The organism is Saccharicrinis carchari (assembly GCF_900182605.1).
Lineage (GTDB): Bacteria > Bacteroidota > Bacteroidia > Bacteroidales > Marinilabiliaceae > Saccharicrinis > Saccharicrinis carchari.
The window spans coordinates 115,343-173,013 of sequence record NZ_FXTB01000004.1 but is presented as its reverse complement, the minus strand read 5'-3'; the positions used below and the strand labels follow the sequence as shown (position 1 = coordinate 173,013).

General features: G+C 41.0%; 49 protein-coding genes (2 of these 49 running past the window's edge). 38 read left to right on the top strand and 11 right to left on the bottom strand.

Going from position 1 to position 57,671, the window contains the following annotated elements:
- From FN809_RS09500 to FN809_RS09485, 4 genes are all read left to right on the top strand, one after another.
- Positions 1–1,763 carry the 3' portion of a SusC/RagA family TonB-linked outer membrane protein gene (locus FN809_RS09500; RefSeq protein WP_142533285.1) on the top strand. Its footprint begins 1,324 nt before the window's first position, so only the last 1,763 of its 3,087 coding nucleotides appear in the window; the start codon falls outside the window, past its left edge; it ends in the stop codon at positions 1,761–1,763.
- A gap of 11 nt (positions 1,764–1,774) precedes the next feature.
- Positions 1,775–3,241, top strand: a complete 1,467-nt coding sequence (locus tag FN809_RS09495; RefSeq protein ID WP_142533284.1) for a SusD/RagB family nutrient-binding outer membrane lipoprotein — start codon at positions 1,775–1,777, stop codon at positions 3,239–3,241.
- Between the two features lie 22 nt (positions 3,242–3,263).
- Positions 3,264–4,205: a PKD domain-containing protein gene (locus FN809_RS09490; protein ID WP_142533283.1), complete on the top strand. Its 942-nt coding sequence runs from the start codon at positions 3,264–3,266 to the stop codon at positions 4,203–4,205.
- Positions 4,206–4,629: 424 nt separating this feature from the next.
- Positions 4,630–5,469: a LytR/AlgR family response regulator transcription factor gene (locus FN809_RS09485; protein WP_142533282.1), complete on the top strand. Its 840-nt coding sequence runs from the start codon at positions 4,630–4,632 to the stop codon at positions 5,467–5,469.
- Positions 5,470–5,741: 272 nt separating this feature from the next.
- On the opposite strand, the gene FN809_RS09480 is transcribed toward FN809_RS09485, so the two are convergent.
- Complete coding sequence (locus FN809_RS09480) at positions 5,742–6,482, bottom strand: DUF4197 domain-containing protein (RefSeq protein WP_246095558.1); 741 nt, start codon at positions 6,480–6,482, stop codon at positions 5,742–5,744.
- 29 nt (positions 6,483–6,511) lie between these two features.
- Entirely contained in the window at positions 6,512–8,395 is a 1,884-nt protein-coding gene (locus FN809_RS09475) for a YgiQ family radical SAM protein (RefSeq protein WP_246095556.1), read from the bottom strand.
- A gap of 145 nt (positions 8,396–8,540) precedes the next feature.
- Here FN809_RS09475 and FN809_RS09470 point away from each other — a divergent pair, with 145 nt between their 5' ends.
- From FN809_RS09470 to truA, 20 genes are all read left to right on the top strand, one after another.
- A complete protein-coding gene (locus tag FN809_RS09470) occupies positions 8,541–9,827 on the top strand; it encodes a cytochrome b N-terminal domain-containing protein (protein WP_142533281.1) in 1,287 nt (428 codons plus the stop codon).
- A 115-nt stretch (positions 9,828–9,942) separates the two neighbouring features.
- Positions 9,943–10,404, top strand: a complete 462-nt coding sequence (locus FN809_RS09465) for a QcrA and Rieske domain-containing protein (protein WP_142533280.1) — start codon at positions 9,943–9,945, stop codon at positions 10,402–10,404.
- Positions 10,404–12,701, top strand: coding sequence for a multiheme c-type cytochrome (locus tag FN809_RS09460; protein WP_142533279.1), 2,298 nt, complete (start codon positions 10,404–10,406; stop codon positions 12,699–12,701). Before FN809_RS09465 ends, FN809_RS09460 begins: the two co-directional genes overlap by 1 nt.
- Positions 12,702–13,085: 384 nt before the next feature.
- A complete protein-coding gene (locus FN809_RS09455; RefSeq protein ID WP_142533278.1) occupies positions 13,086–14,945 on the top strand; it encodes an APC family permease in 1,860 nt (619 codons plus the stop codon).
- 4 nt (positions 14,946–14,949) lie between these two features.
- On the top strand, positions 14,950–15,075 hold the full coding sequence (locus FN809_RS18070) for a hypothetical protein (RefSeq protein ID WP_262709420.1): 126 nt from the start codon (positions 14,950–14,952) through the stop codon (positions 15,073–15,075).
- Positions 15,076–15,302: 227 nt separating this feature from the next.
- Positions 15,303–17,228: a peptidylprolyl isomerase gene (locus tag FN809_RS09450; RefSeq protein ID WP_142533277.1), complete on the top strand. Its 1,926-nt coding sequence runs from the start codon at positions 15,303–15,305 to the stop codon at positions 17,226–17,228.
- Between the two features lie 63 nt (positions 17,229–17,291).
- On the top strand, positions 17,292–18,104 hold the full coding sequence (locus tag FN809_RS09445) for a hypothetical protein (protein ID WP_142533276.1): 813 nt from the start codon (positions 17,292–17,294) through the stop codon (positions 18,102–18,104).
- 20 nt (positions 18,105–18,124) lie between these two features.
- Positions 18,125–19,483: a peptidylprolyl isomerase gene (locus tag FN809_RS09440; protein ID WP_142533275.1), complete on the top strand. Its 1,359-nt coding sequence runs from the start codon at positions 18,125–18,127 to the stop codon at positions 19,481–19,483.
- 74 nt (positions 19,484–19,557) lie between these two features.
- Complete coding sequence (locus tag FN809_RS09435) at positions 19,558–19,962, top strand: hypothetical protein (RefSeq protein WP_142533274.1); 405 nt, start codon at positions 19,558–19,560, stop codon at positions 19,960–19,962.
- A gap of 307 nt (positions 19,963–20,269) precedes the next feature.
- Positions 20,270–21,832 (top strand): OstA-like protein, encoded by a 1,563-nt coding sequence (locus FN809_RS09430; RefSeq protein WP_142533273.1) that lies wholly within the window; start codon positions 20,270–20,272, stop codon positions 21,830–21,832.
- A gap of 174 nt (positions 21,833–22,006) precedes the next feature.
- The gene (locus FN809_RS09425) at positions 22,007–23,284 is read left to right on the top strand and encodes a M48 family metallopeptidase (RefSeq protein ID WP_142533272.1); all 1,278 of its coding nucleotides are present in this window, start codon (positions 22,007–22,009) and stop codon (positions 23,282–23,284) included.
- 136 nt (positions 23,285–23,420) lie between these two features.
- Entirely contained in the window at positions 23,421–24,668 is a 1,248-nt protein-coding gene (locus FN809_RS09420) for a competence/damage-inducible protein A (RefSeq protein ID WP_142533271.1), read from the top strand.
- Between the two features lie 698 nt (positions 24,669–25,366).
- A complete protein-coding gene (locus FN809_RS09415) occupies positions 25,367–26,215 on the top strand; it encodes a hypothetical protein (protein WP_142533270.1) in 849 nt (282 codons plus the stop codon).
- A gap of 141 nt (positions 26,216–26,356) precedes the next feature.
- Positions 26,357–26,833, top strand: coding sequence for a T9SS type A sorting domain-containing protein (locus FN809_RS09410; protein ID WP_142533269.1), 477 nt, complete (start codon positions 26,357–26,359; stop codon positions 26,831–26,833).
- Between the two features lie 191 nt (positions 26,834–27,024).
- The gene (gene rpmB / locus FN809_RS09405; RefSeq protein WP_142533268.1) at positions 27,025–27,267 is read left to right on the top strand and encodes a 50S ribosomal protein L28; all 243 of its coding nucleotides are present in this window, start codon (positions 27,025–27,027) and stop codon (positions 27,265–27,267) included.
- A gap of 13 nt (positions 27,268–27,280) precedes the next feature.
- A complete protein-coding gene (gene rpmG / locus FN809_RS09400) occupies positions 27,281–27,469 on the top strand; it encodes a 50S ribosomal protein L33 (protein WP_142533267.1) in 189 nt (62 codons plus the stop codon).
- Positions 27,470–27,480: 11 nt separating this feature from the next.
- Positions 27,481–27,633 (top strand): DUF4295 domain-containing protein, encoded by a 153-nt coding sequence (locus tag FN809_RS09395; protein WP_142533266.1) that lies wholly within the window; start codon positions 27,481–27,483, stop codon positions 27,631–27,633.
- A gap of 192 nt (positions 27,634–27,825) precedes the next feature.
- The gene (gene ftsY, locus FN809_RS09390) at positions 27,826–28,776 is read left to right on the top strand and encodes a signal recognition particle-docking protein FtsY (protein WP_142533265.1); all 951 of its coding nucleotides are present in this window, start codon (positions 27,826–27,828) and stop codon (positions 28,774–28,776) included.
- Positions 28,777–28,916: 140 nt separating this feature from the next.
- The gene (rimO, locus tag FN809_RS09385; protein WP_142533264.1) at positions 28,917–30,215 is read left to right on the top strand and encodes a 30S ribosomal protein S12 methylthiotransferase RimO; all 1,299 of its coding nucleotides are present in this window, start codon (positions 28,917–28,919) and stop codon (positions 30,213–30,215) included.
- Positions 30,216–30,390: 175 nt separating this feature from the next.
- Positions 30,391–31,155 carry a tRNA pseudouridine(38-40) synthase TruA gene (truA, locus tag FN809_RS09380; protein ID WP_142533263.1) on the top strand — a complete coding sequence of 255 codons (765 nt, stop codon included), beginning with the start codon at positions 30,391–30,393 and terminating at the stop codon, positions 31,153–31,155.
- A gap of 22 nt (positions 31,156–31,177) precedes the next feature.
- Here the strand turns inward: truA and FN809_RS09375 are convergent, their stop codons facing one another.
- Entirely contained in the window at positions 31,178–33,055 is a 1,878-nt protein-coding gene (locus tag FN809_RS09375; RefSeq protein WP_142533262.1) for a M56 family metallopeptidase, read from the bottom strand.
- 33 nt (positions 33,056–33,088) lie between these two features.
- Positions 33,089–33,478, bottom strand: a complete 390-nt coding sequence (locus FN809_RS09370) for a BlaI/MecI/CopY family transcriptional regulator (protein WP_142533261.1) — start codon at positions 33,476–33,478, stop codon at positions 33,089–33,091.
- 456 nt (positions 33,479–33,934) lie between these two features.
- On the opposite strand from FN809_RS09370, the gene FN809_RS09365 reads away from it, so the two are divergent.
- Both FN809_RS09365 and FN809_RS09360 read left to right on the top strand, forming a co-directional pair.
- A complete protein-coding gene (locus FN809_RS09365) occupies positions 33,935–36,253 on the top strand; it encodes a T9SS type A sorting domain-containing protein (RefSeq protein WP_185957518.1) in 2,319 nt (772 codons plus the stop codon).
- Positions 36,254–36,483: 230 nt separating this feature from the next.
- Complete coding sequence (locus FN809_RS09360; RefSeq protein WP_142533259.1) at positions 36,484–38,151, top strand: alpha-amylase family glycosyl hydrolase; 1,668 nt, start codon at positions 36,484–36,486, stop codon at positions 38,149–38,151.
- Positions 38,152–38,211: 60 nt separating this feature from the next.
- On the opposite strand, the gene mgtE is transcribed toward FN809_RS09360, so the two are convergent.
- Positions 38,212–39,555 carry a magnesium transporter gene (gene mgtE, locus FN809_RS09355; protein WP_142533258.1) on the bottom strand — a complete coding sequence of 448 codons (1,344 nt, stop codon included), beginning with the start codon at positions 39,553–39,555 and terminating at the stop codon, positions 38,212–38,214.
- 162 nt (positions 39,556–39,717) lie between these two features.
- Between mgtE and FN809_RS09350 the strand changes: the two genes are divergently transcribed.
- From FN809_RS09350 to FN809_RS18135, 3 genes are all read left to right on the top strand, one after another.
- Positions 39,718–40,017 (top strand): FtsB family cell division protein, encoded by a 300-nt coding sequence (locus FN809_RS09350; RefSeq protein WP_142533257.1) that lies wholly within the window; start codon positions 39,718–39,720, stop codon positions 40,015–40,017.
- Positions 40,018–40,090: 73 nt separating this feature from the next.
- On the top strand, positions 40,091–40,408 hold the full coding sequence (locus FN809_RS09345) for a hypothetical protein (protein ID WP_246095554.1): 318 nt from the start codon (positions 40,091–40,093) through the stop codon (positions 40,406–40,408).
- 381 nt (positions 40,409–40,789) lie between these two features.
- Positions 40,790–41,830, top strand: coding sequence for a sugar transferase (locus tag FN809_RS18135; protein WP_142533255.1), 1,041 nt, complete (start codon positions 40,790–40,792; stop codon positions 41,828–41,830).
- 120 nt (positions 41,831–41,950) lie between these two features.
- Here FN809_RS18135 and FN809_RS09335 read toward each other — a convergent pair whose 3' ends face one another.
- Positions 41,951–43,219 carry a type IX secretion system plug protein gene (locus FN809_RS09335; protein WP_142533254.1) on the bottom strand — a complete coding sequence of 423 codons (1,269 nt, stop codon included), beginning with the start codon at positions 43,217–43,219 and terminating at the stop codon, positions 41,951–41,953.
- Between the two features lie 508 nt (positions 43,220–43,727).
- Here FN809_RS09335 and FN809_RS09330 point away from each other — a divergent pair.
- The 9 genes from FN809_RS09330 to FN809_RS09290 all read left to right on the top strand — a co-directional run bounded on the left by FN809_RS09330 (position 43,728) and on the right by FN809_RS09290 (position 53,816).
- Positions 43,728–45,077, top strand: a complete 1,350-nt coding sequence (locus FN809_RS09330; RefSeq protein ID WP_142533253.1) for a Na(+)-translocating NADH-quinone reductase subunit A — start codon at positions 43,728–43,730, stop codon at positions 45,075–45,077.
- 39 nt (positions 45,078–45,116) lie between these two features.
- Entirely contained in the window at positions 45,117–46,295 is a 1,179-nt protein-coding gene (locus FN809_RS09325; protein WP_142533252.1) for an NADH:ubiquinone reductase (Na(+)-transporting) subunit B, read from the top strand.
- A gap of 12 nt (positions 46,296–46,307) precedes the next feature.
- Positions 46,308–47,003: an NADH:ubiquinone reductase (Na(+)-transporting) subunit C gene (nqrC, locus tag FN809_RS09320; protein WP_142533251.1), complete on the top strand. Its 696-nt coding sequence runs from the start codon at positions 46,308–46,310 to the stop codon at positions 47,001–47,003.
- An 11-nt stretch (positions 47,004–47,014) separates the two neighbouring features.
- The gene (locus tag FN809_RS09315) at positions 47,015–47,671 is read left to right on the top strand and encodes an NADH:ubiquinone reductase (Na(+)-transporting) subunit D (protein ID WP_142533250.1); all 657 of its coding nucleotides are present in this window, start codon (positions 47,015–47,017) and stop codon (positions 47,669–47,671) included.
- Positions 47,672–47,697: 26 nt separating this feature from the next.
- Positions 47,698–48,315: an NADH:ubiquinone reductase (Na(+)-transporting) subunit E gene (gene nqrE, locus FN809_RS09310; protein WP_142533249.1), complete on the top strand. Its 618-nt coding sequence runs from the start codon at positions 47,698–47,700 to the stop codon at positions 48,313–48,315.
- Positions 48,316–48,321: 6 nt separating this feature from the next.
- Entirely contained in the window at positions 48,322–49,581 is a 1,260-nt protein-coding gene (gene nqrF / locus FN809_RS09305; protein WP_142533248.1) for an NADH:ubiquinone reductase (Na(+)-transporting) subunit F, read from the top strand.
- Between the two features lie 164 nt (positions 49,582–49,745).
- Positions 49,746–52,748, top strand: a complete 3,003-nt coding sequence (locus tag FN809_RS09300) for an AsmA family protein (protein WP_142533247.1) — start codon at positions 49,746–49,748, stop codon at positions 52,746–52,748.
- A 3-nt stretch (positions 52,749–52,751) separates the two neighbouring features.
- Entirely contained in the window at positions 52,752–53,381 is a 630-nt protein-coding gene (locus FN809_RS09295) for a DsbA family protein (RefSeq protein WP_142533246.1), read from the top strand.
- A 75-nt stretch (positions 53,382–53,456) separates the two neighbouring features.
- Positions 53,457–53,816: a hypothetical protein gene (locus tag FN809_RS09290; protein ID WP_142533245.1), complete on the top strand. Its 360-nt coding sequence runs from the start codon at positions 53,457–53,459 to the stop codon at positions 53,814–53,816.
- 162 nt (positions 53,817–53,978) lie between these two features.
- On the opposite strand, the gene FN809_RS09285 is transcribed toward FN809_RS09290, so the two are convergent.
- From FN809_RS09285 to FN809_RS09270, 5 genes are all read right to left on the bottom strand, one after another.
- Entirely contained in the window at positions 53,979–54,599 is a 621-nt protein-coding gene (locus tag FN809_RS09285) for a leucine-rich repeat domain-containing protein (protein WP_142533244.1), read from the bottom strand.
- Between the two features lie 3 nt (positions 54,600–54,602).
- Complete coding sequence (locus FN809_RS09280) at positions 54,603–55,454, bottom strand: PDDEXK family nuclease (RefSeq protein WP_142533243.1); 852 nt, start codon at positions 55,452–55,454, stop codon at positions 54,603–54,605.
- Between the two features lie 372 nt (positions 55,455–55,826).
- On the bottom strand, positions 55,827–56,333 hold the full coding sequence (locus FN809_RS09275) for an O-acetyl-ADP-ribose deacetylase (protein ID WP_142533242.1): 507 nt from the start codon (positions 56,331–56,333) through the stop codon (positions 55,827–55,829).
- 299 nt (positions 56,334–56,632) lie between these two features.
- Positions 56,633–56,770, bottom strand: coding sequence for a hypothetical protein (locus FN809_RS17745; protein ID WP_185957517.1), 138 nt, complete (start codon positions 56,768–56,770; stop codon positions 56,633–56,635).
- Positions 56,771–56,814: 44 nt separating this feature from the next.
- On the bottom strand, positions 56,815–57,671 hold the 3' portion of the coding sequence (locus tag FN809_RS09270) for a T9SS type A sorting domain-containing protein (protein WP_185957516.1). It continues 451 nt past the right edge of the window; 857 of the gene's 1,308 nt are visible here — the last part of the coding sequence; its start codon lies beyond the right edge, outside the window; the stop codon is at positions 56,815–56,817.

Here is a 57,671-nt window from a genome sequence, read left to right as displayed (position 1 = left end):
AATGGCATAACGACAATTATTTCAATAATCCATATTGGGCAATTGATAACGTCAGAAACTATAGTAAGCGCGATCGTTTTCAAGGGATGTTCTCTCTTACCTGGGATGTAAACGATAAAATTAATGTCAATGCCAAGTCAGGGGTGGATTATCTGGTAAATAATTTTACCAAGCACTCAACAAGAGGTTCGTTGGCACAAAAACAAGGTCGCGGCGAATATGCTCATTACGAGGGTGTTTCGGATAATTGGAATACCGATTTGTTGGCCACCTACAAAACAGATGTTAAAAATATAAATGTTACGACCAGTCTGGGCACAAATTATCGTGTTAACAACATACGGTCTATGCGATTGTATGGCTACGACAGTAAGGTGGATGGTTTTTATAATATCAGCAATTATCAAACGGCCTATAGCGAGGAAATGCGTTCTCAAAAAATTGTTTATTCATTTTTGGGTTTAGCACAGATTGGGTTTAAAAACCTCTTGTATTTCGATTTTACTTTGCGTAATGATAACTCATCGGCTTTGCCAAAGGATAACAATTCATACTGGTATCATTCCGAAAATATTAGTTTTCTTTTTAGTGAGCTGCTTAATGTGGATAAGGCGGTGTTCAGTCGTGGTAAAATACGTGGATCGTATGCCAGGGTTGGTAACGACACATCGCCATATAGAACCCAGTATACATATCGAATTAGTCAAACGCAAACCTTGCCTTACCCCATTGCATCATTACCCGAAACGCTACCCTCCACCACATTAAGGCCCGAAACAACGAACTCGTGGGAAGTGGGTGCAGAATTAGGTTTTTTTAAAAATCGATTAAGCTTTGATTTCACCTATTACCAGGCACATTCCACAGATCAAATTATGGCCGTACCCATTTCGGTAACCAGTGGTTTTAGCCATAAAGTTATTAATGCAGGCAGCATTGACAATAAGGGTGTTGAGCTGATGATTAATGCAATTCCAGTTGAAAAGGAGCATTTTAAATGGGATGTGGGCCTTACTTATACAAAAAGTAACTCAACCGTTAAGGAATTAAATGAAGGTCTTGAAAGTATTACACTTAACGATATTAAAACAGTAACCGTCGAAGCTCGTAAAGGCGAGGAGTTTGGATCAATATATGGTTACGATTTTAAGCGGGACAAATTTGGCAATAAACTTATTAGCGACCAGGGCCTGGCCATACGCAACGATGAGCGTACCCGCCTGGGAGATATGAATCCTGATTTTTATGGAGGTATTACCAATAACTTTAATTACAGGAACTGGTCGCTCAGAACATTGATAAGCTACCAGGTTGGAGGTGATTTTTATACTTATGGCCGAACGTACCGAATGATGTTTGGAACCGACGCCCGGACATTATATGGACGTGAAACGGGAATTGTTGAGGATGGAATAAATGAAAATACCGGTCAGGAAAATACGGTAAATATTCCGGCTATGACCAAGCACTTCACGGATTTTTATGTGAATGATATTTCGTCAGACTACATTTTGGATGCCACCCACGTTAAACTTAAAGAAGTAGTACTAAGTTACCGAATGCCTTCGTCAATGCTAAAAGGAACTTTTATTCAAGGTGCATCACTTTCGTTAGTAGCTCGCGATTTATATTTCCTGTATAATGCTGCGGGCGATATCGACCCACAGAGTGGGTATAGCAGTGGTACCACAGGTGTTGCTTTGGAGCATTCCGCATTGCCAAGTACACGATCGTTCGGGGTGGATTTGAAACTTAACTTCTAAAAAACGAAACCATGATATTTTTAAAATATAAAACCTTGGCTATGGCACTGTTCGCAATGGGCTTATTTGCGTGTCAAGACTTACTAGAAGATGCTTACGAAAATCCCAATGCAGTTACTGAAATAGATGAATCCGCTTTGTTTGCCAAATCTTTACGCGAACTCTTTATAAGTAGTAGCGATCTGTCGGTGTATCGCTTCTCGGGGCAATATGCGCATTATTTTGTTGCAGGAAGCGATCCGCGCAAGCCGGATTTATATGGCGATGGATTTGATGTGTACTATAATGAAATAAGTTCTAAATTATACTTATTGATCATCAAAGATATTGAGGAGGTATTGCAAATTACAGCAAAAGGAGAACGGAAAAACGAATTGCGATATACGTTGGCCGACATTGTTTCCGTACTGGGTTTTGTAAAGCTTACGGATGCTTTTGGTGACATACCCTACACCGAAGGGGGAAAGGGAAAAGCGGATGAAATTATCACGCCTAAATACGATAGTCAGGAATATATTTACAACGATATGATCGACCGACTAACTGCCAGTATTACTACTATTGGTAGTGCTAATCCTGATTTAGGCTTTAAAAATGCAGATTTTTTGTTTCACAACGATATGGATAAATGGATGCGGTTTGCCAACTCCATTCGTTTGCGGCTGGCCATGCGTATGCGCAATGCAGCTCCCGATAATGCGGCAGCTATTGCACAGCAATGCTTGCAATTGCCCTTGATGGATAAGGTTGAACACGATGCATGGATGATTGAAACCGAAGATGCCGGAAACCCATGGTATTTGCTAAAAACAGTATTCCCCCAGATTAAAGTATCCGATAAGTTTGTATCGATGCTGGCATCAACCAATGATCCCCGCTTGGAAGTATTTGCAGCGAAAGATGGATACGGTGCTTATTCCGGCCAATTAAACGGCCTTAATGATTTTGCATTTGGCGAGTCAGATTTTCAAAATAAATCAGATATGGGCCACATGATCTCGTCAAAGGACAGTAAAATGTATTTGATGACGGCAAGCGAAACCATGTTGCTAAAGGCCGAAGCACTCCTTGTATTTAATAGGGATGTTGTAAAGGCCAATGCGGCTTACCGTAAAGCTATTGAGCTGTCAATGGAGCAATGGCAGGTGGATGGTGATTTGTCACAAGCCTACCTGGCATCGGGTATGGGCAACTTGTCCGGCTCAGATTATCAAATGGAAGAACAAATTGGCAATCAAATGTGGATATGTATAACCCCAAACTTTTTTGAATCATGGTCGCATATTCGTCGTACAGGATTTCCTGTAATAGAGCAAAGAACAGCACCGGAACTCGCCCCTGGAGTAACCAATGGATTCCTGCCTTCACGCTTTAAGTATTCGTCATTTGAATTAAGTGCAAATGGTGAAAATGTAAAAGAAGCAGTCGATCGTCAGGGACCCAATAAAATTGACACCCCACTTTGGTGGAGTAAATAATTATTAACAAAATACTATATTTATGAAAACATTTAGAATCTTAGGCCTGATGCTATTGGGCATGTTAATGGTACATTGTGGTAAAGAGGATGCCGTGGCTCCTATCGCTGATTTTCAATTCTCAGTGGATGGCATTGAAGTTGTTTTTGTTGGTGTTGCTACCAATGCAAGCAGTTATAGTTGGGATTTTGGCGATGGCAATACAAGTGACGAGCAAAACCCTACACACGTTTATGATAAGCCGGGTGATTATGAGGTAACTTTTACAGCTGCCGGAGATGGGGGAGCAGATAGCCAGACAAAAACGATTACAACGCTTCCAACAACCGAATACTTATTGACAGGGGGTGTTGCAGCATCCAGTGGTAAAACATGGTTATTAGACTTTGCGCATAGTGGAAAAGATGGTATTGGACAGGTGAAAAATAGCTTGACCATTGACTTGCCCCTGGATCAGGACGACCGTTTATTGGAGTGGGTTGGCTTGTTTCAAGGCTACAAAGATTCCTATACTTTTTATCATGATGGGAAATATAAAGTAGATAATGCTGATTTCCATGGCGGGACATTGGTATCGATGATTTATGCCAATGTAAGCGGATTGTTCAACCTTACCCCTTTCACCGAAGGTGGCGATGTGCTTGGCATTAGTTCCCAGCCGGACTTGGTTCCGCTTATGGATTTGGTTTATTCTCCCAAACAAGATGCGGTATGGTCGATAAATGAGGACGATTTTACCGTAGATGCGATAAATGTGAATGATGGCTCCGCTTTTACGGAAACATTCAAGGGTAAAAAGCAATTGGTTTTGAATGAGTATTTCGGATTTAAAGAATATTCAATTGTTGTTATTATTAAAGAAATTACGGAAACTCATTTGCATGTGGCAATTGCGCTTCACGGATCGCAAGATGATCCAAGCAAGCCTACAAACCTGGTGCATTTAACATTTTATGCGAAATAATAATTTTGTAAGCTTATTTATTTTTGAGGTAAGGGATATTTCCTTTACCTCTTTTTTTTGTGTAGCCTGCTTAAAAGGGGATAAGGAAAAATAGGAAGCACAACGACTCTGATATACATGGAATTTTACGGTGAAAAGTTTTAATAGCAACACCCTGCCTAAAACAAAAATAAATGATCCTGCGTCTTTGTGTCTCTGTGTTCATTGATAATGAGTTATTAATGAAAATCGTGAGTCGATAACCTTCCTTTTACCCCTTAAAAATGGTCGGAGCTGTTTTTTTAAAATGGTTGATGCAGATTTCCTTTTTAAATAGTAAAGTTTAAATTTGTCGGTAAATAGGGCTTCTAAGAAAGAGTATTGAAGCAACAGAGCGTTTTCTTATAGCCACCATATTGAGTTAATACAGGTAAACTTTACTTAAATGCAAAAAAATCGCTTTCTGAATAAGCCATTTGATTTATTAGACTCTTTTAAAGACAGGTTGTTTTTTGTGTTGTTTATAACCACCTATCTTATTCTGTTTTTAACTATCTATAAGCCCTTTAACCTCGAAGATTGGTATATCTTTTCCGGAGGAAACCAGACCCTGGCACTGGTGCTATTGGGCTTTATTGGTGGTGTATATTATTCTTTTTCACAATTAATCATGCGAAAAGTAATCAAGTTTCCCTTGTTTACAGTAAAGCATTTTGCGATGTGGACCCTGGTTGAAATCCTGTTGCTTACCTTATTGCTCACCATTATTTACGATGACGTCGAAGGTGTTTGGACGAATATATTTGAATACTTATCTAATTTAAAATATGCCTTTTTTACGTTGGTTTTGCCGTATAGCTTTGCCCTATCTATTTTATCGCTTTTTAAATCAAGAACCGAAATTATTGAACTTCGAAGTGCTCAAAAACCTGATGAGCTGGAAAATACTTTAATTAAATTTCCGGATGAGAATGGCAATGTAAAAGTGTCCATCCTGTCGCACGATGTACTATATTTGGTTTCTTCAGACAACTATGTCGATATCTATTATTTAGCAGATGGCCGGGTGCGAAAAGAGCTAATACGTAACTCTTTAAAGAAACTTGAACTGTTCCTTGAGGGGAAATCCATAAAACGCTGCCATCGCTCTTATATGATTAATGTAGAAAATATTGCGATGATTAAAAAGAGTGGGCAAAAGTTAAAACTTAAACTCAACCATATCGAAACGTTTTTACCCATATCTAAATCCTACAATGAGCAGTTTAAGTCGTATATAGGTTAGTGTTAGGATGTTACGAGTTGTTTGAAGTCCTGCCTCGGTTACAGGTTTATCAGGCCAAAACACACAAAAGTGCTTAAAGACAATAGCTAAGGCGCTTTTTTTATCGGGATACCCATAAAAAAGCATCAAAATAGATATGGGTCTAACACAAAAGTTGGTTCTGATCAAAAAAAGCGTTTGTTCTGAGTTTGTTTCGCTGTAAATTAAATCTTCCTATTTTTACAGAGCGTAAAAAGCAGGCATAAAGCAGGATAAAACCTTCAATTGGCGTATTACCCAAATACCCTTTTCAGTAAATCGGTTACTCTGGCCATGGGGTCTGTTCTTATTTTTTCTTCTTCGCCGGCTAATTTAAGAAAAAGGCCGTCCAGCGCTTTTTGGGTGAGGTAGGTTTCCAATTCCACATCTACCGGTTTCAGGTTGGCCAGTTCGCCCACAAACGAGGTGGCTACTTTATTGTAGTTCGATGTCATGCTATCCCATGTGTTGCCCGCCGAATACCCGGCCACTAAATCCTTATCGATAGACGCTTTTATTTTGGGGCTGTATAAGTCGAACAGGCTTTGGTAGGTTTTTGACTTAAAATAGTCTGTGGCCGCATTATCTCCACCTTTTAGTATATTCAAGGCATCCGTAATGGTCATGGCAGTGATGGCTTTATAAAAAACAGGGCCGGCTTCTTTGGCCGCATCTTCAGCAGCCCGGTTAATGCCCAGTACCACATCGTCAATTAATTTCTGTCCACCCGGTATTTTGTTGGCATTTTTTACGATAACATCCGCTTCGGGAGGAAGCAATATCTTCACCATCTCATCTTTAAAGTAGCCGTTGGTCATGGCCAAACGACTGGCGGCAGAGTCGCTGCCAACACGTAGTGCTTCTTTCAATCCCTGGGCTATCTCGTTTTCTGTAAGGGGTGCATCAGTTTCCATGGTGCTGATAACCTGTTGCAACTCGGCACAGGCCGTAAGGAGGGTGGCCACAAACGAAGCCAATAATAGTTTTTTAATCATGACGTTTTTTTCTTCTGGGTTGGTTGTTTTTATTTCTTTCGGAAGAAGATATACTCTTTATTGGAGCAAAGTACATTTCTTGTTTTTTTGTTGCTAAACAATTTGTTGATAAGCGCTTGCTGATTATTCTGTTTTAGCAAACTTTCGATGGTCTTTTTGTATTGTGGTTTATACCAAAATAAAAACACCCTTTGGTTTTGCTTTTCGGTTTTTGTTTTGGCCGTAAATGTGTCCTTTAAAGTATAGGGATGTATGCCCGAATAAAAGATTACCGTGGCAACGGTCATGGGCGTTGGTGTAAAATCCTGCACCTGCTCCAGTCTAAAATCCAGCTCTTTGGTTTCCACGGCCAGGCTGGCCATGTCTTCTATCCGGCTTCCCGGATGACTCGAAATAAAATAAGGTATGATCTGTTGATTTAAATCATTGGCCTTATTTATCTCGTCAAAATCCTCTTTAAATTTATGGAAAAGCTTAAAGTCCGGTTTGCGCATCAGCTTTAATACATTGCTTGAGGTGTGCTCGGGAGCCACTTTTAATCTACCCGACACATGGTGGGTAATAAGCTCTTTCATGTATTCCTTGTGGCTTTGTTGTTCTTTGGTGCTGCACAATTTGTTGTACAACATATCGTAACGTACTCCGCTGCCAACAAATGCTTTTTTAATGTCGTGCATCTTGTTCACCTTTTGGTAAATTTCGGTCATGGCAGAGTGATCGGTATTAAGGTTGGAGCATATGTTGGGGAAAATACAGGATGGACGTGCGCAACGCTCGCATATCTTTAAATCCTTGCCCTGCATCTTGTACATGTTGGCACTGGGGCCGCCCAAATCGGATAGGTAACCTTTAAAATCGGGCATTTGTGTTATTTGCCTTACCTCTTTTAAAATGGATTTTTCGGAGCGTGAGGCAATAAATTTGCCTTGGTGTGCCGAGATAGTGCAAAAACTGCATCCGCCAAAACATCCCCGGTGCATGTTCACCGAAAACTTAATCATCTCGAAGGCCGGGATAGTACCTTTTTTATTGTATTTGGGATGGGGCAACCGCGTGTATGGCAGGTCAAAGGAGGCATCCAGCTCCTTACTCTTCATGGGCGGATAGGGCGGGTTAATCACTATTTTAGCTTTGCCCACAGGTTGTATGAGCCTGGCGGCCTGCCATCGGTTCGACTCTTCTTCTACATGCCTAAAGTTCCTGGCGTATTTTACTTTGTCGTGCAGGCACTCTTCGTGCGACGATAGTTCCAGGTCTTTCCAATTCTTGTCGGGCGTTAACTCTCCATCTGTGTGCAGGTAAGCCGTTTGCGCTATGTTGGTGAGGGATTTAAACGGCACCCCTTTTTGCAGCAAACGGAGTATCTCTTTGAGTGGCATTTCGCCCATACCATAAACCAGCATATCGGCTTTGGTGGTTGCTAATATGCCGGGCATCAGCTTGTCACTCCAATAATCGTAATGGGTAACCCGGCGTAACGAGGCTTCAATACCGCCCAACAAAATGGGTACATCGGGATAAAGCTTTTTGAGTATTTTTGAATATACCTGCGAGGCGTAATCGGGCCGAAAACCAGACTTGCCGCCGGGCGTGTAGGCATCGTCGCAACGCAAGCGTTTACCGGCGGTATAATGATTTACCATTGAATCCATACTGCCTGCGGTAACCCCAAAAAACAGGCGGGGAACACCCAGTTTTTTAAAGTCGCGCAAGTCGTCGCGCCAGTTGGGTTGAGGAACAACAGCCACTTTAAGTCCTTCTGCTTCAATGATTCTGGCTATTACTGCCGGCCCAAATGACGGGTGATCGATATAGGCATCGCCACTAAACAGTATAACATCCAACTCTTCCCATCCTCGTTCCTTTACCTCCTTTGCTGTGGTAGGTAACCAATCGCTTATTTTATATCGCACGGTAAAATTATTTGTAGGCAAAGGTAGTGATAATTCGAGAATTACAGATGGAGTTATGAGGCGCATTGAAAATATTACCTCTACTTTCAAAATCAAAGCATTTTAACTTTCTTTGTAACAAGATAGAAACCACATAGCTGCTGTAATGACAAATAATAAAGCGGGGAAGAGCATGCACTCGTCCATCGAAAAATTTTTCCTCCACCTTCATCCGGTAAAAATCGATAGGCGTGCCTTAAAGTTCAGCCGTACCTTTGGTTTGGGCGGAATCCTGGCACTACTTTTCGTTATCCTGGGACTAACGGGTTTGCTCCTGCGCTTTTCGTATATACCTACCGTACAGGATGCCTACGGTTCCGTTGTTGCCTTGCAAAACAATACCCTGTATGGACAGTTTATCCGTAACATGCACCACATATCGGCCAAGTTGATGGTGATTGTGGCGTTCCTGCATATGATACGTACCTACTACTCGCAGGCCATCTATAAAAAAAGAGCGGAGAACTGGATTTACGGTCTCATCCTGATGTTTATGGTGATTGTATCCTCCTTTACCGGTTACTTGCTTCCATGGGATCAGCTGGCCTATTGGGCTGTAACGGTTATTACCCAAATAATTGAGTATGTACCTTTTGTGGGTCATCCGCTGGCCAATATGGTACGGGGCAGCACTGTAGTAGATGGCAATACGCTGCTTAACTTTTATACTTTACATACAGGCATATTACCCCTGCTGTTTATATTTTTAATGAGCATGCACTTTTGGCTGGTTCGCAAAGCCGGCGGGGTGGCTCTACCCCAAAGTGATAGCAAGGAAAAGGTAAATGTGATGCCCCATTTAATTTGGTTGGAGATAATGGTGGCCTCCATTGTGATAGCCGCTATATTTCTGTTCTCGGCGTTTTATCATGCCCCATTGCTCGCTGAGGCCAATCCACTCAACAGCCCCAACCCCAGCAAGGCGCCCTGGTATTTTTTGGGAGCGCAGGAATTGCTGCTGCATCTGCATCCCGTTTTTAGTGCAGTCATTCTGCCACTATCCGTCGCCGTTTTCTTTTTTTACTTGCCCTATTTTAAATACGATCATTTAAACACCGGCGTTTGGTTCAACTCTCCTTTGGGCAAAAGGATGACTATTCATTCGGCTATTGTGGCCTTTGTATTTACTTTTGTGCTGATATATTTGTTAGAACATTTTTTGCACTTTGATATTTGGTTGGCTCCCCTGGGCAGTTGGGTGGCTACGGGACTTATCCCATTTTTAATATACACACTGCCCATGGCTGCTTATTTGATGTATTGGAAAAAGTATCATGCAGCAAAAACCGAAGAGTTGGTGATGGCCATTACTACCCTGCTCTTGTCCTCCTACCTGGTGATGATGCTGATATCGCTTTTGCTACGGGGTAAGGGAATGTTTTTAATAATATAGTGGTAAAAAAAACGTCAAATACTATGTTATTCTGGTTTTTGAATCAGTAATTCCGTAGATGAGTTTTGTTGATTTTGAAATAAAAATCTTATAAAATTACAGAACAGAAACAACAATGAAATTCGATAGAAGAAAATTTATAAAACGAATACTAATAGCCGCTGCATCCATTGAAGCGCTCTTTTTAATTAAAGGCGGAGTGAACAAGGTGGGGCATGTAGATAAAGAAAAGGAACTGTTTAGCGCCGGACGGGTAGATTCTTTTCAAAAAAATAAGACCTATCCCTTTGCCACCGGACAGTTTTTTTTGCGACGCTTTGAGGATGGTGGGTTTTTGGCTATGTCGGTTAAATGCACCCACTTGGGTTGTGTGGTTAACTCCAATCTGGAAACGGGTGGATTTAATTGTCCGTGCCACCGTTCGCAGTTCAATCGCTATGGCGAGGTGCTGATGGCACCGGCCACGCGGCCCCTGGATTTATTTTCTATTACTATAAAAAAGGGCGAGCTTTTTATCGACACGGAAACACCCGTTAAAAGAACCTCATTCGAAAAATCGCAGTTAACTTACGCATAATGGAGAATCGTAACAAAATAGAACGCATCACCCTCATAGCCCTAATCATTGCCTTAGTTTCGGTTCCGGTTTATACGGTGGTTCGTACGTACAGCGGTAACGATAACATGGAGCAGGAGAAAGCCCACTTCGTAGGTAAAGAGACCTGTATAGAATGTCACCTGAATGAGTACAATCAATGGGTGGGTTCCGACCACGACCTGGCCATGCAATATGCCAATGACTCCACCGTGTTGGGTAATTTTAATGATCAGACCATAGAATACAACGGCATGACCCATCGTTTTTATACACGTGACGGACTCTTTTTTGTGGAGACGGATGGCGAATCCGGAAAGCTGGAAGAGTTTCAAATAAAATACACCTTTGGCTATTACCCGCTTCAACAATATTTGGTAGAATTTGATAGGGGTAGGTTGCAGACCCTTCCGCTAACCTGGAATTCGAAGGATAGTGTTTGGTACCATATGGCCGAGGCCATTTATACCGATCAGATGATCGAGAGCGACAACTGGCTGCACTGGACTAACCAGGCACAGAACTGGAACGGCATGTGCGCCGATTGCCACTCCACCAACCTGGTGAAAGGCTACGATGCCGAAAACGATTCGTATCGTACCACCTGGAGCGAAATCAACGTGAGCTGCGAGGCTTGTCATGGCCCGGCATCCAAGCATTTAGAGTGGGCGGCCAAAGCCGATTATGCCCGCGACGAGCATAACAACTATGGGCTAACGGTGAAAACCAGCGGAATCGATAACAAAGAATATGTGGATCTTTGTGTGCGGTGCCATGCCCGCCGTGGTTCAGTTTCCGATTTTAACCACAGCTCCGATATTTACAATCATACCATCCCCAACTTGCCCATAGGCGAAAGCTACCATATCGACGGCCAAATTTTAGATGAGGACTATGTGTATGGTTCCTTTACCCAAAGCAAGATGTACATGCGCGATGTAGCATGTAACGACTGCCATAACGTACACAGTACCAAGCGCCTGTTCGAGGATAACCGCCTATGTACCCAATGTCATCGCGCCGACGATTATGATACCTACAATCATCATTTCCATAAATCGGCCGGAGAAGCGGGCGAAGCCGTTATTGCCGATGATGGTGTTCGGTTTGAGGTGGGAGAGGGCACCCGCTGTATTAACTGCCACATGCCGGCTCAGTTTTATATGGGCGTGGATTACCGTAACGACCACAGCTTGCGTGTTCCCCGTCCCGATTTGACCCAAACATTGGGAACGCCCAACGCCTGCAACCAGTGCCATGCCGATAAATCGACGCAGTGGGCCATCGATTACGTGAATAAATGGCACGGCATAGGTCGGCCTGCGCAATACGGAACCACTTTTAAAGAGGCGCAAACAGGCAGCGCAGAAGGTTTTGAGCAGTTGGTACATATTTATAACGATGAGGTCTATCCGGAAATAATTCGTGCCACCGCCATCCACCTGTTGGGTCAGCATTATCAGGCAAGGGGTAAGGATATCTTACTGGAAGCGCTACATAACTTTAACGGTCATATCCGTTACAATGCCCTGCAAAACCTTATGGTGGACGATCAAAAATCGCTGGATGCCGTGTTAAGTATGTTGAGCGACCAAACAGCAGCCATACGTATCGAGAGTGCATCCAAGTTAAACGCCGTGCCTGCGGGGCAAATTCCTGCCCAATACAAGGAACCCTTGGAAAAGGCAAAAAAGGAATATCTCGAAACCTTAAAATACAATGCCGATTTCCCCACGGGCAAATTCAACCTGGCTAACTTTTATTACAACCAAAAGCAATTGGACAAAGCCGAGGAATTTTACAAAAAGGCATTAGAACAGGACAAGGAACTACATGCCATAAAGATAAACCTGGCCCTTTTGTACAACAGTAAGGGAGAGTACCAAAAAACAGAGCTTTTGCTTAAAGATTATTTGAAGTACATGCCCGAGGACGGAAACACGCTATTTACTTATGCCTTGTTTCTTTCAGAGCGCCAGCGTTATGATGAGTCGATGGAATACCTGTTGAAAGCCGCCAGATATGCACCCGGCAATGCACGTGTGATGTACAACATTGCCATGATGTACGATTTTCAAAACAACCGGAAAGATGCCGAAACTTACTTGAAAAAAGCCCTGGACATCCATCCCAACGAACTTAGTTATTATATGGCGCTACTCAATTTATATGTAAAATATCAGCAGGTGCATAAGTCGAGGAAAATAGCGAAGGAGATTTTAAACAAGTTTCCCAATGTACCCGATAGAGATCAGATAGAAAGGGTTTTGGGAGAGTAGGATTATTACAGTGTATTTACCGAAACACGCATTACAATGATGGATAGCATATTTACTTAACGCTTGAAAGTACTGCTTTTAATAATGATTTAAATTATAAAAAATACGCAGAGTACCTTTTTTACCTTCTATTATCATTGGTTGGGGAGTTGCCTTAGTGGAAGTGTTTTTTTATAAAGATTAATCCCCAATTCAGCCAATTCAGAATGGGCCTTAGCTGTCTTATTTGTAAAATTTAGGCATAATACAGGTTAAATGTAATGCGGACATTTAACTCTTTTTTATTATCTTGGATAAGCAAACCGCAATGTCTTAAGCACCTTCGCTGGCGGCGAATGTGCAAATAAAGCTATCATCCCCTGAATTTTATTTAATAATCCAAAAATGGCAAAACTAAAAAAAGTTCTGAGTTTAATAGAGGTAATTTGTGTTTCGGCTGGAGTAATGGTTAGTTCCGGACTTTTTATTTTGCCTTCGCTCGCCTATGCCAAAACGGGGCCATCTATGATTTTATCTTATCTTATCGGCAGTTTAATTATGGTTCCTACCATTTTTACAAAAGCAGAACTGGTTACAGCAATGCCTAAAACAGGAGGTATATTTTTTTTCGCCGATAGAAGTATGGGCCCCTTGATGGGCACCCTGGCCGGGTTTATAGGTTGGTTTTCCTTATCCTTTAAATCTGCTTTTTCATTACTTGCGGTTGGCCTATTTGTTTTGTTGTTAAATCCTATGGTCACCGAATGGCAAATAAAAATGATTGCCGTTGCATGTTGTCTGTTTTTTACAATAATAAATGTGTTAGGTGTTAAGCTGGCCGGTAGATTTCAGGTGCTGATTGTACTTATTCTTGTAATTGCGCTATTGATCTATATCATTGATGGGTTGTTTCATGTTGAAATGGCTCGTTTTACACCTTTTAGTACTTACAGTATTAATTCCATATTGGCAACGGCCGGGTTTATTTTCATCTCCTTCTCAGGTACAACCAAGATTGCGGCAATTGCGGGGGAGGTAAAAAATCCACGTCGAAACTTACCTCTTGGAATGTTTTATTCCTGGGGCATTGTGTCAACACTTTATGTTTTGGCTATTTTTGTTACCATAGGTGTTGTTCCTGCCGAAGAGTTGAGTTCTTCATTTACACCCATTTCAATTGGTGGTGGTATAATAATGGGTGATTTTGGATTAGTTATGATGAGCGTAGCGGCACTATTGGCTTTTGTATCAACCGGAAATGCCGGGCTGTTGGCTGCATCCCGAAATCCATTGGCGATGGGAAAGGAAGATCTTATCCCCAGTTTTTTTGGACGAATTACAAAACGGTACGGAACCCCGGGTATTGCCATCGTTTTTACGGGATTGTTTATGTCTACGGTCATTTTGTTTTTCGACCTGGATACTTTTGTAAAAACAGCTTCGGCGCTGGTATTGTTATTGTTTATTTTGGCAAACATCGCGCTAATATTCATGCGCGAAAGCAATATGAAACATTATAGACCCGCATATAAATCTCCATTATATCCGTGGATGCAAATTATGGGAATTGTGGGGTATTCATTTTTACTTTTTGAAATGGGTAAAGCCCCCTTGCTTATTGTCGGACTTTTTGTGTTGGGATCGTTGATCTGGTATTTTATTTATGCAAGAGGTAAGATAAAGCGAGAATATGCTTTACTTCATGTTGTGGAAAGGATAACAGGTATTCAGCAAACGGATCAATTATTGGATGAGGAGTTAAGAGAAATTCTATTGGAAAGAGATGATATTACCGAGAAAAAATTTTTAAAATTTATAAAGCGTTGTCCTGTATTAGAGTTCAATACTCCTTTATCGGTAGAAGAAGTTGCTGTTGCTGTGGCCGATGAACTGGCCGATAAATTAAAAATAAGTTATAAAAAGTTGCAGGCACAAATACAAGACCATGAAAAACAACCGGAGGTAATTGTACATGCCGGTGTTGCTTGCCTTTCCATTCCTATTCAAGGACATAATAAGTTCGAGGTGGTAATGATTCGTGATCGAACAGGCACGATTTTCTCCACTACTGCAATACCTGTTTATGCTGCATTTGTTATTGTCTATTCGCCTGATGAGTGGAATTTTCAATTTCACTCGGTGTCGTGGATCGTTGAAATTGCCGAATTAGCAGATTTAAGGAAACAAAGGTTCATGGCCGAGGATAAAGAAGGCTTACGGGATGTTGTACTTTCACTGTGGAAGCAACGGAAATTGTATAAATAAGATTATGAAGTGGAGGTTAAATGTATTGCTAATCCGTTATAAAAACAACGCTTCCGATGTGCAGATTGGAATGCTCCTTATTAGGGTAGTAGGGGATGAGGTGAGAGAATGGCGTTTAAATGATCAATAAATAATCCTAATATAAATGGGCAACTCGCAAAGCTTGCTGTTTTTTTATGCTCCGTTTATCCGGAGGTGTTATAATAAACCGTTTGAATATGGTGGAGGGATAGATTTGATCGTTTTTGTTTTACGTGCTTTTTTAGTTTCTTTAACAGCGCAAAAATAAGGGGCACACAATAAAAATACCGCATAGTGTGTTTTAAGTTTTAATATTTAGTTAGGATAAAGAAAAAGATGAAACGTACAACATTGATATTATTTTTATTGGCTGTTTTGTTTTCGGCCGGCTCTATGGCTCAGTCAAATCATACTTTAGTAAGTATTGGCAACAAGCAATATCAGGTAGAAGAATTTGATTTTATCTACAGTAAAAACAACAACTTTTCCGAAGAACCCAAATCCAAAAAAGAATATATCGCTCTATTTGTAAACTATAAGTTAAAGGTGCACGAGGCCATAGCACAGGGCCTGGATACTTTACCATCTTTCAAAAAAGAATATAATTATTACAAAGAAGAGTTAGCCAAGCCTTATCTTTCGGACAGCAAGGTGACCGAGAAACTGATACAAGAAGCCTACGATAGATTAAAAACGGAGATAAACGCTAGCCATATCCTTATCAAACTACCGCCTTCGCCAACCCCGGAGGACACTTTGGCAGCCTACCGAAAAATTAACGCTATTGTAGATAAATTTAATAATGGCGAAGATTTTAACAAGCTGGCTCTGCAGTACTCCGACGATCCCAGTGCCCGGAAAAACCAGGGGAAATTAGGTTATTTCACCGGATTCATGATGGTGTATCCCTTTGAGTCGGCGGCATTCAATACCCCAAAGGGTAGTATTTCACCCATCACCCGGACCTCTTTTGGTTATCACCTGGTGCAGGTGCACGATAAAAGACCCAACAGAGGTGAAGTGCTTACGGCACATATTATGCAGATGTTTCCTCGCAACGCCTCCCAGGAACTTATTGCGCAAAAAAAGGCCAAAATTGATTCAGTGTATCAGCTGCTGTTGCAAGGTCAGGATTTTGCTGCACTGGCACAACAATATTCCGACGACAGAAATAGTGCTGCAAATAATGGACAGCTGCCCTGGTTTGGTACAGGACGTATGGTAGCCGAATTTAGCGAACCTGCCTTTGCGCTCGACAGTGTTAATAATATCTCGGAGATTGTCCGTACACCTTATGGGTTCCATATCATCAAATTTTTAGATAAAAGGGGGATTAAGCCGCTGGAAGAGATGAGGGAAGAAATCGAAGATCGCATCGCCAGCGACGAGAGAGCCTATCAGAGTAAACAGGTAGTGGTAGCCCGTTTAAAGGAAGAGTACGGTTTTAGTAAAAACAAAAGCCTATACGATGTGATTAAACAAATGGTGGCCGACAACAATGTGACGAACGATGAGTTTTTTGAACATTTTAAAGAAAACGAGAACAACATTGCCACCATGAAGGGATGGGAGTTGAAAACGGGAGATTTAATGGCTGAGTTGAAAAAAAACAGACAGTTTATGCAAAACCGCAGTACAGTCGACTTTGATGTACTAATGCAGGATTTTATAGGCGAAGCTATTTTGAAGTTCGAGAAAACAAAGCTCCGGGATAAGTATCCCGAATACAAGTATCTGTTGAACGAGTATCACGATGGGTTATTGATATTCGACATCAGTCAAAAAGAAATATGGAACAAGGCTATTGAGGATAGTATTGGAATTCAAAACTATTTTGAAGCGCATAAGTCAGCTTATTTTCACCCCGAAAAGCTCGATGGCATACTCTTTTTAACCAACGATAAAAAGGAGTTGAAAGCAGCAAAAAAACTGTTGCAAGTAAATCCTGAAATTACTGCCGATTCCTTGCAACAACTTTATCCTGACGCAAAGGTTATAAAAAATGTGTTCGAGAAAGGTGAATACCAAGCACTAGACAAACAAATTTGGAAGATTAAAAAATCTGAAGGTAAAGAAATTACTGATTTTAAGTACGCTTGGGCAAGCGGTAAGCGCATACCCAAAAAGCAAAAGGAATTGGACGAAACCAGAGGACAAGTGATTGCCGACTACCAAAATCAAATAGAAAAAGAATGGTTGGCAGGTTTAAAAGCCAAATATTCGCCCGTAGTTAACGCGAAGGCTTTAAAGTATTCTAAATAAAAGCTATTCAAAAAACATAAAATGCACATTAAATACTTATTATGCTTATTAGTCGTGCTGTTAATGGGTATAATTTCCTGCAAAAACACCACGCATGATGTAGATCAGGCTCCGGTGGCAGCGGTAGAAAACCGTGTGCTAACACGTATGGAGTTAGAGGAGGCCATGCCCAATAATTTAAGTGCCAACGACAGCATAGCTTATGCACAAAACTATATTCAGCGGTGGGTTAAGTCGGCCTTGTTATTGCGCAAGGCCGAGCTTAACCTCACTCCACAGGAAAAAGATGTGGAAAAAATATTACGCGATTACCGTGCCTCCCTATTGATACATAAATACAAACAGAAGCTTTTGCTGCAAAAGCATACCGCCCTCATAAGCAAAGCACAAATTGAGGAATATTACGGGCAGATGTCGGAGAATTTTAAACTCGATGAAAATATTATCCAAGGGCTGTTTGTTAAAGTTCCTTTGAATGCACCAAATTTATCCGGTGTAAAAAAATGGTGCCGATCCGAAACTCCCGACGATTATATTAAGCTGGAAGAATATTGCTTTGTGAACGCACAAAAATTTGATAATTTTCTCGATAAATGGGTCGCGGTTACTGAAATTAATCAACTGATGCCTCAGCCACTGCCATCTTATCCCAAATTTTTGGATTACAATAAATATTACGAAACATCCGACAGTACATCGCTTTATATAATTAGGATACAGGATTTTCGTAAAGCCAATGAGGTGGCTCCCTTAAGCTATGTGGAAGATAAAATTAAAGCCATATTGCTAAATAAAAAAAGAATCCAATTCATTCAAAATCTCGAAGAAGAGCTTTACAACGAAGGTTTAAAACAAAAAGTAATAAAATTCTACTAAATTTGCCAAAAAAAGAAGTAATGCATAAGACAACCATTTTATTTGTTTCCATCATAATCAACATTTTTTTCGTTAACATTTCGCTGTCAGGTCAAAAAAACGTGATTGATGAAGTTATAGCCGTAGTAGGCGATAATGCTATTTTAAAGTCCGATGTAGAATACCAGTATCAACAGGCTGTTATGCAGGGTATGTCGGCCAAGGGCGATTTAAAGTGTAAACTTTTTGAGCAACAGCTTATTCAAAAACTTATGCTTAATCAGGCCGTTTTGGACAGTGTGGAGGTGAGCGAAAATAATGTTATTAACGAGGTCGATCGCAGAATGAATGAATTCATTAACCGGGCGGGAGGACGCGAAAAACTCGAAGAGTGGTTTAATAAATCGGTGCTACAAATAAAAAGGGAGCAAATGACCGTTGTACGCGATCAAATGCTTACCGAGAGTATGCAGCGTGCGATTACGCAAAACGTAGAACCAACGCCTTCGCAGGTGCGTGCTTTCTACCGAAAAACACCAAAGGACAGTCTGCCTATGGTGCCGGTACAGTTCGAGATACAAAAAATAGCCGTTTATCCGCAAATAGATCAAAAAGAAATAGACCGGGTGAAATCGCGACTACGGGATTTTCAAAAGCAAGTGGCCGAAGGGCGAGATTTTGCAACCCTGGCAGTGCTCTATTCTGAGGACCCCGGAAGTGCAACCAGCGGTGGCGATCTGGGCTGGAGCACGCGTGGCTCTTTGGTGCCCGAATTTGCCAATGTGGCTTTTAATATGCAGGAAATAAACAAGGTTTCTAAGATTGTGCAAACAGAATATGGATACCATATCATCCAACTCCTCGACCGCAAAGGAGAGCGTATCCATGTGCGTCATATACTGATGAAACCCAAGGTGTCGCCGGAGGCCAACAAAGAAGCTATTGCACGACTCGATTCGGTGGCTAATTTAATTACCGATGGAGAACTTACCTTTGAGGAGGCTGCGCTTTATTATTCCATGGACAAAGACACCCGTAATAATGGGGGGTTAATGGTGAATATGCGATCACAATCATCTAATTTTGAGTTGGCAGCCATTCAGGAGCCTCGCCTGGCCAAAGAGCTGCAAAAGTTAAGCGAAGGCGAAATTTCCAAGCCATTCAATATTAAAGACGAAAAAGGACACGATGTTTATGTTATCATCAAACAAAAAAGAAGAATTGAGCCCCATCGTGCCAACTTAAAAGACGATTATCAGTTGATACAAAGTATTATGACCGAAAAGAAGCGTCAGGAATTGATTAACGAGTGGATAATTGAAAAGCAGCAGGATACATATATCACTATAAACGATGAGTGGAAAGATTGTAATTTTGAATTTAAAAATTGGATAAAATAAAAGAGTGTTGGGTGTTTTTTTGTAAAGAATAAATATTTTACCTATTTTGCTTCGTGAATATTAAAGATTGGAGCATGAGAATTTTTTGCCGCTGTATATTTATATTCTTGCCTGTAGCTTGTTTTATTTGTGTATCGTGCGCCAGAGAGGCCTACAATATCTCGTATACCGGGGTGGTGGTGGATGAAGAAACCAATTGCCCGCTGCCACACTCCGTAGTTCAATCTTTCTGTCTCTTTCAGCAAAATATCGACGAATCAGCAACCTTAAAATTGAATACCCATACCGATAGCCTGGGTCAGTTTAAATTAACATTTGATAGAGGATACAAAATTGGCATGGCCATAGCGGCCCAGGATTATGTGAATCAGTTTGTTCAGTTTAAGCCGCATCCGGCCCATATCCCCGATACCATTTTCTTAAAACGGAAATTGGTGCTGCAAACTTCGGTTGCGACAAAAATGCTTAATCTGCCATAGTGCAAACAACAAAAATGTTATTTCAACCGCGGGTAGCAAATAAATTTGGAAACGGGAGGTTAAACGAGCGGCAGGTGCTCTATTTTCAATTACAAAGTTTTATAAAGATTGAAGCTAAGCAATGTGTGGATTAAACCAGCTATGGTGAAACCGCCTCCTGTGCTGGCAAGACAGGTTCTGATGTTTGTTTTTATTCCTGAAAATATAAATAGTGCAGGTTAAAGTAGCAATACCCACTTTATTATTTTCGTTATTTGCTTAATACTACTACTTTTGCTGCTTTAACAACCGTACTACACACAGGCCAATGTCAAGATGTACTTTTGCAATGCTCTTTGCAATATTATTATGTGGTTCACAAAATGCTATTGCACAAAAAAAAATACTGGTAAACAACGCCGATAGTCTTAACTACGACGAAGCGCTTTACGGTAAGGATGTGCAAGTGCTTATTGGTAATGTTGAGTTCGAGCACCAAACCGCACTAATGTATTGCGATACGGCCTATCGTTTTGTGGGGAGTAATAAATTTAATGCTAAAGGCAATATCCATATTATACAAAACGATACTTTACACCTCTATGGCAATACCTTGTATTACGATGGCAACACAGGTATTGCACAGGTACGTGATAAGGTAAGGCTGGTAAATAAAGACGTGGTGCTAACTACTGATTATTTAGATTACGATAGAGTGAATAATTTTGCCTATTATTTTAATTTTGGGAAAATTGTAAACAAAGAGAATACGCTAACCAGTAAAAAAGGATATTATTATCCCGATGCCGACCAAACCCATTTTAAAGATAGTGTAGTTGCTACAAACCCTAAATACATTATTTATTCCGATACGCTTATTTATAATACCGTTACAAAGGTGGCCAACATACATGGCCCTACCCACATTGTAGGCGACAGCAATACCATTTATGCCGAAGCGGGGTATTATGATATGATGCACGATGTGGCATTACTAAAGCAAAATGCTTACGTACAGGGCGAACAACTGTTAAAAGGCGATACCATTTATTACAACAGAGCGAGTGGCTATGGCGAAATATTTAACGGCATGGAGCTGCATGATACCACCAACAACGTGATTATTAAAGGCGATTACGGTTTTTACAACGAAATAAGTAAAGATGCCTTGGCCACCTTGAATGCACAGCTTTTGCAAATTTATAACGAAGACACGCTTTTTTTACATGCCGACACCTTACAGGCAGTACCCTTGGAAAACGGTGAGGACAAGCTTATTAAAGCGTATAGAAAGGTACAGTATTTTAGACCGGATATGCAAGGGCGTTGCGATTCCATGGTGTTTGATAGCAGGGATACTACCAATACATTTTACTACGACCCCATTATGTGGTCCATGGGAAACCAGCTTTCCGCCGATGTAATTAGGATGTATACCAAGGATGAGGTGCTGGATAAAATTGATTTAATAGACCGTTCTTTTATTATTTCAGAAGAAGATACAGGGCGTTACAATCAAATCAAAGGCAAAGAAATGGTTGGCTATGTGCGTAATAACGAGCTCTATAGGATTGATGTAGATGGCAATGCACAGTCGGTTTATTTTCCGAAAGATAAAAAAAACATACTGGGTGTTAACCGTGCCGAATCCAGCAATATGACCATATATCTGAAAAAAAGACAGGTAGATCAAATCGTTATGCGGGTTTCGCCAACCGGCAATATGAATCCTCTTTTTTTAATTGCGGATGAAAAACTACGGCTGGATGGTTTTTATTGGCTCGAAGCATTCCGACCAAAGACCAAAGAGGATATTTTTATCTGGGAAGAATTACCCCTCTTTGAACGTGGCGAGGATCGCTCCGAATACGATTTAGACGAAACGTATTAGTTTATACAATAGTGCGTTGGCTTCCTTTGTGCTTTATTTGTTTGTCCAATATTGAATGAATAATGCTGCTTAAAAAGTAAAGATGTAAAGTCTATTTTTAAGGTAAAGGAGGTGTCAAATTCTGCTTATGCAATTATTACTTATTTCTTACAATTCATCTCAATATAAATATTTATGCACCAAACAGTTTTTTACATCATTGTTTCCATTCTTGCCATAGAGTTTGCTTGGGACAGGTTTTTGCTTTATTTAAACACAACAAAATGGAGCGATAAAATACCACCTGAGCTGCAGGGTTTTTATGATGCAGATAAATATGCCAGGCAACAACGGTATGCAAAAGTAAATCATACGCTTGGCTGGGTAACGTCAATCTACGGATTGGTTTTAATAATGGTTTTGCTATTTATGGATGGCTTTGCCTGGCTCGACCAATGGGCACTCAGCTTTACCGACAATCCTATTTATCGGGCTATGATATTTTTAGGTGCATTGGGGCTGGGCTCCACAATTTTAAATATTCCGTTTTCAATTTATGGCACCTTTGTTATCGAGGAAAAATTCGGATTCAATAAAACAACACCCAAAATATTTGTGCTCGATATAATAAAGTCTTTATTGGTAGGCGCCATATTGGGAGGGGGTATTCTGGCACTTATAATTTGGTTTTATCAAATAACGGGTGAGTTTTTTTGGTTGTATGCCTGGGGTTTGATGACAGCATTTATGCTTTTGATTACATTGTTTTACACCTCTGTATTACTTCCCTTGTTCAATAAACAAACGCCACTGGAAGATGGTGAGCTTAAAACAGCCATTCAAAATTTTTGTTATAAGGTTAAATTTAAGTTGGATAATGTGTACGTAATGGACGGATCCAAGCGCAGTACAAAGGCCAATGCTTTTTTTAGTGGCTTAGGTGCCAAAAAACGAATTGTATTGTACGATACCCTGGTAAACGATTTAAAAACGGATGAGATTGTGGCCGTGTTGGCCCACGAAGTAGGGCATTACAAAAAAAAGCATACTTTATGGGGCATGGTCAGCGGGATGATCCAAACGGGAATAATGCTTTTTATTTTTTCATTATTTGTGGATTCACCGGTTCTTTCAAAAGCATTGGGTGTGCCCGAACCGGCATTTCATATTGGTTTGTTGGCTTTTGGTATTTTGTACAGTCCAATATCCGGCATAAGCGGTATGCTTTCGGCCATACTGTCGCGTAAAAACGAATACGAGGCAGATGCGTTCGCTGCAAAAAATCACGACCCCCAGGCCTTAATCACCGCATTAAAAACTATCTCGGTAAATGCGCTAAGCAATCTTACGCCACACCCTTGGTACGTGTTTTTCCATTACTCGCATCCACCACTGTTGGCAAGGGTCAGGGCATTGAATAAAATAAAATGCCCCTCGCGTCCTCTCCAAACAGAGGTGCCAAAGAGGGGGTAAGTAGTTAACAAACCATTTTCGCATTTGCCAAAAGAGTTAGTAATTGTTAAGTATGTAAATCAGTCCCTCCCCCTCGGGGAGGTTAGGAGGGGCTAATTCCTTCCGGCAGCTGCCGGAGAGGTTTGGAGGGTGTTTTATGAAAATAGAAATTATAACCATAGGCGATGAGTTGCTCATCGGTCAAGTAATAGATACCAATTCGGCCTGGATGGGCAGGCAGTTGAACAACGCGGGCTTTGAGCTGTCGCGGGTCAACTCCATTTCCGATTCCGAAGAGGAGATATTGAACATACTGCACGAAGCCTCGCAAAGGGCCGATGTGGTTTTGATGACCGGCGGCCTGGGGCCTACCAAGGACGACATCACCAAAAAAACGCTGTGCAAGTATTTCGATACGCAATTGCTGTTCGATGAACAGGTGTTTGAGGATATAAAAAATCTGTTAAAAGTATATGTCCCCAATATAAACGAGCTGAACAGACAGCAGGCCATGGTGCCGGCTAATTGCACCGTGATACGCAACCCCGTGGGCTCTGCGCCCATTATGTGGTTCGACCGGGGCGGCACCATCTATGTTTCGATGCCGGGCGTACCGTCAGAAATGAAAAACGCGATGGGAAATGAGATCCTTCCACGTCTCCTGAAACGTTTCAGCAATGGTATCATCGTTCATAAAACGGTTGTGGTGAGCGGTATCCCCGAATCATCGCTGGCCGAAATGTTAAGCGAGTTCGAGCGTTCGATGCCGGATTTTGTTAAGCTGGCCTACCTGCCCTCGGCGGGCAGGATAAGATTGAGGTTTACCGGTAGGGGCAAAGATAAAGATAGGATAGAGCGCACATTGGATAAGCTGATAGCACAACTGGAAACCATCGTGGGCGATTCTATTTTGGCCTATGGCGATCTGACTACCGTTGAAGTTATTGCAGCTTTGTTCACCCACAAAAAAATAAGCCTCTCAACGGCCGAAAGCTGCACCGGAGGGAATATCGCGCACCAAATAACAAAACTCCCGGGCAGCTCAAACTATTTTAAGGGAAGCGTGGTGGCCTATCATAACGAGGTAAAAATAAACTTGTTGAATGTTGATTCTGCCCAATTGGAACAAAATGGTGCGGTAAGCCAATACGTGGTAGAGCAGATGGCCCAAGGGGTTCGTACCAAGCTCGGAACCGACTATTCCGTGGCCACCTCGGGCATTGCCGGACCGGATGGCGGAAGCCAGGATAAACCTGTTGGCACTATCTGGATAGCAGTAGCAGGGCCCAACAACATCGAAAGCGCATGCTTTAGCTTTGGTAGCCAGCGCGAACGCAATATAGTACGAAGTACGGAAATGGCACTGGTAATGCTGAAGAAGATGGTGGACAGGGATAGAAGTTGAGGAGCGGTAATCGGTATTCGGTAATCAGTACCCTAGCCGCGAAAAAGGGGCATGTCCAATATCCTAACGGGTTTAAGCTACGTAGCAAACTTACCCCGGATAGGGGTAAAATATAAGTAGTCCCGGGTTTTGCTCCTCCGCTAAAGCTTCGGCGGCACGCGGAAACCCGGGGACAGGACGGCGTGTAAATCCGACGCACCACAGTTCTCGTTATATATTTAAAACAACTTTGCGTCGGAACATGGTACATAACATCCCTCAACGACTTTTTGCTTGTCGCTTTGTAACTAATTGTTAGTTTGGTGCTTATGTCGTCAGTTAGATAAAAGTATGTAAAAGCATAAAGTGAAAAATGCATGCATTTTTCAGGCTAAGGTGTCGGGGAAATAAAGTATAGGTAGGGTTTCGTAAGAAAAGATGGTGTAGCATACACCGTAAAACGAAATACAATGGAAATGAAGTAGAATTGGCAAAGGGAATGGTTACAGGGGCATAAAGAAAGGATATGGGATAACATTGTGCAAAATAAATCAGCCCGGAGACAAGGTTAACGCAAGTTTTTGGATTTTTTTTTATATATCATAATACATTGCCCTTTTATCCAAATAGATACTGTTTTCGTCATTATTTGGGATTATAATTGGAGGCTCTCCGTTTAAAAAGGTATATTGGCATCTTAATTTCTTAAGCTAAAAATTATGAAATCAGTATTTTCAACGCTCATCATTTTCTTATTTTCAATGGGCATTCTAGCGCAAAGCCCACAGTTCCTAAACTACCAAGCCGTGGTACGAAATGGCAACAACGAAGTGGTAAGCAACAGCACTATCGGATTGCGTATTCAAATTTTACAGCAATCGGAATTTGGCGCAGCGGTTTATGTAGAGACCCACGCCCCTGAATCCAATGGAAATGGTGTGATTAGCCTAAAGATTGGAACCGGAACCGTGGTCAATGGCAACTTTGCGGCTATTGATTGGTCCGATGGGCCTTATTTCCTGAAAACCGAAATCGACCCACAGGGAGGAACAAGTTATAGCATTACGTCCACTGCCCAAATGGTGAGTGTTCCGTATGCCTTGTATGCCCAAAAAGCTGCCGAAGTAGAGAAAATTCCAAGCGCGTTTAATGTTGTTGGAATGACTTTTCAGAATCTTCCGGCCGATGAAGGCACAACAATTGATTTTACGGATGGCAACGGTTTGGCAGGTACATTCATAGAAAATAACGTGTATTCTTTAGATGATGATGAATACACCGCACCAGCGGATGGAAGTTACTTTTTTGAGGCATTCGTGACTATTGACACCCGTAGTAATCCTCCCGCAGATTTTTACATCTATTATAGCGTTAATGGTAGTTCGCGTGCCCGCCTGAGAAATTATACTTTTATGAATGGCTATACAAAAGTTAGCTTAAATACCACACTCCAATTACAAACAGGCGATAAGGTATCATTGGGAGTTAAACCAACAGAGAACGGAACAATAACCATGGGAGCCAATGCATTCGGAACGGTCCGGATGACAGGATTCAAAATAAATTAGTGCTCGAAAAACATCGATTTAAACATTGGTCAACCAAGATAGGAGAAAGTGGTTTATAAACATAGTTTTTATAAATACAAGTTATGACCAAGAGTTTTAAAAACTTTATCAATAAAGCGGATTATTTATAAAAAATAAATCATGAAATATATATATTCTCTAATAATAATTTTAGGCATTTCTTTAACTGCAATGGCACAGCTACATGTTATAGGCAGCGCAGGTGGAGAAGCGGAAAATATTACCGGTTCCGTATCCTGGACATTAGGCGAAACCTTTGTAAATACCACCGGCGGTAGCAACATGCAAGTTACGCAAGGTTTTCAACAAGGAAACTTTCAGGTTTCTACAGCCATTGATAAATCGGAAGAATGGGGTATTGAAATAAAGGTTTATCCAAATCCCGTAAAGAATCTCTTGACGGTAGAAACCCAACAACAATCAGTAAAACTTAGGTTTCGATTGTATAATGTAAATGGCAAACTGTTGAAAAACGGTACGGTAGATGCATCTCGCCAAAGCATAAACCTATCCAATTATCCTCCGGGAAATTACATATTTCAAATGTTGGAAGCATCTGAACTTATAAAATCGTTTAATGTGGTTAAGCAGGAGTAAACTAAACCTCACCTGAAAAAATGAGATTAAAGATTATTAAAAGGCACCTTTTACACCGTTTGTAAACTTGAATGGCAAAATAACCGAAAGAAAAACAGAATTTTTATGGGGCAATATTTGTTCTTTTAGATAAAAATACCGTATTTTGCGCTCTGTTTGAAAAATGTATCCGAAAAAAAACGGTTGTAAAGATGTCAAAAGTTTGTCAGATAACTGGAAAAAGGTTCATGGTAGGGAATAATGTTTCTCACTCCAAAAGAAGAACCAAAAGAAGATTTGATGTAAATCTATTTAAAAAACGTTTCTTCCTGGTGGAAGAAGGACGTTGGATGGACCTTAGGGTTTCGGCTTCCGGGCTTAGATTAATCAACAAGGTTGGTTTGTTAGCAGCTTTGAAATCCGCTAAAGAAAAAGGGTTAATAACTAAATTTTAAGGGATTTTAAGAGATGGCTAAAAAAGCAAAAGGAAATCGTATTCAGGTTATTCTTGAATGCACAGAGCACAAGGAGAGTGGAATGGCTGGAACAAGCCGTTACGTTTCTGTAAAAAACAGAAAAAATACTCCCGACAGAATGGAATTGAAAAAGTATAACCCTATTTTAAAGCGTTATACCGTACATAGAGAAATTAAATAAAAGCTTGTATCATGGCTAAAAAATCAGTAGCAACATTACAAAAAGGGGGCGGTAAAGGTCACTCCAAAGTGATTAAAATGGTAAAGTCGCCCAAAACTGGTGCCTACTCTTTTAAAGAAGAGATAGTAATCAATGACGAAGTAAAAGATTTTTTCAAAAAATAATTTTGCAAGGGCAAAAGACATTTTTAACAATGAAGCTTCCTTTATAACAAAGGAAGCTTTTTTGTTTATGTATTTTTCGTATTTTTAGCCCCTGTAATTAGTGACAGCAAATGAGTTACACCTTTTTGATGTGTATAACCAGAGCTGGTAAAGACTAATTAGTTTGTTCACTTACCGTTTTTAAAGTATAATATGGGATTGTTCGGGAGTTTTACCAAAGATAAAAAAGATAAACTCGATAAGGGTCTGGCAAAGACTAAAGAGAGTGTGTTTAAAAAACTTTCGCGTGCCGTTGCCGGCCGTTCGCGTGTGGATGATGATGTCCTGGACCAGTTGGAAGAAATCCTTATTACCTCCGATGTAGGCGTAGATACCACTCTGAAAATTATCCGACGCATTGAGGATAGGGTGGCGAGAGATAAATTCATGAATACCTCTGAATTGAATAAAATACTAAAAGAGGAAATTGTGGCGCTTCTTTCTGAAAATCAGGTGGATGGCGAAGGTGATTTTGATCTGCCACAAAGCGAGCACCCTTATGTGATTATGGTGGTAGGTGTAAATGGTGTAGGTAAAACAACTACTATTGGCAAGCTGGCGCATAAGTTTAAAGCAGCCGGTAAAAAAGTAGTGTTAGGTGCTGCCGATACCTTTAGGGCAGCCGCCATAGAGCAACTGCAGGTGTGGGCCGATAGGGTAGATGTTCCTCTGGTGCGCCAAAATATGGGTTCGGATCCGGCTTCAGTGGCCTACGATACCTTGGCTTCGGCTAAAAAGCAAGGTGCCGATGTGGTTATCATCGATACTGCCGGAAGATTGCACAATAAGGTAAACCTGATGAACGAGCTCAGCAAAGTTAAAAAGGTAATGCAAAAAGTAGTGCCCGATACGCCAAACGAAATTATTCTGGTGCTCGATGGTAGCACCGGACAAAATGCCTTTGAGCAGGCCAAGGAATTTACTAAAGCCACGGAAGTAAATACGCTGGTGATAACGAAGTTGGATGGAACAGCAAAAGGAGGCGTGGTGATAGGTGTTTCCGACCAATTCAAAATCCCAGTAAAATATATAGGTATTGGGGAAGGAATAGACGATTTGCAGGTTTTTAACCGTACAGAATTTGTGGATTCATTATTTAATTAGCTATCGCCTAAAACATAAGAGAAAGTTGCCTGTTGTTCTGGTAGCTTTTAAGGAATAACTCGTTATTTTCATCTTGTAAATAAAGTGTTGTTCCTTGATTTTTTAATAACCCCTCCCTACTTAACGTATAAGCGCATAAAATGAAAAAAATAGATGTTGTAACCCTGGGCTGTTCAAAAAACCTGGTAGATTCAGAAAGGTTGATCGGCCAATTTAAAGCAGGAGGTTTTACGGTGGCACATGATGCAGAAAAGCCACAGGGAGATATTGCCATCATTAACACCTGTGGATTTATTGGCGATGCTAAAGAGGAATCCATCGAAACCATATTGAGTTTTGCTGAAGCCAAAAAGAGGGGGCAGGTAAAAAAACTCTTCGTCATGGGCTGTCTTTCCGAAAGATACGAGAAGCAATTAAAAGAAGAACTGCCAGAGGTGGATGCTATTTATGGTAAATTTGATTGGAAAAAGATAGTGGAAGATTTAGGACAGACCTATCGTGCCGATTTGATTAACGAGCGCAGTTTGACTACACCGGGCCATTATGCTTATTTTAAAATATCTGAAGGATGCAACCGCTCCTGCTCCTACTGTGCCATACCTTTAATTACAGGAAAACACCAAAGTAAACCCATAGAGCAATTGGTTCAGGAGGCAGAAGGATTGGCGGCAAAAGGTGTTAAAGAACTTCAGGTGATAGCACAGGATCTTTCGTTTTACGGTTTGGATATATACAAGCAGATGCGACTGGCCGAATTAACCCAAAAAATAGCCGATGTAAGAGGTGTTGAGTGGGTGCGCTTGCATTATGCCTATCCGGCCGGGTTCCCATACAACCTACTGAAAGTAATGAACGGGCATCCCAATGTTTGTAACTATTTGGATATTGCGCTGCAACATGTGAGCGACCCGATGCTAAAAATAATGCGCAGAAACGTAAGCAAAAGTGATACCTATAAGCTGATTGAACGTATGCGCAAAGATGTACCCGGCATTCACTTACGTACCACCATGATTACCGGTCATCCAGGCGAAACAGAACAGGATTTTAAAGAAATGCTGGATTTTGTGAAGGAGATGCGTTTTGAGCGTTTGGGGGTGTTTCCTTATTCACACGAAGAAGATACCCATGCCTATCGAAACTACAAGGACGAGATACCCGAAGAAGTGAAGCAGGAAAGAGCCAATGCTATTATGGAAGTGCAGGAGAAAATAAGCCTGGAGATAAACCAAGCCAAAGTAGGGAAAGAATTGAAGGTAATTATTGATAGAAAAGAGAAGGATTATTATGTGGGGCGTACCGAATTTGATTCTCCGGAAGTAGATCCTGAGGTGTTGATACCCGTTGAGGGCAATGCCCTGAAAGTAGGTGAGTTTCATACTATCAAAATTACCGGCGCCGAAGCTTTTGACTTGTTTGGGGAGGCGGTTAACGGTTAACGGTATTCGGTGAGCGGTATTTGGTAATGGGTAAATACTGAACAGCGTTCCATACCCCATGCCCAAACCCGCAACCAGTACCTCCTAACTCAAAACTCCTAACTCATGACCCGCACCTCGTAACTCAAATCTCATAATTCAATACGCATAACTCCCCATTTTTATTTTCAATTTCATGGCACGTTATTTTATCCAGTTGGCTTATAAGGGCACAAACTACCATGGTTGGCAAATTCAGCCCAATGCAATTACTGTGCAGCAGGTGCTAAACAAATGTATAAGCACTCTTTTACGTCAGGAAATAAATGTGGTGGGGTGTGGCAGGACAGATGCAGGAGTGCATGCAACGTATTTTGTGGCGCACTTTGAGCATACGGATGCTGCCATTGAAGAAAAGAATTTCATTAACAAGATAAATAAAATACTGCCCAAAGACATTGCGGTTTATTCTTTAACAAAGGTTGATGCCCAAACGCATAGTCGATTTTCGGCTACGGGACGCACCTACGAATACCATGTTGTTACCCGAAAAAATCCGTTTTTGCAGGAGTCTGCCTACCTGTCGCATGTGCCACTTTGTTTTGAAAGCATGAACAAAGCGGCCGCCACGCTGCTTAATTATACCGATTTCACCAGTTTTAGCAAGCTGCACACCGATGTTAAAACCAATAATTGCAAGCTGACACATGCCCAATGGACGCTTGTTGGCGGTAAATGGATTTTTACCATTAAAGCCGACCGTTTTTTGCGTAATATGGTGCGAGCTATTGTAGGCACGCTGTTTATGGTGGGACGAGGTAAAATTACCATTCAGGAATTTGTACAAATCATTGAGGCTAAGGACAGAGGGCAGGCTGGTACCTCAGCGCCAGCGCATGCCCTGTATTTGGTGGATGTGGAATACCCCAGGGGGTTATTTGGTAGATCGCGGTTTATTTGAGCTATTGCTGCTTATTTTGTTGTTATTCAGCTTCTTTAAGCTCTTTTTTTATTTCTTTCTTCAATTTCTTCATATCTTTTTTAAGCTCTTTTAAATCTTTCTGTAATTGCGCCTTATCCCTTTTAAGCTGTTCCCGACTGCGGTTTAGATCGTTTTTATCTATTTCTATCTCAATAGTGTTTATTTCGGCATCGATTAAGGAATCCAGATGCATCGCTTCAATTTGTTTGCCGGCCAATTCAATGGCTGTGTTGGCAGCTTCTAATGATGTTGCCACAATACTTTCGATATCGATACTTTCCAGCACTTCGGCGGCCATCTTTAAGCCGGTTTCGGCCGCTTTAAGTGATAGCTCAGTGGTTTCTTCTATTTCTTGCTTTTCACGGGCGGTAAGTTGGTTTTCTTTCATCGCCTTATTAATTTCTTCTCGGGCCTCTTTCATTTCTGTCCGTATCTCTTCCTGTATAGAATCTGAATTTATTTCGGCCATGGCGGCTTTTATTTCTATCCGGGCTTCTTTCATGGCATCCTGAATGCCTGATTCGCTGATTTCCTTTAATGCCATATTTATCTCTTCCATTATTTCCGCAGAAAGCGATTCGTCATTCTCTGTTAGTGCAATCTCTATGGCTTGTATTATTTCTTTTGAAAGTTTTTCATCGCTTCTTACTATAGTTACATTCTTTTCGACTGCCCGCAGCAAACTGTCTTTTTTTGCTTTGGCCTGCGCTTTTGGTAATGTGGCAATGCGTGTTTGTGGCGATAGACTTTGCTCTTCCGTATGCACGGATTGACTTAAGGGGGGATTGGATTCGTTAAATTGATTACCTAATGAAAAGGAAAGTAAAAAAATACTGCTGAGGATGATGCAGGCCGCAATTAGACCTTCGGAAAAATTTGTTTTCATGGCTCTTTGTTTTTGAATTCGTTTAACCCTTTCCAATAGACTGCTTTTTTTGTGGGCAAAGCCCATGGAGAGATTTTTCTGTGAATAAATAGAGATGTTGCCAGCTTGTCCGCTTATTGACGGATGAGCCAATGCCTGCACGTAACTTAGCTTGTCGCCCGTAAGGTTGATGGCTATATCGTCACAGGCGTGTTCGCGCTCGCGTCTGATATGAGCCGACATACGCCAAATGGCAGGATGATAGAAAAATAAGATTTCAATAATGGATTGGATGATGTTAAACAGATAGTCGTTTCTGACAATATGCGCCAGTTCATGGGCAATAATGGCCTCCACCTTTTTGTCGGATAAACCGGAAAGCATTTTAACAGGGAACAGGATAATGGGCTTTAAAAAGCCCAGGGTAAGGGGGGTAGAGGCATGTGCCGACTGATAGGCGCTTATCTTGCGCGAAATTTTTAATGCGGCAGCCAGTTCTTTTAGTTTATGCATCCATCTGGCTTCAAACGGAAGCAGATTGTTTGTTCTCAGCCGCCAGGTGTAGGCCAGGCCGGCCAACAGCCGCAAGGTAAAAATGCCTATGCCAACCAGCCAGATAGATAGAAGCAGAGGGAAGTTTCGTTGAAACCATACCCTGATTTTTAGTTTTTCAAATTTTAAACCCGATGCAGAAACGTTTAGTTCATTGGGGCGAGGATTAGAAAAGCTAAGATTTTTTAAGTAATCCTGCTGGTTCAGTAACTCGTTCTTTAGTATTTGTTTGTCGCGTGCATCGGTGTATCCTCCAACAAAAGTAGAGATAGACCAGCCTAACATAATTACAAGCGCAGTAAACGAAATAAAATACCTGATTTGAGCGCTGTGCTTTTTTAATGTTGCTAATAAAATTAGCAAAACGATTAGTACGATAATGCCCTGCCATAGTGCATGTACGATGGTCCAACCAAGTGCTTCGCTTATTGCGGGTGAAAATAGCTTATGTATTAAATTCATGACAAATCATATTAAGGGATACCATTTTATTCGCTACAATGATGAATCGGTTTTTATCTGTTCAATAATTTGCTGTATTTCATCTAATTCTTCTACCGATGTTTTTTTGTTTCCCAGCAATTGCATAACCAACGAACTGGCCGAACCGCCAAAAGCCGAATCCACAAAGCGATTGAGCAAACGTTCCCTTGTTTCTTCTCTGGCATGATTACTAAAGTACAAATGACTCTTTCCGCTACGCTCTCTCTTGAGCAAACCTTTCGTTGTCATATTTTGCATAATCTTTAAAGTGGTGGTGTAACCCACATCCTTACTTTTACAAATTAATGCATGAATATCCTTAACTGTAAGTGGCTCTTTTTCCCAAAGGATATTCAGAATATCTAATTCTGCGGCGGTGGGTGTAATTTTTTTTGGTTTCATCTATAATTAAATCAGTTTTCGTGCCTACTACGATGTTTGTCGTACAAATATATACGACACTTGTCGTAGTTGCAAGTTTTTTTATGTTTTTTTTACTCCACATTAATATTCTTGTTCTATTTTTAAGTCTGTTTCTTTCTTTTTGCACCAATTCCGACATATACGTTGGAAAGGATTCGCAATTTCAGATTGATTACCGTCTATCTGCCAACGCACCCCTTTACACCTTATGCTCACCATCTTCCGTTCTCCGCTTTTTGCTTTCTGCTTTCCGCTTTCAAACACTCACCACTTATCACCCACCACTTATCACCCACCACTCCAAATCCCTACTTTATGCTCAATAATTTACGCTCTCCATTTACCAGCTATCGGGTCAGGCTTCTTTTAATTTTAAATCATTACTCATATGTGGTTGAATGTTTTAATTTTGTAAATAAAGTTAATATCAGCGTTATGAGTTTAAAAAAGGATTTTAGGATAACAAGCCTGTTTTTAATGGTTTTAAGCGCGGTGCAGTTTGTCTTTGTCTCGATAAGTGCGGCCACAACCAACGATGTTGTTCCAATTGTAACAGCTGATTTTGAAGATCAGAGCTTTAAGCAAGGCTGGACAGTGCAAGCTGTGCAAGGGCATACCTATTGGGTACAAACAACATACAATGGGAATAGTTACATGCAAATATCCGGTTACAAGGCAACGGGGCCGGATATAGAATCTTTTTTGATTAGCCCGGCAATTGATTTTAACGCGTACGATAACGAAACCTTGACCTTTAAAAGCAAGAATGGATATTATAGTGGAACAACACTATCGGTTTGGCTTTCTACTGATTATGATGGAAGCAATGTGGAAAGTGCTACCTGGCAACCGTTGAATGCTCAAATTGATGAACGTAATAATTACAGTGGATATGGTGCAACTTTTATTGAGTCTGGGCTGGTTGATTTATCGGCCTTTTCGGGGATGGGGCATATAGCCTTTAAATATTCCGGCAATACCTCAAACCGCACAACTACCTATCAGGTGGACGATGTGATGGTGACGGGTAGCAAAAAGAATTTTTCCGGAACCTTGACTTCCGGGTTAATTAATAAGCAAATAAACTTTCCCTATGTGGCTCTTGGTCAGCAAAGCGAGGTTTATGCTTATACCTTAAGTTATACAGGTGTGGCGGGGGATATAAAAATCACTTGTAAACGCGATTATCGGCTATCGTTGGATGGGGCTAATTGGATAAATGAGCTTATTGTTGACACGGGTACGGGCGATGGATCTGCGGAGGTAAAAATAAAATATGCCCCGCAACAAGAGTATTATTACGGCATCGAATCGGTGGTAGAACATAGGGTTAACAATGCCATGCCCTATCAAATAAAAGTTAAACCTGCCAATGCCGGTGTTCCTATAGATGCCACTACCTTAACAAAGGATAAAACATTGGATGTGGTAACGTGGAACCTCCAGTTTTTTGGAATAGCGCCTAATGGAAGTTCAAATCATGCTGCTTTTGAAACCAAGTTATCCCAGGTAGCCAATAAAATAATTGAGTTGGATGCCGATGTGTATGCGATTCAGGAAGTGATTGTGGATGAAAACTACGGCGACTTTTTAACACCACTCATCGAAAAGTTAAACGAACTTGAAGGACAAACAAGCTATGCAGGCGTTTTGGCACCTCGCTATAGCTTTTATTTTCAACCACCCGCCTCCGATTTCCCGGCACAGCGTATCTGTTTTATTTACAATATTAAAACGGTGAGCAACATGGATTCGTTTTCAATGTTTTCAGACTTTTATAAGGGATACTCTACACCGCAAATAACGGGATATCCCGGTAACAGCAGCTTGTTCTGGGCCAGTGGCCGACTGCCACAAATGATGAAGTCTGTTGTGCAGATCGACGGTAAAAGTCAGCTGCTAAATTTTATTAATCTACATGCCAAATGCTGCGATGCAGATGAACGTCGTTGGGCCGATGCGGAGTACTTATTCAACGACTTGATATTAAATTATAACGATGATAACGTTGTGATACTGGGAGATTACAACGAAACCTATTCCATGAGCAAAGGGGCATACGCACCCTGGTATGCCAATTGGAACCGGGATTACCTGCGCGCGGTGGGTTCCTCGCTCGACCATGTGAGTATCTCGGATGAGTTGTATTTTGAATACCAGAGTCTTATAAATAACAGTCGGATTGATCAGGTAAATTACTCCGATCATGACCCGGTGATGCTTCGCATGTTAATTGACACCGATAAAGAGCCCCAAAGTGTTACCTTAGCACCGATTGCATCCCAGCAGGTTGACAACATCATTCACTTACAAGGCGCTGCCAGTTCGGGCTTGCCTGTTACGTACAAGTTGGTGTCGGGCAACGCGAGCTTATCGGGCGATATGCTTCAGGTTAACGGTTTGGGAGAAGTGAACGTGCAGGCTTTCCAGGAGGGTAATGCCCAATATGCACCCGCCTTTTCAGATTGGGTGAGTTTTAATATAGAGGGAAATACAGGGGTAGAGCAGGATTATGCGCAAGGGCTGCGTGTGTATCCAAATCCGGCATCCCATCGCGTTATGGTGTTGATGCCAAACGAAGGACCAAAGCAGATTCGTATTTTCGATTTAACAGGTAAAACTCATCATCAACGCATCGTGTTTGGCAAGGAAGAGATGCTGAAAACGGATGACTTACCCAATGGCGTGTATTTTATTCAGATAACATCGGGTAATATTACCATTGCCAAAAAGCTGGTGGTAAAGAATCGATAATACAGGGTATTGATCACGGGGTAAATAGAGATTTAATGAAAATATTCAGCTCTCGAGCAGCAAGGTGCCTTCTTCTATCCGAAACAAAAAAATAATAAAAAAATCACCCTTAGCGCAATCGGTTGAAATAAGATAAGTGCAGTGTAAGTGAGTGTATGGCAGTAATCTAAAGGTTTTGACGGCAACGGGATATTACTATCTTTGGCTCATTGAAACCAATAATATAAGCAATGACTATTAAAAATCTATTACTTGCACTTACTTTAATTGTATTGAGTGCGTGTGCACAAAATCAACCCCAAAAAACCGTACAGGCTCCCTTTGTTTGGGATAATGCCAATGTGTATTTTTTATTGACCGATCGTTTTAACAATGGCGACACAACTAACGATGTCAATTTTGAGCGTAATGGCGAGACCGGCCTCTTACGCGGATTTATGGGAGGCGATTTCAGGGGAATCATTGATAAGATTAATCAAGGATATTTTACTGATTTGGGTGTGAATGCTTTGTGGTTTTCGCCTGTGGTGGAGCAAATACATGGCAGCGTGGACGAAAGTACGGGAAATACTTATGGTTTTCACGGATACTGGGCCAAAGACTGGACTCGTATAGATCCTAATTGGGGTACGGAGCAAGACTTTATGGATTTGGTTGATGCAGCGCATACTAAAGGTATCAGGATTGTGATGGACGTGGTGCTTAACCATACCGGCCCCGTAACACCTAAGGATCCGGTTTATGGAAAGGATTGGGTGCGTACCGGTCCGCCCTGTACCTACGAAAGTTATGAGTCAACGGTAACTTGTACTTTGGTAGAGAATTTGCCCGATATAAAAACGGAAAGTAACGAAGAAGTAGGTTTACCCGAAGTGTTGTTGGAAAAATGGAAAAAAGAAGGTCGTTTAGAAAAAGAGATGGAGGAACTGAATGCTTTTTTCGCAGAAACAGCTTACCCTCGTGCTCCCCGGTTTTATATTATCAAGTGGCTGACTGATTTTGTGCGTAAATATGGGGTGGATGGTTATCGCATTGACACCGCTAAGCATACTGAAGAGTCGGTTTGGAGTGAGTTGTATAAGCAAGCATCCAAGGCTTTTGAAGAGTGGAAAGCGGCCAATCCGGACAAGGTACTCGATAACAATGCTTTTTATACCGTTGGTGAGGTATATGGTTATGGTGCATCAAGTGGCAGAATATTTGACAATGGAGGGGTGCAGGTGGATTACTTCGATCATGGCATGCATGCCCTCATTAATTTTGAGTTGAAGAGCGATGCCCAAAAAGACTACGAATTCATTTTCGCCAAATATTCCGATATCCTTAACAAGGAGCTTAAAGGCAAGTCTGTTTTAAATTATCTGTCCTCGCACGATGATAGCCATTCTTTTGATATGACAAGAGAAAAAGCCTATAAGGCGGCCAATGTGTTGTTATTATGTCCCGGAGCTTCTCAAATTTATTATGGCGACGAGATTAACCGCCCCTTGATTATAGAAGGTACGGTTGGCGATGCCACCTTGCGTAGTTTTATGAATTGGGAGGATATTGCCTCAAACACAATGGTGAACGGTGTGGGAGCCAATGATTTGTTAAACCACTATCAAAAACTAGGACAGTTTAGAGCAGCGAATCCTGCGGTAGGTGCCGGGGTGCATACGCAAATTACTGCCCAGCCGTATGTTTTTAAACGTGAGTTTACCCAAAACGGATACAGCAACAAGGTTGTTGTTGGTATGGATTTACCCTTAGGTGCAAAAACTATTTCCGTTGGCGATGTATTTGAAAATGGTACAAGGCTTAAAGACCACTACTCTGGTATTGCCGTAAAGGTAAAAAATGGAGAAGTAAGGCTACAATCTGATTTTGATATGGCTTTACTCGCTGCAGATAAATGATGTGTTCAGAATAGATCTATTTCTTTGCTTTTAAAGTGATGAGAGTGGGGCAAACGGATGCTAAGCCAATAGCCAAGAGGCCATGGAAAAGTAAACCAGTACGCCGCATATGTCGGAAATAGAAGTTATCAACGGCGCACTGGCAGTGGCGGGATCCAGCTTTAGTTTCGTGAATATAAAAGGTAAGAGCATACCCGTTAAACTGCCTATAACTACCGTAATTATCATAGTTAAAGCCACCACTGCCATAATCTCGGGTGCCCTGAAGTTAGCAATCAGGGCAACACCGAGCGCCATTGTTGTGCCCAGGAGTACCGCAACAACAAGCTCTTTCCCTATAAGCTTATACAAATCAGCTATACGCACTTCACCCATAGCCAAAGAGCGGATCATAAGTGTTGCCGACTGCGAACCAGCATTACCACCACTGTCAATAAGCAGGGGTAAAAAGAAAACCAGTGCAACCGCCGATTGGATCACATCCTCGAAGTTGCTCAAGGCTGCACCCGAAAAAATATTCACAAACACCAATGCCATCAGCCAGACAATCCGGTTTTTATATAACGAAAATAAGCGCGTTTTAAGTGGATTTGAAATGGCAGTTTGAAAAGAACCGAATTTATGAAAGTCCTCTGTTGATTCCTCTTCCACCACATCCATTATGTCGTCGAAGGTGACAATACCCAGCAACACGCCCTCTTCGTTTACTACGGGCAAGGCCACCCGATCGTAGTCCCTGAATACTTTAATAGCTGTTTCCTGATCTTCATTGGCATTAAGTGCGATAAAACGGTTGTCCATTAACTCTTTGATTGCTTGCTGTGGAGATGCCAGAAGAAGTTCTTTGATTCTGATATCGTCAATCAGTTTCCAATCTTCATCCACAATATAAATCACGTTTAATGTTTCCGAATCCCTACCATATTTACGGATATGCGCAAAAGCCATCTCCACGGTAAAAAAGGATTTAATAGCCACAAATTCAGGTGTCATCAACCTGCCGATACTATCTTTTGAGTAGCCTAGCAGCTTATTGGTAATACTGCGTTTTTCGGGCGACAAGTATTGAAGCAACCGCTGTGCTACTTTGCCGGGCAACTCCCCCAGAAATGCCGTTCTATCGTCTGGTTTTATATCATTAAGCAGTTTGGAGATAATCTGTGATTTTTCGGCCAAACCTTCAATAATTTCTTCTTGCTTTTGATGGCTGAGCAACTTAAACACCTCTCTGCCATGGGCTCGGCCAAGTAGCCTGAATAATATAACCTCATCATCGGCCGATGCACTTTCGATTAATTGTGCTACTTGTATTGGATCCAATTCTTCCAATGCCGTTTTTAGCAATCGCCAATCTTCACGTTGAATAATATTTTTAAACTTGACTTTGGTTTTTGTGGAGTACATCTATTTTGATTTTTATGTGCAAGATAACAGGATATATTTAATAAGGATAACAAGGCAGAGGGATAGATGGATTAAATAAATTTTAAATACTCTTGTGAAATATCTTACCGGACGGTTCACTGTTCGTGCATATTTTTTATCTTTGAACAAAATACCTGTGCGATGAATCTGCGTAAAATAAACATACCCCCTATCCTTAAAAACAAGTACATTTTAACACTTGTCGTATTTGGTGTGTGGATGCTTTTTTTTGACCAAAATAACTTATGGGACAAGAGGAAACTCAATTCGCGGATAAATCAATTAGAAAAACAAAAACATCATTATCAGGTTGAAATAGAGCAAAACGAGCGTAAACTTAGCGAAATACAGGAAAGTCCGGAAAGTTTAGAGAAATTTGCCCGCGAAGAGTACCTCATGAAAAAGAATGACGAAGATATTTTTGTTATCATTGAACCTTAAATTTTAAGTTATTGCTACCGCCAATCAGGTGCTGCTAGCGTTTACAATTTAATTACAACACAATTTTATAATTATGTATAAAGCACTTAGTGCAGCCTATTTTATTGGAATGATTCTGGTATTGGCCGGAATTTTATTTCAATTAAACGATATACCCTATGCCCTGGTTTGTTTGATAATTGGATTAATACCTATACTTGGCGGCCGTTTGTTCAATTTTATAAAAGGGAAAGCAGAAAATAAACGTTTACATGCCATTATGCTGTTTAGTGCTTTATTTTTAACAGCTGCTGTGGTAGCAATCTATTTTAATAGGAGCTATTGGATTATAGCCGTGTTAATTACGGCCACGTTGGATTTATACGTGAGCTTTAGAAAGTATAAACGGTAGCTTGGTATTTTGCCTGTATTAGAGCATTCATTAATTTTACACCGTAAAAAATAACCTGCTTGTTAAATCACTATTTGTCCTGTTTATATAACGCCGGCTGATTTATGGCTGTTTTCTCACTGCTATTACATTTGTGCTGTAAACCTTTTTCATAAATCTGATATTCTACACTTCCAAAATTGCCACATACTGTAAAAATTCGTTTATCCAGCAAATAAAAGCTTTCGTAAAAAACAGTTTAAATATCCTAACCTATCGCTACGAGGGGCGTACCAAATGATACGGTGCAAATAAGCGTTCAGCGTTAAATCAATATTATAATTGAATTATCGTTCGCTTTGTTAAATTTGTACCATAGCCTAAATTAACGCCTTATACAAAATGCCAATCGGAAACGAATCAGAACATGCTGACACCAATATGCTTTATACCTCGGCTGTGCCTGTCGATAGTATTAAGTGTGACGAGTGCAGTAAAACCAAAGTAATCGAGAGTATGTCCGAAAAGGTGTATGGTTATATCTCGCAAACTGTTCCTATACACTCCGATAAAGTTTGTGTGGTAGAATCTTTCCAGTCCGATTGGTGTAATAAGTTAGCAGAACCCATGTTGGGTTTGGTGGATGTTTGTCCAATAAATTTAAGCAACAACCTTAATGTATATTTAAAAAACCTCAACGCCAGTTTGCCGGAAACTTCTATTATTGTTGGGTGCTGCATGATTGCCGACATTGAGGATAAAAAAGCCAGAAGAAAAAATAAGTATTACAAATATTTAAAAAAGGGTAAGGGCTTTTATAAAGCGGAAACCTTGGGGAGATTGGTTTATTTTGGTTTTTCGATTATTGAATTTAAGGAAATAGAGGGCTTGCTGTATTTTATGGTGATGAAGGTAAAAGAGGCACCCGGCAATTTAAATGGATGTAGCGATAAAATATTATTTCCAATGACCAGAATAGGTAAAGATGGGAAAAAGCTTATCGTTTATAAGGTAAGAACCATGCACCCTTATTCGCAATATCTGCAGAACTATGTGGTTAGGTTAAATGGCTATAACGAAGTGGGAAAGCCGGCCAATGATTTTCGATTGACCCCATGGGGTAAGTTTTTTCGCAAATATTGGTTAGACGAACTGCCACAGTTGTTAAATCTGCTTAAAGGGGAGCTTGCGCTGGTAGGGGTACGGCCCTTGAGCCAAACGCGTTTCTCAGAGCTGCCCCGCGAAGTACAAGAGCTCCGTGTTCAATTTAAGCCGGGGTGTATTCCTCCATACGTATCTCTTCTGATGCCCGATTCAAAAGGCAATATTGAAGCCGAAATGATTTATATGGATGAAAAAAGGAAAAAAGGAATTCGTACCGATGTGAAATACTTTTTTATGGCAATAAAAAATATTTTAACAGGGAAAATTACCAGCTCCTAATAAAAGCAAGCCAAAGCCAAAATGGTTGAGGTTTCTTTATTGTTTATGTTTAGGATTGTCAGTCTCTTTAAAGCATAAGCACTCGCCCAATCAATACTTACCGTCTCATCGGATTGTTCACTATCGGTTACTTACAGAATTAACCTGGCTCACACCGATTAACCTGTCGTAGTAATCGCCCATGCCGCGATAATAAACCAGAATGAGATAGTCATTCTCAGCTTTGCTGTGCGAGCCTTCAAATAGGCCTACCGAAGCTTCGCGGAGATTATTAGGCTTAAAAGCAAATTGGTAATTATAAAATCCTTGTTTTAGCAGCAACGATGTCTCGTACTGTTTTAAGTTAAAATTATACTCCATTTTCGATTTCTCAGTAAATTGCCAATTGGTTAAGGCACCCACCAGATGCACCTCGCCACCCACCAATGGCGCTGAACGTGGCAGATTAAAATGTACAAATACATAGTCGGCCTCAATTTCAGGCTCGTCTTTCTCCTGTATTTCAATTACATATCTACCGTTAAAATCGTTGTTAAAAAAGTACGATTGTCCGGCAAGTATCTCATCGGGGAATAATTCTACATGCGAATAGGGGGCGTGAAACGTGATGTCCTTTATTTTACTACTCTGAAAACGAATGCTTCGTAAATCTAACCATCTAAACTCATTACCGCCCTCAAACAGGGTTTCGCGATTATAGTTGTACACTAATTCATTTTGCTTTATAAATTGTGGTTTTAGCCGGGTGATGGCATTGTCTGTTCGTCCGTTCTGAAATATGCTCACCTTAACATCGTTTAAAGGATTGCTCATTTCAAAATTGGGATGAAATATAGTCAGGTCAATTTCTTGCTTTGCTTTTCTCAATTCCGAATTCATAGTGTATTTTACCTGTGGAATTACATCCACCAATTGCTCTGTAACCATAAATCGTTGGGATAAAACAGGATTACTGGTCTGGGTGTTCTCATAAACTTTTAACACATAATTGCCCGAAACCAAAGGGCTTAAATCCTCGTTCGGAAAAGTAAGTTGGTAATGCACATAATCGATGGAAGTATTAAAAGAGTAGGCATAATCCAAAAGGGCTACCTTGTTTATTCCGCGGGCATACTCGGTTTCCATTAACTGCGATGGCTCCCAGCCCTCGTCGCAATGCACAATACTATAATAGTAATCCCGCGTTTCACCCACCAAATCGTCGAACGATACCAGTATTTTATCGCTACTGCCAATATGAATGATAGGGTAGGACAAGGGCCAGCCCTGCTTATGGCATTGCACGGTTTTAATGGAGGATTTGTAAGCTCGATTGGGAATGGGCTGCGCATTCAAAAAATGAAATACCATTAGGAGAAAGAAGGATAGAAGAGGGGTTTTTTTTATCATAGCATTTTACTGGTAAATGGTTTTACGGAGTACTTTATATAAATTATGTTGCTGCCATGATGAGCGTTCCGCTTCAGAATCAAATCCTGTTTTTTCTATGGCTGTATAATTTTCAAGACTATCTTTGAAATCGGGAAATATTTACCTTTCAAGGCCAGATGTACTGTGTTGACCTTTAATGCTAAATTTTTTAACTACTATTCGGAGTTATAGTCTTCACGCTCTGTTTTGATAGGCTGTTAAGATAAGATTCAATTATTGTCATCTTGTAATTACGAACATCCGTTTCGCTCTCTCAATTACAGTGATGTTGAACCTTATGTCTGTTGAGTTTCTATGTTAAGCACGTTTACTTAGCTGCAAATATATTTAACATGTACGGCATGTACAAATTTTTTCTATAAATGCGATTTGATGATTTTTTTCTTTAATTGTTGACTCAAAGGGATGGACAAGTTAGAATTTATTGTATTTTTGCATCAAATTTTTAAAAAACTTTTTATCAAACATGTCAGACGTAATCAAAATAAAAAAAGGTCTTGATATTCGGCTGGAAGGTAAAGCGGAAACAGTATTTGGTGCTGTGAAGCTACCTGAGCTCTTTGCTGTAAAGCCGGGGGACTTTCCCGGCTTAGTGCCAAAGTTGGCGGTTAAGCCTGGCGACAAAGTTAAAGTGGGTTCGGTATTGTTTTACGACAAATACCGCACCGATATTAAGTTTGTTTCTCCGGTTAGCGGCGAGGTTACGCTGGTAAACCGTGGCGAGCGCAGACGAATATTAGAGGTTGTGGTTAAGAGTGATAACCAGAACGAGGCTGAAGAGTTTGGGGCAGTTGATCCAAAGCAGGTATCTAAAGAGGAAGCAATAAAAAAAATGAAGGCAGCCGGTATGTGGCCTTTCCTTCGTCAGCGTCCTTACAATATAATCGCCAATGCCGAGGACGAACCCAAAGGTATTTTTATTTCAGCATTCGATTCGGCTCCCCTGGCTCCGGATTATGACTTTATCGTATCAGGGCAGGAAAAAGAATTTCAGGCCGGGGTCGATGTGTTGAATAAACTAACCCCGGGTGGAGTTCATATTGGTGTAAATCAGCAAATGGCATCCAAGCTGTTTTTATCTACTCAGGGGGTTACAAGACATTCTTTTTCGGGTCCGCATCCGGCCGGTAATGTAGGTGTTCAGATTCATCATGTTTCGCCAATCAATAAAGGTGAGCTGTGTTGGACTATTCAGCCACAGGAGGTTATATCTTTGGGTAAACTATTTCTTGAAGGTACCTACGATGCGTCCAGAGTGATTGCCTTAACGGGTTCTGAGCTGAAAAACCGAAACTATGTACGAACAAAAGTAGGCGCTAACATTGCACCCTATGTAGCCAATAATGTATCGGAAGGTAATTTGAGATACATCAGTGGTAACGTACTCACGGGAACTAATATTGGTAAGGATGGCTACTTGGGTAGTTACCATGCTCAATTTACCGTAATACCCGAAGGCGACAAAAGCGAATTTATGGGATGGGCCGCCCCGGGATTGGATAAGTTCAGTTTGTCGCGCACATTTTTTACCTGGTTGAGCGGCAAAAAGCAATACGTTTTAGATGCTAATCTTAACGGTGGTAAACGTGCTATTATCGTTTCCGGCGAATACAACAAGGTGCTGCCTATGGATATCATGCCCGAACAGCTGATAAAAGCGATTATTACCGTTGATATAGATAAAATGGAGCAGTTAGGAATTTACGAAGTGGTAGAAGAGGATCTGGCACTGTGTGAATTTGTGTGTACCTCAAAGTTAGAAATTCAAAGCATTTTGCGCAAAGGCCTGGATGTGATGATAAAAGAGATGAGCTGATATGTTCAATCAATTTGTAAATATTAAAACTATAGTAAATTGAAAGCATTAAGACAATATTTAGATAAAATCAAACCAAACTTTGAAAAAGGAGGGAAGTTTGAAAAGTTGCACTCCACATTCGATGCTTTTGAGACTCTACTTTTTGTTCCGGCCAAAACGTCAAAAAGCGGTGTGCATATCCATGATGCCATTGATTCAAAAAGAACAATGTCTATTGTGGTGATGGCCTTGATACCTGCTTTGCTGTTTGGTATATGGAACACAGGGTACCAGCATTTTTTGGCTTTGGGTCAACCCGATGCTGATTTTTGGCAAATGTTAGGGTACGGTGCTTTAAAAGTGCTTCCTATTGTTGTGGTAGCCTATGTGGTGGGTCTTGGCATTGAGTTTATGTTTGCACAACTACGTGGGCACGAAGTAGCCGAGGGCTTTCTGGTATCGGGGATGCTTATACCTTTAGTGATGCCGGCAGATGTTCCTTTGTGGATGGTGGCGGTGGCTACCGCCTTTGCCGTGATTATAGGTAAAGAAGTGTTTGGCGGTACAGGTATGAATATCTGGAACCCGGCGTTGATAGCGAGGGCCTTCTTGTTTTTTGCCTATCCCTCAAAAATGTCGGGCGACCTTATATGGGTTTCCGGTATGACCAAGGGCGAGGGCATAGTAGATGGCTATTCAGGTGCAACAGCACTGGGTAATGCGGCCGTGGGTAAAACAGAGTTGCTGGCCAATGGACAACCTTTAGATTTATGGCACAGTTTTTTAGGTATTATACCCGGCTCCATAGGCGAAACAAGTATGATAGCTATCCTTATAGGTGCATTGGTATTATTGATTACCGGAATAGGAAGTTGGAAAATAATGCTCAGCGTATTTGCCGGAGGCTATCTGATGGCACTGGGATTTAATGCCATAGGATCCAACGAATTGATGTCGGTGGATGCAGTACACCAGCTTTGTCTGGGAGGCTTTGCCTTTGGTGCTGTTTTTATGGCCACTGATCCCGTATCTGCTACCCGAACCGAAAAAGGAAAGTTTATTTATGGATTCCTCATTGGTGTATTTGCTATGTTGATACGTGTATTCAACCCGGCATATCCCGAAGGTGTGATGTTGGCCATTCTACTGATGAACACTTTTGCACCATTGATTGATCACATGGTTGTTCAGCAGCATATTAAACGCCGTTTAAAACGAGTTAAAGTAAACGCTTAATAAACTATAACAATGGACAAACAAGGAAATTTATATACATTTCTATATGCATCGGCCATGGTAATTGTGGTAGCTGCGATTTTGGCTTTTGTATCGGAAACCCTAAATCCAATACAGAGTAAAAACGTTGAGGTGGCTAAAAAAATTGACCTGTTAAGGTCGGTGGGTATCGATAGTGATGCGACAACAGCTGAAAGAATTTACGATGAGCATATTGGTAACAATACCAAGGTTATTAATATGAGTGGTGAGGAAGTAGAAGGCAACGCCTTTGATATTGACCTGACTAAAGAGAATCGTAAACCGGCCGAAGAACGCAAGTATCCGCTATACATATGTACGCTTGATAATGGTAGCGAAAAATTAATTATACCCTTGCGCGGTGTTGGATTGTGGGGACCCATTTGGGGTTATGTCTCACTTAACGAAGATAAAGAAACTATTTTTGGTGCCAGCTTCGACCACAAAGGCGAAACACCGGGATTGGGTGCAGAAATTGCACATGAATCATTCGAAGACCAGTTTATAGGAAAAACCATCTTCGATAAATCCGGTACCTTTACTTCTATTAAGGTATTAAAAGGAGGCCTTGCCGAAGGCAATGAGCACGCGGTAGATGCGATTACCGGGGGTACAATCACCGGAAATGGCCTGCAGGATATGTTAATGAACGGCCTGCAAGGATATATAGAATATTTAAAAAACTAAACGGTTAAAAAATGAGTAACAAAGAACCTTTGTTTTCAGCTAAAAACCGAAAACTGATAACAAACCCGCTTAGCGTTCAAAATCCGATTACCATACAGGTATTGGGTATTTGCTCGGCATTGGCGGTGACGGCCAAATTAGAACCGGCCATTGTAATGTCTATTTCGGTTGTATTTGTGTTGGTTTCGGCCAACGTAATTATATCATTGCTTCGCAACACTATCCCTTCGCGTATTCGTATTATCGTACAGCTGGTGGTGGTGGCGGCACTTGTAATACTGGTGGACCAGATACTGAAGGCCTTTGCCTACGAGGTGAGCAGGCAATTGAGCGTATTTGTTGGATTAATTATAACCAACTGTATCATCATGGGGCGCCTGGAGGCCTTTGCCTTAGGTAACAAACCCTGGCAGTCGGCACTCGATGGTGTGGGCAATGCAGCCGGGTATGGTGTAATCCTGATTATCGTGGCTTTCTTCCGGGAATTGTTCGGGTCAGGTACCTTAACGCTGCCCGGATTGGGCACCTTGCATGTTATTCCACAGGTATTTTACGACTGGGGATATGCCAATAACGGTTTCATGATTTTGCCTCCGATGGCATTGATTACCGTGGGTATCATTATTTGGGTTCAACGTTCTCGCAACAAGGACTTGGTTGAATCGTAATTATTAAACGGAAAAAACTGATCTAAATGGAAAATTTAATCAATATATTCGTCAAGTCTATCTTTATCGATAACATGGTGTTTGCGTACTTCCTGGGAATGTGTTCGTACCTGGCAGTATCAAAAACGGTAAAAACATCGTTCGGGCTTGGGGTTGCTGTGGTATTTGTATTGGCCATTACCGTGCCGGTAAACTACCTGTTAAACAAATACGTACTTGGCGAAGGCGCACTAATTTGGTTGGGCGAAAGCTTTGCCGGAGTAAACTTAAGCTTTTTAAGTTTTATCATGTTTATAGCCGTTATTGCCTCCATGGTGCAATTGGTAGAAATGAGTGTAGAAAAATTTGCACCGGCACTGTACACCTCCCTGGGTATATTTTTACCGCTGATAGCGGTAAATTGCGCTATTTTGGGTGGTTCGCTGTTTATGCAAGAGCGTGAATACGCCTCCTTGGCAGAGGCTACTACCTTTGGGCTGGGCTCCGGTATTGGATTTTTACTGGCTATTGTGGGTATTGCGGCCATACGCGAAAAAATAAAGTACTCCGATGTGCCCGATCCATTGCGGGGTTTGGGTATCACATTTATCGTCACAGGTTTAATGGCGATAGGGTTTATGAGTTTTATGGGAATTCAATTATAGATGAATATGATATTTTTAGCAAGTCAGGCTACGGTGATAGCCACCAGTGTGGTAGTATTTTTATTGGTTGTACTATTCTTGGTGTCCATACTATTGTACGTAAAGAAAAAACTTACACCGGAAGGAACGGTTGTTATTGACATTAACAACGGCGAAAAAGAACTGGTAGTAGATCCGGGTCAAACATTATTATCCGCTTTAGGAAATAACAAGATATTTCTTCCCTCGGCATGTGGGGGCGGAGGTACATGTGCCATGTGCCGTTGTCAGGTACACGATGGGGCAGGCAGTATTTTGCCTACCGAAACAGACTTCTTTAGCCGTAAGGAGCAAGCCAATGATTGGCGATTAGCCTGTCAGGTAAAGGTGAAGGAAGACATGAAAATGGAAATTCCGCAAGAAGTACTCGGCATTAAAAAATGGGAATGTACGGTGGTTTCCAATAATAACGTGGCCACTTTTATTAAAGAATTTGTGGTGAAATTGCCAGATGGCGAAAATCTGGACTTTAAATCGGGAGGTTATATCCAAATTGACGTACCTAAGATTACTGTTGATTTTAAAGATATGGATATCGACGAAAAATTCCGCGACGAGTACGAGAAGTTCGGTATTTTTGACCTGCAAATGGTAAACCCCGAAGAGACCTACCGAGCCTATTCCATGGCCAATCATCCGGCCGAAGGCAATATAATTATGCTCAACATCCGGATTGCTACTCCGCCTTGGGACAGGGTAAACAATGGATTTGCAAAAGTTAATCCGGGAATATGTTCTTCGTATATCTTCTCTTTAAAGCCTGGTGATAAAGTGGTTATTTCGGGTCCATATGGCGAGTTCTTCTTAAAGGACACCAATAATGAGATGATGTTTATCGGTGGTGGAGCCGGTATGGCACCCATGCGTTCACATATCTTCCACTTGTTCCATACCCTAAAAACAGGTCGTAAAGTGAGTTTCTGGTACGGAGCGCGTTCCAGGAAAGAGATTTTTTACCAGGATCAGTTCGAGGCCATCGAAAAGGAATTTCCTAACTTTACCTTCACTATCGCACTGAGTGAACCGCACGAGGACGATAATTGGGAAGGACCGAAAGGCTTTATCCATCAGGTTATTCACGACGAATATCTTAACAAGCACGAGGAGCCGGAGGATATTGAATATTACCTTTGTGGACCGCCAATGATGAACGATGCGGTTAACAAGATGCTATACGATATGGGTGTGCCCGATGAGATGATCGCGTTCGACGATTTTGGATCATAAGGCGATGTTGAGATAAATTTAATATCAGAATACAGATTTAAAAAACAAAAAAGACTCCCTCGGGGGTCTTTTTTGTTTGCTGCGTTATCTTACCTTCAAATTATTTTTTACATTAGAACATCAACTATCTTTGTAAATTGTGCCATTATTTTTATAATTATTAAATGACAACAAAAAAACTGATCCGAAACACATTCCTCATTGTTATAGGCTTTGTGCTTTTGCTCGTGTTATTGGCGCAAGTATTCAAAAACGATATCGTTAAGCTAGCTATCCAAAAAGGCGCGAAAACCTTTGATGTGCCCTTAACGGTGGGTGAGGTCGATTTTAGTTTCCTTTATCGCTTTCCGCTGGCTACCATCGAATTCAACAACCTGGTGGCTTTTTGCCCTGATGGTACGGATACGTTGAGCGCGCATGCCGATACCATTGCCAGCATCTCCAAGCTTTATGCCTCGGTGGATATCCTGGAGTTGATCGACGGCAATATTCTGGTGCGCAAAATTGATATCGAGGATGTGAAGGCCAGGTATCAGGTGGATTCCCTTGGAAATAGCAATTTTGACTTTTTGTTGAAGCCGCCTGCCGGTGATAGCCTTACAATGGCTGAAGATACCTCCAAAGCACAAGGTGTATTTACTTTAGATAAGCTTACTTTAAAAAATATCGAGTTAATATATAGCGATGCAGTTTTAAATACATCAGTACAAGTAAATATCCCTAATCTCATCATGAATGGTAAGGCGCAACCAAGCGGGTTTTTAGCTGCAACCGAGGGAGAAGTCGTTGTGCAACATGCCCGCTACGCCAATTACAATTTGGAACCATTGGCCAAAAGCAGGCTTAACTTTAATGTTACGGCAAAGAATGACACCCTTAGTATTTCTGAATTTACGCTCAAGGCAGGCACCGCAATGCTTACAGTTGAAGGTAGTGCAGTTACTTCCGACAGCACACAGGTGGACATCCGGTTTGCGGGTAGTGGAATTAACATCGCCGAAAATGTATCCATCTTACCCCAGAATAGGTTGGCGCAATACAAAGTAAGCCATGCAGCAGGGGTGGTGGATGTAAAAGGTACGGCGCAAGGGTACCTGACTAATAATATGATGCCCCTGATTGATGTGAGCCTGCATTTGGAGGAGGGTGCTCTTGCTTACGATATTTACCCGAATTTGAAAAATATGGTCTTAGACGCCCACTATACCAACGGTTACTCCCGGACCATGGAATCATCGGTTTTAAACATCAAAAAGTTTCAGGCGCAAACATCGCTAAGCTCCATTGATTTTTCGGCAAGGATACTAAATCCCATGCAACCACAATACGACCTTAAGGCCAGCATAAGCACCGATTTAAGCGAGCTGTTGCCCTATGTGCCGGATTCTGCCGTTAGAAAAATGAGCGGTAAAGTAAAGGGTGATATATCTACCTCAGGTATTTTGCCCGACTCGATAGGAGCGGATTTTACCGATTATTTGCTGAAGAGGACCAGGTTAAACCTTAGTTTAAACCAGCTGAATCTACGTATAAATTCACTGCCCGCGCTGAATGGCTTGGGTGGGAAGCTGACTTTTATCCCCGGGAGTATTATTTTGAGTGATATTAAAGCGGAAGTGCCGGAGTATAAGGTTTCGCTGGCCGAAGGATATTTGAGAAGTCGTTATAAAGGTAAGTTGAGTGATTATCAAAATTTATCGGTTCAAATAGACAGTGTGTTGCTGGCGACGCCTTACTCCTACGTGACCGCCTCAGGTAATTTGGATGGATTTAAAAAGGTGAACTATAAACTGAATGCCACTGTAGATGCTAACTTGTCCGAAGTAAAGCAATGGCTCCCAGACGGCATAACCAATAGCATGTCAGGTAATTTGGGGGCAAGCATGGCTTCGGCGGGCACGTTTGATATTGATTCTGTAGCGGATCAATCCATGTCCTTGCTGTTCGATAACAGTACGTTTTCTGTGGACATGAACAATATATTCCTGAACATGCCCGATACCCTGATGAATGTTAAAATGTTGTCGGGGAACTTGGAGTATAAAAGCGATAGTGTTTGGGTGGACGGTTTGTCGGGCAATTATCTCGGGCTCGATTTTGCAGCTGATTCCACCATCATAGCGCATGTTTATACCGCAGCCGTTCAAAATGCGCCCAAAGAAATGTTGGTGCAGGGTAATTTTGCCGTGGGCGATATGGATTATACCTGGATAGAAAGTTTTATGGTGGATACCGTATTGGACGAAAGCCTGAAATTGCAACCTGAGGTAGAGCCATACAAAATAAACTTTACCTACAAAATAAAAGGCACCGCAAAGGCCAAAAGCTTTAAGTACGAGGAGGTGACTATCGAGAATCTCGATACCAAATTTCTGGCTCGCGTGGAGGATGGGTATTATGTGGCCGATGGCCTTACCTGCAATGCTTTTGGTGGTGATGTGAGCGCTTCGGTAAAATACGAGATGTTTCCCAATTTTAGGGATGTGCTGCATTTTAAAACAGACATGCAAAATGTAGATATGTCGCGTATGTTAAATGAGTTGGAGACCTATATTGATCAGGAGGATTTTACAGGTGAAAACGTGTTGGGCAAACTGACCGCTCAAATGGATGGAAAAATTATTATGCAGGATTACACGCCCGTGTATGATTCATTGCTGTTAAAAGGAAATCTGGTACTGGAAGATGGCGCTCTTATTAATGTTAAGCCGGTGATGGATATAGAGGATATAGCTTTTATAGGTCTGAAAAACATGGACAAGCTTTACTTTAGCACCCTCGAAAGTCAATTGTTTTTATTTAAAAACAACATGTATTTTCCGCGTACCAACATTCGCAGCTCATCGTTCGATGGGATGTTTTTTGGCATGTACAGCTTTGGCGAGGATTATGCCTATCACGTTAAGGTTTTCCTTAATCAGGTTTTGTCGGGCAAACGCAATGCCGACCTTGAAAAGCAAGCCAGGGATAGCGGTTTCGATGAAGAGGAGGAGTCGGACGGTCGCCGACCTATTTATGTGGTGTCGAAAAGCGAAAACGGGAAATCAAAGGCCTGGCTCGACAACCGAAAAGACAGGTTGCGCATGGACGCCAGGGTAAACCTTCAGGAACAAATGGTTAACTTTAGGTTCGATCCCCGGTTGGTTTTGTATAATACGGATGAATAAAGGATGATGTTAAAAAGAAACTATATTTATACTGTTTGTTTTTGCCTTGCTATGCTTGTGTTTGGCGGATGCAAAAACGCACAGGAGCAAGGTGTACGAAGAATAGAGGCCATACTGCAACAAAATGCAGAAGATATCGTGTTCGGAAACGAAACGGCAAAGCATACCATTTTTCTGTATGCCAGTTACAATTGCCAGTATTGCAGGTATTTGTTTTCCAGAACTTTTCCCGGGTTAAAAGAAAATTATCTGGACAAAGGATTGGTAAAAGTAGTGCTGAAGTTCGTTGATTTTGGCGAAGATCCGCAAACGCAATATGCCTTAAAAGCAGCCAGTTGTATTTATCGCCATGGCAATTATCATAAGTTCCATGAGTTATTGCTGGCAGATCCAGCCATAGTGGCAAGCGAAAAGTTTAGGGCCTTGGTTGATGATATTATGGCCGAAAATACCGATATTGCACAGTGTGTTTTAAGCAAGCCCGATAGTGATTTTCTAAAAAATAATCTTAAAGAATTCAGAGAACATCAATTTACGGGAACGCCCACCATGGTGATTAACAAACATGTTTACACTGGATTTGTATCCTTTGAAAAAATAGATGCAATAATTAAAAAGGAGTTTGAAATGTAAAACTGTACCCAATTTCCATTTAAGGGTGCTGCTTAATTTTAGTCTATTATCTCATATCTAAATACCTAAAGAAATATGAAAACAAAACTGATTTTTACTTTGATGCTGGCGATACTGGCCTTTGTAGCTTGCTCCGAAGACGAATCGGGCGAATTTTGCGAGAACCCCGGAGCTACCTGTCCCGATGATACAGCCATTGACGCAAGTGCTTGTTGTACCTCTTCGAGCTGTTATTGGACCTACAAGGGTACGGATTATCCATGCAATGGAACAAACTGTAATGCGGTTACAGCCAGTATTATTACTGATGCCTGTGTGGCCGGTGTCAACCTAAAATCGTGGGATGGCGATTTAGCTAGCTTGCAAGCGCAAATGGAAGCTGTAACCGAAAAGCTATTAGCCGAAGCCCGTGCCTCGTGTGCCGATTGTAAATAAAAAGAGGTTAGAACTGAGGATGTTCTTGGATCCGACAGCCTAAAATATCAACAGGGTAGTGAATAATTCAGGGTATACGCATGGGGTGAATAGGTGTATGAGGTAAATATTCACTCGTGAGTAGAAGGGTTTGCTTCGTGAATTGTCCCATGCGTGTTGTGCTCAAATCAGCAAGTTCTTAATCAAGTGGTTTTCTTCCGGATTGTTTCCGATCTTATTCTCCCTAATGTTCATTTCTTCAATTTGCTTTTCTTTAATCAAATGAAAGGGAAACGATCGGAGTTGATTGTTTTTGAGGTAAATATTTTTTATTGTCTTTGAATCCAATAAATGCTCGCAGCCCCCGATGACCTGATTATCGTTAAAATCTATAAGCCAAAGCGCAGGGCAATCCGCAATTATCGATGGTATTTTTTCAAATTTATTATCGCCCAGGTATAGTTTTTCGAGTGCGGGTAACTGTGCAATAGAATCTGGTAGAGCAGCTAGTTTATTGTGGCGCAAATCTAAATATTTCAAGTTTTTTAAAGCCGAAATTTCTTCGGGCAGGGAGGTTAAATCATTGCCCTGTATATCCAGGTATTCGAGATGCTCAAGTTTAAAAAGCTCCCGTGGCCACCGACCCTTTAAACGGTAATTAGGTATATTGAGATGCGTAAGCTGACCTAGATCGTTGAGTTGGTATCCTTTTAAAAACCAAACCATTCTTTCTACGCGATCCAGGCTCATAGGCAATTGGTCGTTTAGCTTTTGGATGATAGTTGAATCTGTCTTTTCCATCATACTTTAGAAACAAAGCTGGTTTATTTCATTTCGCAAAGCATCGTATTTAGTTTTGCTTAAACCAAATGTCTGGAGCAAAACCATATTTTCCAATAACTGTGAGCAAGTTACTACCCCTTGATTTAGCAAATGTTGTTTTGCTTTGGAATTAAGATTGTTTAATATCGTAATGGGATATATTTTTAAATCTTCGATAATATTTTTTAAGCCCTTTCCAATCGGGTAATCCCATGCCAGTAGGTTTAATCCATTGCAGTTTCCGTATTGCAAAGAATCTGACGAAAAGCTGGTATTTGTGACTACCCAGCCCGTAAAGGAATATCCACGATATTCCTCCATACCTTCTCGTTTGCGTATGATGTCGTCCACCCGCGAGCGCACATACAAGGGTACCTGAATGCTTACATGCTTCCCTTGATCCTTATGGTATTTGCATTCCATTAAATGTTGAATGCTGTTGTTTGTGGCAATCACATCCATTTCGTGTGTTAGGCAATGCCCATCTACAACAACCCCAACCTCGGTGTCGAAGCCTTTTTGTTTAAATAACTGCCCTATCAAGATCTCAAACGGATAACCTGTTGGCCCTAATGCAAATAGGGCCTGTTTTAACTTGTAACGTGTTGCCGGCCTGGTTGCTTCGCGATGTAAAATTGAAAAGGCACGTCTGTATATTTCTTTGGTCGTGGCACCGGGAAATATCCAATCCTGTATGTCGGCAACTATTTTTGCAACCGTATCGCTTTGTGCACCTGCATTTAATAAGGAGTGCCGTAATTTTTTAGGCATAAACAGCTCCTCATCGCCCGATGCCTTTTTGATAAGGATGTTTTTTGTTGATGTTTTATTGTCCATAACTAAATTTTAACGGCTAAGGTATTGCATAGTTTTGTGGTATGGGGTTATGATGGGGCGAACAATCAGCACGCTTAACATCTTAAAGTAAAAAAAATGCTAATCTACTTGCTAAAATATAAAACATAGCTGATATAGTTGTTAAAATAGCACCTTTAATACGAGTTAACCTCTTACTATTATACAATTCCATTTGAAGAGGCCGATTGACCCCTTTTGCCAGAAATATTTAAACATAAACTCCAGGTTCTACAGAGATAGAGTAAGGTGAATGTGCCTGTTGTTTTGCAGCAAATAGTTGTACCGTCATATCATATGTTCTAATTATAAGGAGAAGTTATTATATCGTTAGTACCGTGCATCCTTTTTGGTTTACTCCACAAGCTCCTTATATAAATCATAATTTTCCTCATCAAAACATGCAAAAATAACCTTTTGCACCGATGCTGCTTTGAATGATTTAACCGCGGAAAGGGCAATTTGTGCTGCTTGTTTTTTGGGATAGCCATACACCCCCGTACTTATATTGGAGAAAGCGATGGTTTTAACATCATGCTGAGCAGCCAGCTTTAAGGCATTTAGATAGCAGTTTCTGAGTTTTTCAGGCTCCCCGGAGTCTCCCCCGTTCCATATGGGGCCTACGGTATGAATGACGTATTGAGCCGGTAATTTACCGGCCCCGGTTATTACTGCCTCACCCGCCGGGCAGTCGCCTTGTCTGTTACGGATTACCTTGCACTCGGCAAGGATGGAAGGGCCGCCGGCCCTGTGTATTGCACCATCAACACCACCACCACCCATAAGCGACGATTTGGCTGCATTAACAATGGCGTCAACTGCTAATTTTGTGATATCGGCCTGTATAACTTCTATTTTCATATACTCTAATTAAATTGCTTTCATTTGTCATATAGCCTGCCCCGACCTTTCGGGGGCTCGTTTCATAAATTTAAACAATCATTAAGAAACTAATGGATTGAAAATACTAATTAGTGTATGTCAGCTAAAAAGTACAGAGAAATAATGACCGATAGCCATTTGTATTTGGTTTTTTGCCATTATGATTCTTCTAATAATAAAATATCGGTAGCATACTCATAAGCATGGAAGTCTTCTTTGTCTATCCAAACATTAGAGCTTATGATATGGTAATTATTATCTTTTATTTTATGTATTTCCTAAATGGTTTTAGCAGCATCTGAGAATACTTCACTTCCGTTAATCTGACCTTCAAATAATCGTTTTATCAGGTTATTATCTTTAAGCCCTGCCCCTAAAGCTTTAACTATAATCTCTTTATCAATAATGAGAGGCATACTTTCGGTCATTTGGCCTTTAGACGTCTCCTATTGAGTGTTTATTATTCTTCTATAACTATCTTCTTTGATATTGAATAATTATCATTGTTAATTAGTACTAAGTACATTCCCTTTTTAAGGTCTGACACATCTATTTCTGATGATTGAAAAAATACATTATGAATTATTGTTTTTCCAGATAGATCAATAATTTTGAAAGTGTATTCTTTAGGCGTACTGATTTGAATTTTCAGTATACCATTTGATGGGTTAGGAAAGGTGTTGAATTCCATATTATTTCCTTCCGCATTTAAGCCTAGTGTATTATCTAATTCATAAACCTTCACCCAATCAATAAAAACGGAACAAGGAAATTCAGCTTCAGGAATAATTGAACCACCATATGTATAATCCTGGCCGCCTACACCAGCACTTAAAATTGCATACATTTTATGCTGAAAAGGATTCCATTCCTCAAAATGGTTTGAATATTCAGAAACACCAACTCTACTACCATCTATAATATTAATTGCATCTTCATCTTGTCCATCAACTCGAAAGGCGCCTCCATCATTCAAATAATGAATGTGATAAACGTAATCGTTAACAAAAAACTCAATTTTATCTTTATACCAATCTATACCATATGTATGAAAGCCGGTACTTCCAGCATTTGGCTCATTTTCAGGAGGAGGATAGCCTCCATATTCAGGTTCACAAGGATTCGGAACTTGCCCTGTTTCATAGCTATAATAGAATCCTTTGTGTCCATGGTTCCATGATTGCCATTGATTATTTTCCCAAAACCATGCATAATGAACACTACCAAGATTATGGTAGGGGATCGATCCTACATATTCCATAATATCAATTTCTCCGCCCTGGGGCCACATAATATAATCCCATCCTTCAGGAATTT

What these genes read in the sequence shown, in the direction of transcription:
- nqrC (WP_142533251.1), top strand. Translation starts at nt 46,308, where the DNA reads ATGGACAAACAAGGAAATTTATATACATTTCTATATGCATCGGCCATG.
- FN809_RS09375 (WP_142533262.1), bottom strand. Translation starts at nt 33,055, where the DNA reads ATGAATTTAATACATAAGCTATTTTCACCCGCAATAAGCGAAGCACTT.
- FN809_RS09430 (WP_142533273.1), top strand. Translation starts at nt 20,270, where the DNA reads ATGTCAAGATGTACTTTTGCAATGCTCTTTGCAATATTATTATGTGGT.
- FN809_RS09300 (WP_142533247.1), top strand. Translation starts at nt 49,746, where the DNA reads ATGACAACAAAAAAACTGATCCGAAACACATTCCTCATTGTTATAGGC.
- FN809_RS09465 (WP_142533280.1), top strand. Translation starts at nt 9,943, where the DNA reads ATGAAATTCGATAGAAGAAAATTTATAAAACGAATACTAATAGCCGCT.
- FN809_RS09450 (WP_142533277.1), top strand. Translation starts at nt 15,303, where the DNA reads ATGAAACGTACAACATTGATATTATTTTTATTGGCTGTTTTGTTTTCG.
- FN809_RS09445 (WP_142533276.1), top strand. Translation starts at nt 17,292, where the DNA reads ATGGGTATAATTTCCTGCAAAAACACCACGCATGATGTAGATCAGGCT.
- FN809_RS18135 (WP_142533255.1), top strand. Translation starts at nt 40,790, where the DNA reads ATGCCAATCGGAAACGAATCAGAACATGCTGACACCAATATGCTTTAT.
- FN809_RS09495 (WP_142533284.1), top strand. Translation starts at nt 1,775, where the DNA reads ATGATATTTTTAAAATATAAAACCTTGGCTATGGCACTGTTCGCAATG.
- truA (WP_142533263.1), top strand. Translation starts at nt 30,391, where the DNA reads ATGGCACGTTATTTTATCCAGTTGGCTTATAAGGGCACAAACTACCAT.
- FN809_RS09330 (WP_142533253.1), top strand. Translation starts at nt 43,728, where the DNA reads ATGTCAGACGTAATCAAAATAAAAAAAGGTCTTGATATTCGGCTGGAA.
- nqrE (WP_142533249.1), top strand. Translation starts at nt 47,698, where the DNA reads ATGGAAAATTTAATCAATATATTCGTCAAGTCTATCTTTATCGATAAC.
- rpmG (WP_142533267.1), top strand. Translation starts at nt 27,281, where the DNA reads ATGGCTAAAAAAGCAAAAGGAAATCGTATTCAGGTTATTCTTGAATGC.
- FN809_RS09420 (WP_142533271.1), top strand. Translation starts at nt 23,421, where the DNA reads ATGAAAATAGAAATTATAACCATAGGCGATGAGTTGCTCATCGGTCAA.
- FN809_RS09470 (WP_142533281.1), top strand. Translation starts at nt 8,541, where the DNA reads ATGACAAATAATAAAGCGGGGAAGAGCATGCACTCGTCCATCGAAAAA.
- FN809_RS09370 (WP_142533261.1), bottom strand. Translation starts at nt 33,478, where the DNA reads ATGAAACCAAAAAAAATTACACCCACCGCCGCAGAATTAGATATTCTG.
- FN809_RS18070 (WP_262709420.1), top strand. Translation starts at nt 14,950, where the DNA reads ATGAAGTGGAGGTTAAATGTATTGCTAATCCGTTATAAAAACAACGCT.
- rpmB (WP_142533268.1), top strand. Translation starts at nt 27,025, where the DNA reads ATGTCAAAAGTTTGTCAGATAACTGGAAAAAGGTTCATGGTAGGGAAT.
- FN809_RS09415 (WP_142533270.1), top strand. Translation starts at nt 25,367, where the DNA reads ATGAAATCAGTATTTTCAACGCTCATCATTTTCTTATTTTCAATGGGC.
- FN809_RS09295 (WP_142533246.1), top strand. Translation starts at nt 52,752, where the DNA reads ATGATGTTAAAAAGAAACTATATTTATACTGTTTGTTTTTGCCTTGCT.
- FN809_RS17745 (WP_185957517.1), bottom strand. Translation starts at nt 56,770, where the DNA reads ATGCCTCTCATTATTGATAAAGAGATTATAGTTAAAGCTTTAGGGGCA.
- FN809_RS09460 (WP_142533279.1), top strand. Translation starts at nt 10,404, where the DNA reads ATGGAGAATCGTAACAAAATAGAACGCATCACCCTCATAGCCCTAATC.
- FN809_RS09285 (WP_142533244.1), bottom strand. Translation starts at nt 54,599, where the DNA reads ATGATGGAAAAGACAGATTCAACTATCATCCAAAAGCTAAACGACCAA.
- FN809_RS09395 (WP_142533266.1), top strand. Translation starts at nt 27,481, where the DNA reads ATGGCTAAAAAATCAGTAGCAACATTACAAAAAGGGGGCGGTAAAGGT.
- FN809_RS09315 (WP_142533250.1), top strand. Translation starts at nt 47,015, where the DNA reads ATGAGTAACAAAGAACCTTTGTTTTCAGCTAAAAACCGAAAACTGATA.
- mgtE (WP_142533258.1), bottom strand. Translation starts at nt 39,555, where the DNA reads ATGTACTCCACAAAAACCAAAGTCAAGTTTAAAAATATTATTCAACGT.
- FN809_RS09365 (WP_185957518.1), top strand. Translation starts at nt 33,935, where the DNA reads ATGAGTTTAAAAAAGGATTTTAGGATAACAAGCCTGTTTTTAATGGTT.
- rimO (WP_142533264.1), top strand. Translation starts at nt 28,917, where the DNA reads ATGAAAAAAATAGATGTTGTAACCCTGGGCTGTTCAAAAAACCTGGTA.
- FN809_RS09425 (WP_142533272.1), top strand. Translation starts at nt 22,007, where the DNA reads ATGCACCAAACAGTTTTTTACATCATTGTTTCCATTCTTGCCATAGAG.
- FN809_RS09440 (WP_142533275.1), top strand. Translation starts at nt 18,125, where the DNA reads ATGCATAAGACAACCATTTTATTTGTTTCCATCATAATCAACATTTTT.
- FN809_RS09410 (WP_142533269.1), top strand. Translation starts at nt 26,357, where the DNA reads ATGAAATATATATATTCTCTAATAATAATTTTAGGCATTTCTTTAACT.
- FN809_RS09280 (WP_142533243.1), bottom strand. Translation starts at nt 55,454, where the DNA reads ATGGACAATAAAACATCAACAAAAAACATCCTTATCAAAAAGGCATCG.
- FN809_RS09275 (WP_142533242.1), bottom strand. Translation starts at nt 56,333, where the DNA reads ATGAAAATAGAAGTTATACAGGCCGATATCACAAAATTAGCAGTTGAC.
- FN809_RS09480 (WP_246095558.1), bottom strand. Translation starts at nt 6,482, where the DNA reads ATGATTAAAAAACTATTATTGGCTTCGTTTGTGGCCACCCTCCTTACG.
- FN809_RS09350 (WP_142533257.1), top strand. Translation starts at nt 39,718, where the DNA reads ATGAATCTGCGTAAAATAAACATACCCCCTATCCTTAAAAACAAGTAC.
- nqrF (WP_142533248.1), top strand. Translation starts at nt 48,322, where the DNA reads ATGATATTTTTAGCAAGTCAGGCTACGGTGATAGCCACCAGTGTGGTA.
- FN809_RS09490 (WP_142533283.1), top strand. Translation starts at nt 3,264, where the DNA reads ATGAAAACATTTAGAATCTTAGGCCTGATGCTATTGGGCATGTTAATG.
- FN809_RS09455 (WP_142533278.1), top strand. Translation starts at nt 13,086, where the DNA reads ATGGCAAAACTAAAAAAAGTTCTGAGTTTAATAGAGGTAATTTGTGTT.
- FN809_RS09485 (WP_142533282.1), top strand. Translation starts at nt 4,630, where the DNA reads ATGCAAAAAAATCGCTTTCTGAATAAGCCATTTGATTTATTAGACTCT.
- FN809_RS09335 (WP_142533254.1), bottom strand. Translation starts at nt 43,219, where the DNA reads ATGATAAAAAAAACCCCTCTTCTATCCTTCTTTCTCCTAATGGTATTT.
- ftsY (WP_142533265.1), top strand. Translation starts at nt 27,826, where the DNA reads ATGGGATTGTTCGGGAGTTTTACCAAAGATAAAAAAGATAAACTCGAT.
- FN809_RS09345 (WP_246095554.1), top strand. Translation starts at nt 40,091, where the DNA reads ATGTATAAAGCACTTAGTGCAGCCTATTTTATTGGAATGATTCTGGTA.
- FN809_RS09435 (WP_142533274.1), top strand. Translation starts at nt 19,558, where the DNA reads ATGAGAATTTTTTGCCGCTGTATATTTATATTCTTGCCTGTAGCTTGT.
- FN809_RS09290 (WP_142533245.1), top strand. Translation starts at nt 53,457, where the DNA reads ATGAAAACAAAACTGATTTTTACTTTGATGCTGGCGATACTGGCCTTT.
- FN809_RS09360 (WP_142533259.1), top strand. Translation starts at nt 36,484, where the DNA reads ATGACTATTAAAAATCTATTACTTGCACTTACTTTAATTGTATTGAGT.